Here is a 47,198-nt window from a genome sequence, read left to right on the forward strand (position 1 = left end):
CCCCCCTCTGCGGGGGAGGGTGGCCCGCGAAGCGGGTCGGGAGAGGGGAGCGACGCGTCCGGAAAAGTCGCGACGATCGCCTCATCCCGTACCGTCGCACTGCCCCTCTTGCGACCCTCGCTGACGCGCGGGCCACCCTCCCCCGCAGAGGGGGGAGGGGATGGCGGTGCAGGTGTCACGCCGAGGCGCGCAGCGTTCCGCGCGCGTCCTGATCGTGCGCGTCGGCGGCGATCCAGCCGGACATCATGACCATCGGCATGCCGGGGCCGGGATGGGCGGCGCCGCCGGCGAGGTAGAGGCCGCGCACCTGACGCGAGCGGTTGCCGGGCTTGAACGCGCCCATCACCCGGCCGTGCGAGGCCAAGCCGTAGATCGCGCCGTTGAGCACCCGATAGCGCTCGTGGATGTCCTGCGGGGTCAGATGGCGCTCGACGACGATGCGCTCCTCTAGGTCGGGCATGCCGGCGGTGCGCTTGAGCTTGTCCAGGATGGTCCGGCGGTAGTTCTGGAACAGGGGGCCGTCCGGGCGCCAGTCATGGTGCGGGCGCAGATACGGCGTGTGCACCAGGACGTAGAGCGCCTCGCCGCCCTCGGGGGCCACGCTCGGGTCGGTGGAGGAGGGGGCTGCCAGATAGGCGGTCGGGTCCGGGGCCGGCTCGCCCTTGTTGTAGATGTAGTCGAACTCCTCCTCGGGATCCCGGGAGAAGACGAAGTCGTGGTGGTTCAGGTGCTCGTAGCGCTTGTTCAGGCCGAGATAGAGCACCACGCCGGAGCAGGCCGGCTCGGGGTTCTTCTTCTCGTAGGCCTTGCCGGCGGCGCCGCCGACGAGCTCGCGATAGGTGCGGACCGAATCCATGTTGGAGATCACGGCGTCGAAGGGCGTCACGCCCTCGGCGGTGCGCACGCCCCGGACCGCACCGTTGGCGGTCTCGATCCCGGTCACCTCGGTGTCGGTCTTGCAGGTGGCGCCGAGTTCCTGGGCGAGCTTCGCCAGGCCCTCGGCCACCGCGCGGGTGCCGCCCATCGGGTACCAGACGCCGTCGGCCGTCTGCATGTGGGCGATGGCGCAGAGCACGGCCGGCGCGCCGTAGGGCGAGGAGCCGACATATTGCACGAAGTGGTCGAGCATCTGCGCGAGGCGCGCATCCTTGACCTTTCCGCGGATGGTCGAGGCCACCGAGGCGTGCATGCGCAGGGACAGTACGTCGCGCAGGGTGCCCGGGTTCATGTTCGCCCGGATGTTGATCGTGTCGAACAGGTCCTCGACCGGCTTCCAGAAAAAGAACTTTTCCGAGACGCCGTGCAGGTGCTCGGAGATCGAGAGAAATTTCTTGTAGCCGTCGCCGCTGCCGGGGGCGAAGCGATCCATGTCGCCGGCCATCCGCTCGATGTCCTGCATCAGGTCGATGTGGGAGCCGTCGTCGAAGAAGCAGCGCCATTGCGGGTCGAGACGGCGCAGGTCCATGTAGTCGTGGACCGAGCGGCCGGCCTCGGAGAAGATCCGCTCCAGCACCCGCGGCACCGTCAGGATGGTCGGGCCCATGTCGAAGCGGAAGCCGCCCTCGTGCAGCACCGCCGCCTTGCCGCCGAGCCAGCCGTTCTTGTCGTAGACCGTGACGCGGTGGCCGCGCGCCGCGGCCACGCACGCGGCCGCGAGTCCGCCGAGCCCGCTGCCGATCACGGCGACCGTCGAATCCTGGCTCATCCTGATAGGTCGCTCCCCGGGCCCGTCACAGCGTTGCCCGCATCTCGAAGCTAGACGCGAGGCCCCGCGGGTCAACGCGCCACCCGGTCGCGGCACCGGCCGTTCAGGCCCTGTCTGTGGACAGTTGCGCCAGGAAGTTACCGATCTCCCGGCGGCGCAGGGGCGCCTCGAGCACTTCCGGGCCGAGGCCGTGGCGCCAGGCGAGGCGGCGCGCCGCCTCGGGATCGTCGCCCTGGAGGCTTGCGATCTCGTCGGCATAGGCCGCCACCGCGTTCGGATCCGTTGCGAGGCCGGCCTCGACGATCGCCGTATCGCAGAGGCGCAGCATCGCGCCGACCTCCTCGAGGTCGAGTTCCGGGTGGTACTGCGTGCCCCAGAACCAGCCGGCCCCGTGCCGGATCTCGATGGCCTGGACGCCCAGCACCCGGTTGCCCGCCAGGACCCGCGCCCCCGGCGGCGGCTCCAGCACCGCGTCCGAATGGATCGCCGGCGCGTCCCAGACCGCTGGGCGGCCGGCCAGCAGCGGATGGGTCCGGCCTTCCTGGGTCGGGGTGATCGCCCGGGCGAAGCCGTATTCCGGCCCCCGCGGGTTCTCGGCCGCGTGCCCGCCGGCCACGGTGGCGGCGACCTGAACACCCCAGCAGGACCCGAACACCGCGAGCCCCGCCTCCAGGGCACTCCGCATCAGGTCGAGCTGGCGGGTCACCGCCGGCGTCGCCTCGGAGACCTTCAGGGTCGATCCGGTGAAGATCAGCCCGTCGAAATCCGACAGGTCCTGCGGCAGGGCCGCGTCGGCATCGGCCGGGTTGAGGAAGCGGCAGGCGGTCTCGGCGGCGAGGTCGTGGACCACGACGGCGTAGGATTCGGCCGAGGTCCGGCCCGTCGCTGCGACATGCCGGTCGCGGGCCGCCCGATCGTTGCCGTCGGCGATGAGCAGGCGGAGCATAGGGGTCTCACAATGCAGGAGCGCGGACCCTGCCCGATCGGCCGGGCCGTGTCCGGGTACGGCTGGTCGCAGGCGCGGCGCGGATCGTCGCGGCGTCGGCCGATCAGGCGGTCCGCCGGGCCACCAGGCCGAGCGCCAGGCCGAGCCCGCTCAAGGTCAGCACGCCCATCACCGCGAAGGCCGGCGCGGCGGACCCGAAGCCCTCGCCCAGGGCGTTCTGATAGGCCTCGATCGCCCAGGCGTTGGGCGTGAGCCAGCCGGCCTGCTGCAGCCAGGGTGGCATCAGGAAGCGCGGCACCATCGAGCCGCCGACCGCGGAGAGCAGCAGCACCCCGAAGGTCGAGGCGAGGTGGGCCTGCTGGCGGGATGCGGCCAGCGCGCAGGCGGCGAGCGCGAGGCCCGCGGCCATGGCTGAGACCAGCAGGCAGGCGGCGAGGAAGGCCGGCCAGTGCGGCCCGATTTCGACGCCGTAGAGCAGCGCGGCGGCCAGGAAGATGAGCCCGGCCTGGACCATGCCCTGGAGAGTCAGAAAGCCGAACTTGCCGAGCACCACCACCGGCAGGCCGCCGGGGCCGGCCATCAGGCGCTCGGCGATGCCGGTCTCCCGCTCCTCGACCAGCGAGAGCGCCCCCTGCATGGCGGCAAACAGCAGGAAGACCGCGGTGATCGCGCCGGCGTAGTAGCTCACCCGGGCGTTGGCGGTGCCGGCGGCGGTGCTCTGGCGCTCGACCAGCGCGGCGAAGCTGAACGGCTCCTTCTTGGCCCGCTGCTCGGCAAACGCCTCGTCGAGGAAGCGCCGCTCGTCCGGACCGATCTTGCCGGTGCGCTCGACATCCGCGACGATGCGCGAGAGCACCACGTCGGGCAGAGCCTCGTTCAGCACGCGCTGGAGCTGGCCGAGGGCGATCGGCGTGGCGAGCGCCTTGGCGGGGTTCTCGACCAGCACCACCGGCTGGTCGACCGGTCCGGGCGGGGCGTCCGCCGGGGCGGCGATCAGGTCGCCCCGGAGCACCAGCGCCACGTCGACCGCGCCGGCGCGGACCGCCTGGGTCACATCCGCCAGGTCGGTCGCCGGCAGGCGGGTGACCCGCAGGGACGGGTCGGCCACCAGGGCGTCGGCGAGGCGCTGGGTGGCCGCCGTCCGGGCGAAGTCGGCGAGCCCGAGATGGATGCGGATCCGGTCGCCGGTCGCCCCGGAGAAGATCGCCGCGAAGATGACGAAGATCACGGTGGGCAGCACGAAGGCCATCACCAGGGCGGCGCGGTCGCGCAGGAGGCTCAGAGCCATCACCCGGAACGCGGCGCCGATCATCCGGCGGCCCCAGCCCGGCGCGGCTCGGAAGCTCCGCGATCCGCGACCTCCCTGGGCCGGATCGCGTCGAGATACAGGGCCTCGAGCCGCGGAGCGCGGACCCGCACCTCGGCCACCGGCACGCCCTGGGCCCGCAGCGCCCCGAGCAAGGCCGCACCGTCGAGGCCGGAGCGCTCGACCGAGCGCCAGACCAGGCCGTCCGGCTCGGCCGGCACGAAGCCGCCGCGGCGCAGCACCGCCTCCGCGGCCGCGTCCGCCGGCAGGGCGAGGCTCAGCTCCCGCTCCGGCGCGCCGACCCGCAGCTGCGCGAGCAGGTCGGCGAGGCGCCCTTCGCGCACGATCCGGCCCTGCGCCAGGAACGCGACCCGCGAGGCGAGGCGCTCGGCCTCGGCGAAATCATGGGTGGCGATCAGGATCGCGGTGCCCGCGGCCTTGAGCCGGTCCAGAACCGCGTGGATCGCCGCCCGGGCGGCGAGGTCGACGCCGCTGGTCGGCTCGTCGAGCAGGACGAGGCGCGGCCGGTTCATCAGGCTCGCCGCGATGTTGACCCGGCGCCGGTAGCCGCCGGACAGGTCCCCCACCGGGCGCTGCGCCACGTCGGCGATGTCGGCCATCTCCAGGGCGGCCGCGACGGCCGCGCGCCGGTCGCGCCGGGGCACGCCCGCGAGCTGGCCGAAGACGCCGAGATTCTCGGCGACCGTGAGGCGGGGGTAGAGGGCGATCTCCTGGGGGACCCAGCCAATGCTCCGGCGGGCGCGGCCCTCTCGGAACGGGTCGGCGCCGGCCACCCGCACGGTCCCGGCGCTGGGGGCGAGGCGGCCCGCCACCAGGCGCATCAGCGAAGACTTGCCGGCCCCGTTCGGGCCGAGTAGCGCCAGGGTCTCGGCCGCGTCGAGGTCGAGATCGACCTGCTCCAGCACCCGCCGCCCGCGCAGGTCCAGGCCGACACCCGCGATCCTGACGAGGGGATCCTCCACCCCGTCACCGCCGCGGCAGGGCGCGGGCGAGCCGCACCCGCACGGCGGCGCCGGGCTCCTGCAGCGCGAAGGCCGCGTCGGAGAAGTCCGGCCGGCCCCTTCGCGCGACGGCGCCGGAGAAGCCGTAGGGTTCGAGCGGCAGGCCGAGCCCGGTGCGGTCGAGGCGGCCGTTGCCGTTGGCATCCTGGAAGGCCGCCACCGCATAGGCGCCCGGTGCCACGTCTTGGAAGGTGAAGGACGCCCGGCCCCCGGAGGCCGGCGCCTCGTCGCCGCGGGTGCAGAACGGTTCGGACAGGCCGCCCTGGCACAGGGCCACCCGGACCGGGCCGCCGCCGGGCTCGATCCCGTCGACCTCCACCTTCAGGGTCGCGGCCATCGCGCCCGAGCCGGACAGCAGGGCGAAAACGCCAAGGCCGGCGATCAGCGCCAGCCGGCCCGGCGCGCCGATCACGAGGCCTCGCCGGAGGTCGCCAGCGGCGCGGTGTCGGGGATACCGGCCTGGGACGCGGCGCGGGCGCCGGCCAGTTCCTCGATCAGCAGCCGGGCGGAGATGCGGGCGCCCTCGTAGATCACCGGCAGGCCGGAGCCCGGATGGGTTCCGCCGCCGACGATGTAGAGCCCCGGCCCGAAGCGGTTGTGCGGCCGGAAATACAGCATCTGCATCAGGTCGTGGGCGAGGTTGAAGGTAGCGCCCTCGTGGACCGCGAAATCCTCTTCCCATTGGGTTGGGTCGATGATCCGCTCGTAGCGGATGCGGGATTCGATGTCCTCGAGGCCCAGCCGCTTCAGCCGCTCCAGGATCAGGGCGCGGTAGCTCTCGCGGGTCGCCGCCCAGTCGATCCCGGCCTTGAGGTTCGGCACCGGCACCAGGACGTAGAGGGCGGTGTGCCCGGCCGGCGCCATGCCACCGTCGGTATAGCCGGCATGCTGGACGTAGAGGGAGGGCTGCATCGGCAGCGTCCCCTCGGTGATCTCCCGGATGTTGCGCTCGTAGCCGTCGGCCAGGAGGATCGTGTGGTGCCCCAGGGTGTCGGGCACTTTCCCCTCGATGCCGAGATACAGCATGAAGGTGGAGCAGGAGAGCCGGGCCTTGTGGATCTTGGCGTCGCGCCAGCGCGGGCGGTTCCGCTCCGGCACCAGGGCGCGCACGACCTTGGCGAAGTCGCCGTTGATCAGCACCGCGTCGGCGTTGAAGGTCTCACCGTCCACCACGACGCCGCTGGCGCGCTTGCCGTCGAACACGACACGCTCGACATTCGCGTTCAGCCGGATGTCGACGCCCATACGGCCAGCCAGGCCCGCCATCGCCTCGGAGACCGCGCCGCAGCCGCCGACCGGGTGATAGACCCCGTGCTCGTATTCGAGGAACGACAGGATCGTGAACAGGCTCGGGCACCGGAACGGCGACATGCCGAGGTATTTGGTCTGGAACGAGAAGGCGAGGCGCACCCGCGGATCGGCGAAGTAGCGCTTCAGGTCGCGGTCGACGCTGCGGCCGGGATGCAGATGGGGCAGGGCGGCCAGCATCGCCGGGCTCGCCATGCTGCGCAGGGTGTGGAAGGCCTGCTGCAGGATCGGCTTGAAGTAGTCGAGCTTCGTCCGGTTCTCGGTGAAGAAGGTCTTGACGTTCTTGGCGTCGTCGGGCGCCAGGCGGGCGATCTCCTCCTCCATCCGGGCGATGTCGCCGGTGGCGCGGATCGTGCCGGTGATCCCGTCCTCGCCCTCGAACACCAGGTGGTATTGCGGGTCGAGCCGCTCGAGCTTGACGTGGTCCTCGAGCCGCTCGCCGCAGCTCGTGAAGATGTCCGCGAGGATCTGCGGGTAGAGGAAGAAGGTCGGGCCGATATCGAACTTGTAGCCGCCCGGCGCGGTCACGGTCTTGGTGCGGCCGCCGACTTGCGCGTCCTTCTCGAACAACGTCACGTGGATCCCGGCGCGCGCCAGGAGCAGGGCCGAGGCCAGGCCGCCGGGACCGGCGCCGACCACGGCCACCCGGCGTCCGGTCAGCGCTCGCAAACCATCCCCAGACTGAAGCAACGCCGCCGACTCCCCTCGCAACCCCCGAACCCTACCGGCCAAGCTAGGCTCGCAACGCCCCAGGGCAATTGCAGCCCTTTGTCGCGCGTTCGGCAGCGGACGAAAAGGGATGACCTTAACCGACGGTTGCGAGCCGTCCCTGGCCGCGGGCGATCGCCTGCAGGGCGATCCCCGCCGCGGTGGCGACGTTGAGCGAGTCGAAGCCCGGCGCCATCGGGATCCGCACCGGGCGGGCCTGGCCGAGCGTGGCCGCGTCGAGCCCCGGCCCCTCGGTCCCGAGGATGAGCAGCACCCGCTTGGGTGTGGCGAGAGCGTCGAGCGATTCGGCCGCCCCGGGGCTCAGCGCCAGAGCTTCGAGGTCGAGCGTCCGGGCCAGCGTCAGCCAGTCCTGCCCGGGGGCGAGCCGGGCGAAGGGCTGGATCAGCGCGGCGCCGGCCGAGACCCGGATGCTCTTGCGGTAGAGCGGATCGCAGCTGGTGGCGTCGAGGAGCACCGCATCGGCCCCGAAAGCCGCCGCGTTGCGGAAGGCGGCGCCGACATTGTCGTGGTTGGTCAGGCCCGCGAGGCCGAGCACCAGGGCGGGCGCCGGGGCGGGCGGCACGAGGGCGGCGGGGTCGGGCTCCGGCCCGCGCCGGCCCACCGCCAGGACGCCGCGATGGATCGGGAAGCCGGTGACGGCGCTCATCACCGCCTTGTCGGCCAGATAGACTGGCGGCTTGTCCCGGCAGGCGGCCACGTCCGGGGCGAGGCCCGGCCAGCGCTCCGGGGCGAGCAGGATCGATTCCGCCCGGAACCGGGCCCGCGGGCCGAGCAGCAGCCGCAGGGTGACCTCACCCTCGGCGATGAAGCGCCGGGTGCGGCCGACGAGGTCGCGCTCGCGCATCCGGGTATAGGGTTCGAGGCGCGGGTCGTCGGGATCCGCGATCGGTTCCGCGGCGACCGTCTCCTCGCCGTGGTCCATCTCAGCTCTGCTGGCGCTCGGTGCGGACCGCCAGCGGGTCGGCCTCGGCCTTGGTCGGCACCTTCACCAGCGCCTCGCCGTCGAGGACGGTCTCCCCGGCCACGGAGCAGCGGCAGGCGAGGCGGGCCCGGCGGCGCTCCGGCATCAGCTCGGCCACCGTGACGGTGACGTCGACGATGTCGCCGATCCGCACCGGCGCGCGGAAGTTGAGGGTCTGCGAGATATAGACCGCCCCCGGGCCCGGCAGGCGTGTGCCGAGCACCGCCGAGATCAGCCCGGCCGTGTACAGGCCGTGGGCGATGCGCGTGCCGAACGGCGTGCGCGCGGCGAAGTGCTCGGACAGGTGGATCGGGTTGCGGTCGCCGGTGATCTCGGCGAATCCGACCACGTCGGAGGAGGCGATCGTCTTCGAGAGGGTTTCCGACAACCCGACCTCGAGATCCTCGAAATAGAGCACGCGCAATTCGGGCAGCATGGCTCGGCAGACCTCCGGTTCCGGCCGGTCGCAGCTCTGGCGCGGCCGGCTCAACAAGACCGCGTCGCACGATCGCGCCGCCGAATCCACCCGGACAAAGGCGCAAGATCCTTGAACTTTCTTGAGGCGCGGACAGGGTTTTCTCAACAGCGGCTCGACAGGCGCGCCGCACTCGGCGATGACGCGCCCCGTGACCGCTGACCCAGCCGCCCGTCCCGAGCCGCCCGCCCTGCGCCCGGTCGTCGCCCGCGTGGCGGCGCTCAACCTCGGCTATTTCGGCATCGAGATCGCGGTGGCCCTCGCCATCGGCTCCGTGGCGCTGATCGCCGACAGCCTCGATTTCCTCGAAGACGCGGCGATCAACCTGCTGATCTTCGCCGGGCTGTCCTGGAGCGCGCGCAACCGGGCGCGGCTCGGCACCGCCATGGCGTTCATCCTGCTCGTGCCGGCCCTGGCCACGGCCTACGCCGCCTATGAGAAGTTTGCCGACTTCGTGCCCCCGGCGGCGCTGCCCCTGACGTTGACCGGCCTCGGGGCGCTGGCGGTGAACCTCACCTGCGCGCTGATGCTCGCCCGGCACCGGTCCGGCTCCGGGAGCCTGACCCGGGCGGCCTATCTCTCGGCCCGCAACGACGCCTACGCCAACCTGGCGATCATCGCGGCCGGCCTGGTCACCGCCCTCCATCCCAGCCCCTGGCCGGATCTCGTCGCGGCGGCCGGCATCGCGATCCTCAACGCCGATTCCGCCGCCGACATCTTCCGGGCCGCCGCGGCCGAGCGCCGGGCCGCACAATAGGCATGTCGATGCGCATCTTCCCGATCTCGGACCTGCATCTGGAGCGGCGGCGGCTCGACCTGATCGCCCTGCCCACGGCGCCGTTCGACGTCCTCGCCTGCCCGGGGGACCTCTACGAGGGGCATCCCGAGCGGGGGCTCGCGGCCCTGGTCCACCTGGCGCAGGGCAAGCCGATCGTACTGGTGCCGGGCAACCACGAGCGCTACGCCCCGACGGGCGACCCGCGCACTGCCCCGGAGCTGCTGGCGGCCCTTGAGGCAGAAGTCGCCCGGGTGAATCAACTGGGCGCCCGCATCCACCTGCTTCAGGGCGCGCAGGCCTGCGTGATCGACGGCGTGCGCTTCGTCGGCACGACCCTGTGGAGCGACTGGCGGCTGGCCGGGCGCTGGCTCGCCGCGGACACGCCGGATCGGCCGGAGGATCCGGTGGCCTATGCCGCCGCGCGCATGACCGACCCGGTCACGGGCTCGCGCGAATATCTCGGATCGATCCGCAAACCCGACGGCGCGGCGTGGCAGCCCGCGGACGCCATGGCGGCGCATGCGGCCGAGCGCGAGGCGCTGCACGAGGCGCTCCGCATGCGCCATGACGGCCCGACCGTGGTGGTCACCCATCACCCGGCGAGCCCCCTGGCGGCGGACCGCTACCGGGACGAGCCCGGCGTGCCGTGGTGGGTGCCGGCCTTCTACGCCAGCACCGCGCTGGACGACCTGCCCGATGCCGAGCGCCCGGATCTGTGGATCTCGGGCCATTTCCACGCCGGGCACGACCTCCGGGTCGGCCGCTGCCGGTGGGTGTCGAACCCCGTCGAGGGCAAGAGCTACCGGGCCGACTTCAGCCTGCCGGTCGGGGCGGGAGGCTAGCGGGCGGCCGGTTGGCGGTCAGCTGGCGGAGAATGCGCCCGAGCTGCTCGGCCGAGTACGGCTTGTGCAGCAGCTCGAAGCCCTCCGTCCCGTCCTGCGCCAGGACGTGGCTGTACCCGGAGGCGAGCAGCACCGGCAGGCCGGGCAGCCGTTCGCGCAGGCGTTTCGCCAGGGCGATGCCGCCCATGCCCGGCATGACCACGTCCGAGAACACGACATCGAATCCGTTGCCGTTGGGCCCCAGCTTCTCGAGCGCGTCCTCGGCATTGACCGCCCAGGTCGTCCGGTAGCCCAGATCCTCGAGGATCTGCGTGGCGAACCGGCCGACCTCGAGGTTGTCCTCGACCACCAGCACGCTCTGGCCCGCCCCGATGGGGGAGTTGATCTCGGCGGGCGCCGCGCCGAGCGTCCGGTCATCCGACTCGACCGTGATCTCGGGCAGGTAGAGCGTGAACGTCGTGCCGTGGCCGAGCTGCGTCTCCACGTCCACGTCGCCGCCGGATTGCTTGGCGAAGCCGAACACCTGGCTGAGGCCCAGGCCGGTCCCCTTGCCCACCTCCTTGGTGGTGAAGAACGGCTCGAAGATCCGGCCGAGTTGATCGGGCCGGATCCCGGTGCCGGTATCGCTGAGCGACACGGCCGCGAAGGCGGTGTGCGTCCCGGCATGGCCGCGGATCTGCGGCAGCTTGCTCTCCCGGACGAGGCGCAGAGTGAGCGTGCCTTCCCCCGCCATGGCGTCGCGGGCATTCACGGCCATGTTGATCAGCGCCGTCTCGAACTGGCTCAGATCGGCCTTCACGAAACAGGGTTCGCCCGGGGTCTCGACCACCAGGCGGATGCGCGCGCCGGTGACGGTGTCGACCATCTCGGACACGCTGCGCAGGCGCTCGCCCACCTCGAACACCTCCGGCTTGAGCGCCTGCCGGCGCGCGAAGGCGAGGAGCTGGCCGGTGAGCTTGGCGGCCCGGTCGACCGTGTCCGACACGGCGTCGAGATAGCGGCGCTTGCGCTCCTCGGGCAGCTCGGGCCGGCGCAGGAAGTCCACGGACGAGCGGATGATCGTCAGCAGGTTGTTGAAGTCGTGCGCGACGCCGCCGGTGAGCTGGCCGACCGCCTCCATCTTCTGCGATTGGCGCAGCGCCTCCTGCGTGTTGGCGAGCTCGGCCTCCGCGCGCAGGCGCTCGGAGATGTCCTTGGCGTAGTGGAACGCGCCGATGATCGCGCCCTTCTCGTCGCGCAGGGGCGAATAGGACACCTCCCAGCAGGGCTTGGCGAGGTCGGGATCGCCGAATTCCTGGGTGACCGTGAAGCTCTCGCCGTCGAGCGCGCGGGCCATGAAGCCGCGCATGATCGGGGCCTGGTCCGGCGGGAACAAGTCGTAGAACACCTCGCCGATCTCCACCCGGTGGGCGAAGATGCGGTGGAATTCGTCGCTGTGCGCCCGGTTGAAAGCGATCAGGCGATACGCGGTGTCGAAGGCGCAGATCGGCGTGGCGCTCGATTCGAGGATGTCGCGTGACAGCCGCAGCTCGGCAGTCCGCGCCGCGACCTGCTTCTCCAGGCTTTCGTTGAGATCCTGCAGGGCTTGCGCCGCCGCCCGCTGGGCGCGCTCGGCGTGATAGCGCTCGGTCACGTCGCGGGAGATGCCGACCAGCTTGAGCAGGCCGCCCTCCTCGGGGAGGAACGGCGCGAAGCTCACCTCCCACCAGCGCGGCTCGCCCTTGCTGGTCGGGGCGAAGCCCTCGATCCGGGACGCCTCGCCGGCCTTCGCCCGCCGGACCGCGTCGCGCAGCTTGGCGCGCTCCTCCTCCGGCCAGAGCGCGGCGTATTCCTGCCCGAGGATATCCTGGACCGAATCGATCTGGTTCAGCTCCAGGCCGCGCGCGTTCATGAACTCGACGTGGCCTTCGGTGGAGAGCACCTTCACGCAATCCGGGCTCGCCGTCAGCACGCCTTTGACGAAGGCCTCGCTGCGCTGGAGCGCCTCGCCGGCCGCCAGGCGCCGGTGCGCGTCGAGATGGAAGCCGATGAGGTCGGCGAACATCCGGAACATGCCGACGATGTTCGGCCTATTCACCTGGGCCGGCTTGCGGTCGATGGCGCAGAGCGTGCCGAAGAAACTGCCGTCGGGCAGCGTGATCGGCACCGAGATGTAGCTCTCGAAGCCGTACAGCTTCGGGATCGCATGCTGCTGGAAGGCGGGATCCTCGGCGACATGGTCGATGATCACGGGCGCGGCGCTCCGCCGGATCTGGTCGCAGAAGGTGGTCGCGATCTGCAGCTCGTCGCCGGGCTTGAGGCCGAAGGCGATGTCGTCCCGGACGCTGCAGGCGATCCAGCGGTCCTCGGTCACCCGGGCGACGGCTGCGAAGCCCATGCCGGTGGTCTGGCAGATCACGTTAAGCATGGTCGGGACCGCCGCGATGCCGTCGACGGCGCTCAGGTCGGCCTGGATATCCTGCGGCAGGGACGGGCCGGGGGCGGGCGTGCTCATCGGATGGCTGCGACCCGGATTTGGGCGCGCGCCTTCGGCCCGCCGGCGCCCCGGCACAGGCAGGTGCCGTCCGGGACGCGGGGCGGCGCGGTGTTGCGGATCGGGGCGCTCGACATCGCTTGCCCGTCGCATGCGGTCCAGGGACTGTCAAAACACCGGGCCTGATCGGCGGAAGAATGCAGCTTCCAGTCGATAAGGGTCTTGGATTTCTACCCTCATACGCGCGACGTCCGCCGTTGACGCGACGAGATCTCCGAAGGACCTGAACCGGCCTTCGCGCGTCTTGACCTGGAGCCCAGGTCTTCGCGGCCGTTCTGTCCGCCATCAGTCGGAGATGCACCGCGCCGCAGGGCCGGTGCTACAAGGCCCGCTTCCGGCCCCCGCGCATCACCCGGTCCATTGTCCTCACGGGACCGCGGCCCCTCGTTTGAAAGACACGCATGGAAAGCGTCACCGTCGTCCTGGCCCTGTTGCTGTCGGTGCTCGTGAGCGGCGCCCTGGGCCGCCTGGTCCCGCTGCCGCTGCCCCTGATCCAGATCGTGATCGGCGTGGCCCTGGCGCTGGGGCCTCTTCCGAGCACGACCCTCGACCCCGAGATCTTCTTCCTCGTCTTCCTGCCGCCGCTGCTGTTCCTCGACGGCTGGCGCATCCCGAAGCGCGACCTGTTCCGCAACGGCCGGACGGTGCTGGCGCTGGCGCTGGGGCTCGTGGCGCTGACCGTGCTGGGCATCGGCATGCTGATCCACGCGATGATCCCGGGCATCCCGCTGGCGGTCGCCTTCGCGCTCGCGGCCGTCCTGTCCCCGACCGACCCGATCGCGGTCTCGTCGGTCGCCGCACAGGCTCCGGTGCCGCGGCGGCTGATGCACATCCTCGAAGGCGAGGCGCTGCTCAACGACGCCACCGGCTTGGTCTGCCTGCGCTTCGCCATCGCGGCGGCCCTCACCGGGACCTTCTCGCTGTCGGAGGCGGCGACCACCTTCGTCTGGCTGGCGCTCGGCGGCCTCGGCATCGGCGCGGCCACGACCTTCGTGCTCATGGGCGCGCAGGACCTCCTGCGGCGGCGGACCGGCGAGGATCCCGGCCTGCAGATCCTGTTCAGCCTGCTCACGCCGTTCGGGGCGTATCTCGCCGCCGAGCACGTCCACGCCTCGGGCATCCTGGCCGCGGTCGCGGCCGGCATCGCCATGACCTATGTCGAGATCCAGGGGCGCAGCCTCGGCACCACCCGGGTCCGCCGCACGGCCGTGTGGGACACGGTGGCGCTGGCGGCCAACGGGTCGATCTTCGTCCTGCTCGGCGAGCAGCTGCCCGAGGTCCTCGGCCACGCGGTCAAGCAGGCCGACGTGCAGGGCGCGGGCTGGCTGGTGGCCTGGGTTCTGGCCATCACGGCCGGCCTAATGGCGATCCGCTTCGCCTGGGTCTGGGTCTCGCTGCACTTCGTCCTGGTCAAGGCCCATCGCCGGGGCGAGCGGCGTGAGGGCCTGACCTGGCGGCTCGTGGCCGCCACCACGCTCGCGGGCGTGAAGGGCGCGATCACGCTGGCCGGCATCCTGACCCTGCCGCTCACCCTGAAGGATGGCACGCCGTTCCCGGCCCGGGATCTCGCGATCCTGCTGGCGATGGGGGTGATCATGACCTCGCTGCTGCTGGCCAGCACGGTCCTGCCGCCGCTGCTACGGGGCCTGCGCCTGCCCGCCGATTCGAGCCACGACGCCGAGGAGGATTCCGCCCGCGCCGCCGCGCGCCACGACGCCGTGACGGCCATCGAGGCCCTGCAGCATCGCCTGGTCGAGGAGCAGGAGGACGCCTCCATCGCGGTCGAGGCCAGCGCCCGGGCCATGGACCGTTACGAGGGCCTGGAGGCTCCGACCGGTGACGGCCGGGAAGGCGGCGGCCGCGCCCGGCAGCTGGCCATCGCTGAGAAGCGTCTGCGGCTCGCCGGGATCGAGGCCGAGCGCCAGGCGCTCTACCGCCTGCGCCGGTCGCGGGCGATCGACGACGTGGTCCTGCGCCAGCTCGTCCGCGAGGTCGATCTGGTCGAGGCGCGGCTGCTGGCCTGGAATCCCGCCGGCCGGGCCCTGTCGACTCCGCGCAGCTGAACGGCGGCGCGCAGACTGGAGGGCGTCGGCCGGATTAGTCCCGGCCGGCGCGCTCGTGATGTCGAGGGCGTGTCGTTCCGCACAGCTTGGCCGTAGAACCTGGATGAGGTCGCTTCGACGGAGCGTCCTCCTCTGATCAGCTCCGAAGTCCGGGGCTCTGGATCGGGGTTCTCATGACCGGATTTGGCCTGGGATTACGCGGGATCGCGTCGGCTGCACTGGCCCTATACGCTGCGGGTCCCACAACCTCGGCCTATGCAGCGTCCGCAGCCCAGCCCGGCCAGACCATCGGCCTGCCGGTGGGCGCGCAGCTCCCCGTCGGGCTGTACTTCGTGAACCTGTCGAGCTTCGGTACGCGCAGCGCGCGGCCGGGCGACACCTCGACCAACGTCAACCTGCCGACCTTCGCCTGGTCCACGCCCTGGGACATCGCGGGCGGGCGCCTGCAATTCTTCGTCACCCAACCGGTCGTGGCCGCCACGCTCCAGGGCGCGCCCTATCAGAGCGGCATCGGCCAGCCGCTGCTCGCCGCCCAGCTCGCCTGGGATCTCGGCCACGATGTCGGCGTCAGCTACTTTTTCGGCGGCTACCTGCCGATCGAGACGCGCTTCCTGACCCAATCCGCCTCGCTGACCCACCGCTTCGCGGCGAGCTACACCGGCCAGGACTGGAACCTGACGGCGAACCTGCTCCACGGGATCTTTCTCGAGACGCGCTCGCCCTTCGGCGCCCTCTACCCGGACTACCTGAACCTCGACCTGACCGCGGCGAAGAAGTTCGGCAAGTGGCAGGTCGGCGCGGTCGCGTTCGGCTCGAGCGATCTTCCGACCGGCGTGTCCAGCTACCGGCCGCAGGGGCAGATCGCGGTGGGCGGCCTGGTCGGGTACAATTTCGGGCCGGTGAACCTGCAGGCCTACCTCACCCGCGACGTGGTCCAGCGCAACTACCGCGGCCGCGAGACCCGTGGCTGGCTGCGGGTGATCGTGCCGCTCTACCAGGACAAGGACGAGGTCGAGCCGAACCGCACCCTGGTGACCCGCCGCCAGGCCGAGTAGCCGCGGCGAGGCTCACATGCGGGCCGGCGGGGCCAGGGCCGCGCTGGCGGCGCGGAGGGACGGTCCGAGGTCCCGCGTCAGGCGGGCGCGGAGGCTGGCCTGTTTCGCGCGCACCATCCCGGGGATCAGGAACAGGTCGAGGACGACCCAGATGAATCCGATGAGGATGCAGTTGAGGAGGATCTGAAGGATCGCGGTGCCGGTGCGCCCGAGATAAAATCGGTGCGCGGAGAAAGCGCCGAGGAAGAACCACAGCACGTAGGCCAGGACGATGCTTGGCCCTTCGTTGGTCACGCGCTGCTCGATCAGGATCTTCTCTTGCGTCGTCGGTTCCATCTGTCCTGCACCCTCCGTCGAGACGGCTAAGCTTGAGACAGGGTGTTGCCGAAAGCAAGGTTGGGCCGGCGGTATGATCCGCCGGCCCGGCCGGCCTCAGGCGTGCACGAGCACGTTGCGGAACTGCCAGGGGTCGCTGGTGTCGATATCCTCCGGGAACAGGCCCGGGCGGTCGGTGAGCGGGGTCCAGTCGGTGTACACGCCGACGACCGGGCCGAGATACGGGGTCTGGACCTCCAGGCAGCGCCGGAAATCCATCTCGTCGGCCTCGACGATGCCGGCCTCCGGGTTCTCCAGGGCCCAGACCATGCCGGCGAGCACCGCCGAGGTCACCTGCAGGCCGGTGGCGTTCTGGTAGGGGGCGATCCGCCGGGTCTCCTCGATGGAGAGCTGCGAGCCGTACCAGTAGGCGTTCTTGGCGTGGCCGTAGACCAGCACGCCGAGCTCGTCGATGCCGTCGACGATCTCGTTCTCGTCGAGGATGTGGTGCTGCTCCTGCACCTTGGCGGCGTTGCCGAACATCTCGTGGAGCGAGAGCACGGCGTCGTTGGCCGGGTGGTAGGCGTAGTGGCAGGTTGGCCGGAACACCGCCTGATCGCCCTCGCGCACCGTGTAGTAGTCGGCGATCGAGATCGCCTCGTTGTGGGTCACCAGGAAGCCGAATTGCGGGCCGGCGGTGGGCACCCAGGTGCGCACGCGGGTGTCGGCGCCCGGCTGCAGCAGGTAGATCGCGCAGCGCGAGCCCTTCTCCTGCTCGCGGGCATTGGCGGGCTTCCAGGTCTCGTGGGTGCCCCAGCCGAGCTCGGCCGGCTGGTTGCCCTCCGAGACGAAGCCCTCGACCGACCAGGTGTTGACGAACACGCCCCGGGGCTTGGGGTTCTTGGCGCGCTGGGTGTCGCGCTCGGCGATGTGCACGCCCTTCACGCCCAGGGTCTTCATCAGGGCGGCCCACTCGGCGCGGGACTTGGGCTCGGGCGCGGTGACGCCGGTATCCTTGGCGATGTTCAGGAGCGCCTGCTTGACGAACCACGAGACCATGCCGGGATTGGCGCCGCAGCAGGAGACCGCCGTGGTGCCGCCCGGCTTCTGGGCGCGGGCGTCGAGGATGTCCTGGCGCAGGGCGTAGTTGGTGCGGTCGCCCTGGCCGCGGCTCTTGTCGAAGTAGAAGCCCGGCCAGGGCTCGGCCACGGTGTCGATGTAGAGGGCGCCGAGCTCGCGGCACAGCTCCATGATCGCCCGCGACGAGGTGTCGACCGAGAGGTTCACGCAGAAGCCTTGGCCGCCGCCCTCGGTGAGGAGCGGCGTGAGCACGGTGCGCAGGTTCTCCGGGGTCAGCGCCACCTTCTCGAAGCGCAGGCCGTGCTTCTCGGCGAGCGCCCGATGCGTGTCGACCGGATCGATCACGGTGAAGCGGGCGCGGTCGTATTCGAAGTGCCGCTCGATCAGGGGCAGCGTGCCCCGGCCGATCGAGCCGAAGCCGATCATCACGATGGGACCGCTGATGCGGCCATGGATCGGGTGACGGGTCGGCTGGTCGGTCATGCGATAGGTCCTTGTCTGGCGGACGCCTGAGGTCCGCTCTTGAGGCTCGCGGGCGGGTTATGGCGCGCGTGTGACAGTGGGGCGACAGAGCACGCGCCGCGCGGCCTGCGCCAGCGCGTTCGTCGATTCCCGTCGTCGAGAAGGCCGCTCAATGGCGGCTCCCCCGCCGGCGGTCAACTGCGCTGCAGCATGGACGGTTAAGGCGTCCTTGATAGCGCTCCGGCGGCAGCATGTTCGCAGCGCATGTGGCCCGCGCGCAGCGACGAGTGGCAGGCGACATCCGCATGGCTCATATTGCAATGCAGCAAAGGCCTTCCGACAAGATCAACAAGCCGATCGGGGCCGAGGAAACGTCCGGGATCCTGATCCTCGGAGTCGTCATGCTCGCTTTCATCGCCACCCGCATCCCCGGCCCGGTCGCCGAGACCGCCGACCGCGATCCCGGCATCCTCACCCTGGCCTTCACCCTGGCGCGCGCCGTGCGCAACGGGGCCGAGACCGCCTTCGCCCGCCGCTGCGCCCTCGCGCTGGCCGCCGGCGGACCGAGCCCGCTCTGAGACGTCACGGCAGCGCGGACCTGCGTCGCCGGGCGATTGCCTCACCCCGATTGGGACGTTAGGCGGCTTTGCCGTCAAATGGCCCCGGGGGATCGTGATTCCATGTCGACGTTACGAGCGGTCGTTCGCCTCAACCTGATCGCGACGCTGCTGCTTGCCGTTCCGTTCGCGTCGCCGCGTGCCCAGGATGCCGAGCCCGAAGCGCCGGCCGCCAGCGACGCGCCGGCCAAAGCCAAGCCCAAACCCAAACCCAAGCCGAAGCCGCCCGCGCCGAAGCCTGCGGCCAAGCCGGCCGCCGCCGCCGCGCCGGCCGCATCGCACGCGCCCTGGCCCACCGGCGCCAGCATGGTCACCGAGAGCTACGGCGACTGGACGATGACCTGCACCCGCCCGAACGACAAGGTGACCTGCATCGTCGCCCAGTCCCAGGGTGATTCGCAGACCGGGCGCCGCAAGTTCGGCGTGGAACTGCAGGCCCCGAATGACGGCCGCTCGGAAGGCTTCGTGCTGATGCCCTTCGGTCTCTCCATCGAGGCCGGCGTGACCTTCAAGCTCGACGAGCAGGTTCTCGGCAAGGGCGCCCCCTACACGATGTGCGTCTCCGACGGCTGCCTGGTGTCGATCGGCTTCCCGACCGTGGCGCTCGACGGCATGCGCAACGCCAAGAAGCTGTTCGTGACCGGCCAGAAGGCGAGCGGCAGCGAGCCGGCCACCATCACGGTGCCCCTCGAAGGCTTCCCGCAGGCCCTCGACCGGGCCGTCGCCCTCAGCGGCTGAGGCCGTCCGGGCCGCGATCCCGCCAATCCCCGGCTTACGGTTAAGCCAGCGTTAGCCGCGATGCCGCAGGATGCCTCCATGTGTGGCGCCGGGCGCCGTGGCCCGGGCGGGCCGCGCGCCGGGATCGGATCGGCGAGGCGATGGGCTCGGAGGGCAGGCGATCCCGGATCGGCCGATACGGCGGCGCCCTGCTGCGCGTGTCGCTGCCCGCGCTCGCCCTCCTGGGGGCGATCGATCCGGCGCTCGCCGCGCGGCTGATCGGCGCCAAGGGCAGCGAGGCCGGCACCGGCCCCGGCGGCTACGGGCGGATCGTGCTCACCTTCGACAAGCCGGTCACCGTCAAGGCGAAGCTCGCGGGCGGCATCCTGCTGCTCGGCTACGGCGAGCGGGTCGCGCCCGGTCCCGAGCATCTCGCCGAGGAGATGCCGGCCTTCGTGTCCATGGTGCGGCGCGATCCCGACGGGTCCGGCCTGCGGGTCGCCCTGCAGCGGCCGTTCCGGGCCAATGTCCAGCCCGCCGGCGAGCGCGTGTTCGTCGACCTGCTGCCGGAGGGATGGTCGGGACTGCCGCCGCCGCTGCCCCCCGAGGTGGTGGCCGAACTCGCCCGCCGGGCGCGGATCGCCGAGGAGGCGCTGAAGGCGCGCACGCTCCCGCCGGTGCGCAAGCCCCTGGCGCTGGAACTCGCCCGGCTGCCGACCCTGACGCGCCTGTCGCTGCGCCTGCCCGATGACGTGGTGGCGACCGTGGCCGCCGAGGGCCCGACCACCCGCCTGCGCGTGGCCGGCGCCTGGACGATCGATTCGAACGAGGCCCGCGGCCGCCCGCGGCCCGGCATCGCCAAGCTCGCCACCGAATCCGACGAGGGCTCGGCCAGCATCCTGGTGACGCCCGCCGAAGGCTTCACCCTCACCACGGAGCGCGAGGACGGGGCCTACACGATCGACGTCGTGCCCCGCACGCCGCCCCAGGGCGCCAAGTCCAAGGCCGCCGAGGTGCCCGGCCCGGTCGAGCCGGACGCCGCCAGGCCGGCCACGCCGGTCCCGGCCCCCGTCCGGACGGCCGAATCGCCGCCCGTCCCGGAGGCTGCGCCCGACGCACCGCCGAAGCGCCAGGCCGGCGCCGGCCTGGTCTTCCCGTTCCAGACCCTGCCGCCCGCCGCCCTGTTCGAGCGCGGCGGCATCGCCACCCTGGTGTTCGAGAGTGCCGAGCCCGTGACCGTGCCGGCGGGCCGCCAGGGCCTGACCCCGGTCGGATCGCCGACGCGGATCGGGCCGGTCACGGTCCTGCGCTTCGCGGTGCCGCCGGGCCGGCTGGTCGATCTCGCCGCCGTCACCACCGGGACCGGCTCGGCCTGGGAGCTGTCGGCCGGCGATACGCTGAGCCCGAGCGACACCCTCGACCCGGTCCGCAAGCCGGACCCGTCGGGCCGGATCACCGTCGCCCTGGCGCTGCCCCGGCCCGGATCGGTCACCTGGCTCGACCGCGACGGCGAGCGCATCGCGGTGGTCACCTCGGCGGCGCGGCGCGCCGTGGGCAATCCGAAGAGCCGCCGCTTCGTGGATTTCGAGATCCTGCCGAGCCGGCACGGCCTCGCGGTGCTGGCGGGCGCCGACGACCTCGCGGTCCGCCCCCAGCTCGACGCGGTGACGATCGGCCGGGAGGGCGGGCTCGCCGCCTCCACGGCGCCCCGCAGGGCCGACCCCGCCCTGGCCGAGGCCGGCACCCTCGCGGTGGCGCGCCAGCCCTGGGAGCAGGCGCGGGCCGGGAACGTGCGCGAGACCCTGCGGACGCTCGCCGACACCGCCGCGATGGTGCCGCCGGCCGAGCGCGGCCCGGCGCGCCTGGCGCTCGCCCGCGCCAACATCGCCAACGGCTTCGACCCCGAGGGCCTCGCGGTTCTCGAGGCGGCGGCCGCCGAGGATCCGCTGCTGGCCACCCAGCGCGACGTCGCGATCCTGCGCGGCCTGGCGCTCGCGCGCAGCGGCCGCAACGCCGAGGCCCTGAAGGCCCTGTCGGTGCCCCAGCTCGCCGCCGATCCGGAAGCGGCCCTGTGGCGCGCGATGGCGTCTGCCGGGCTGGGCGACTGGAAGTCGGCCGAGGCCGGCTTCCTCAAGGCGCTGCCGATCGCCGACAGCTACCCCCCGGACCTCGCCCAGCAGATCCGCGCCGGGGCCGCGGAGGCCGCGATCGAGAACGGCGATGCCGAGACCGCCGCGGCCCGGGCCGAGGACGCACCCGGCCTGCCGACCTGGATCCGCGACCGGCTGGCCCTAGTCCGCGCCCGGGTCTCGGAGGCGACCGGACAGGTCGATGCGGCGCTCGACGCCTATACCCGCCTGGAGCAGGTCGGCCAGCGGCCGGTGGCGGCCGAGGCGCAGCTGCGCGGCACGCTGCTCGCCCGCGCCTCCGGCAAGCTCGAGCCGGATGCGGCGCTCGACCGGCTGGAGCGGCTGGGCATGACCTGGCACGGCGGCCCGACCGAGACCGGCATCTCGGTCGGCCTGGCGCGGCTCTATCTCGGCGCCGGACGCTGGCGCGACGCCTTCACGGTCCTGCGCCGGGCCAACGCCTACGCGCCGAACGACCCGGCCACCCAGGCGCTCGCCCGCGAGGTGCGGACCGCCTTCGAGAACCTCTACCTGACCGACAAGGGCGACACGCTCTCCGGGGTCGACGCGGTGGCGCTGTATTTCGACTTCCGCGAACTGGCCCCGATCGGCCGGCGCGGCGACGAAGTGGTGCGCCGGCTGGCCGACCGGCTGGTCGGGCTGGACCTGCTGGATTCGGCCGCCGACCTGCTCCAGTACCAGATCGACAACCGGCTCACCGGCCCGGCCCGCTCCGCCGTGGCGGCCCGGCTCGCCACGATCCGGCTGATGGACGACAAGCCGATGCGGGCGCTACAGGTGCTCGACGCCACCAACCTGCCCGAGCTGCCCGGCGAGCTGACCCGCGCCCGCGCCCTGGTCCGCGCCCGCGCCCTGTCGGACCTCACCCGCACCGACCTCGCCCTGGAGACGATCGAGGGCGAGACCGGCTCGGATATCGAGCGCCTGCGGGCCGACATCTACTGGGGCGCCCGCCGCTGGCGCGAGGCCGGCGAGTCGCACGAGGCGCTGCTGGGCGATGCCTGGCGCGCCGGCCGGCCCCTGGACGAGCAGGCCCGGGCCGACGCCATCCGCGCCGCGATCGCCTACGACCTCGCCGGCGAGGCGATCGGGCTGGAGCGGCTGAAGGCCAAGTTCTCGGAGGCGATGGCCGAGAGCCCGGACGCCCGCAGCTTCGCACTGCTCACCGGCGCCAACCCGACGAAGACGCCGGAATTCCGCGCGATCGCGGCCCGCGCCACCAAGGCCGAGACCCTGTCGGCCTTCCTGGCCGAGTACCGCAAGCGCTACCCCGAGACCGCCTTGCCCGAGCGCGGCGCGGCGGCGGCGGCCGAGCGCCAGAGCAGCGTCGAGACCCCGGGCACGCCGCCGGGCTGAGCCGCGCCATGGCCCTGGTGATCGACCCCGACAGCTTCCTCGAGACCGGATCCGGCCGCCACTGGACGCCGGAGCGCAACGCCGAGGCGTGGCGCCTGGCCTATGCGGCGCTGGACCGGGCTCTGGCGGGCGGGGGCATCGCGCGGGTCGTGATCGTCTGCGGCTTGCAGGGCGCGGGCAAATCGACGTGGATCGCCAGGCAGGACGACGATGCCGGCCGCGTCTACGTCGATGCCGCCCTTCCCGGGGCGCGGCACCGGGCGCCGCTCATCGCCATCGCGCGCAACCACGGCGTTCCTGTCGAGGCCGTCTGGATCCGCGTGCCGCTCGACCTTGCCCTGGAGCGGAACCGGCAGCGGCCGCCGGACCGGATCGTCCCGGAGGCGAGCATCCGCTCGGTCGCGCGCCTGTTCGAGCCGCCTGCGATCGGCGAAGGGTTTTCGGACGTGCGCATCGTCGAGGCCTGATCCTAAGCCTCAATCGCTCCACCCGTCATTGCGAGCGTAGCGATGCAACCCAGCCCGGCGCGCGATCTCCGAAGGTGTCGCTTCCCCAGGTTGCTTCGCTGCGCGCGCCATGACGGTGAGGGTGACTTGGAGAAATCAGCCCTCACTGCGTCAGCCGCGCGACCTGCAGCGCCTTGTCGAACATCGCGGTGAGCGCGTTCGTGATGTCGTCCGGGCTGTTGGCCGTGTAGAAATACCCCGGCGAGGCGCAATTCTGCAGGGGCGTCGCCAGGGTCGGGCTGAAGGCATTCACCTTCTTGTTCTCTCCGGCGACGATCCCGCCGTAATCTTTGAAGCTGATGATGTTGTAGGGGATGTACAGGATCGAGATCGTCGCCCCGGCACTCTTCAGCGCCGTGCACAGCGACGGATCGATCTGCGAGGGCGTCGACGTATCGAAGTCGGCGCTGCCGTAGCCCGAGAACTTGGATGGGTTGCCCGGGTAGTAGTACTTGTTGTTCTTGTAGATATAATAGTGCTGGCCGTTCTGCATCCCGTCGGTGATCAGGAACACGAACGGCTTGCGGGCGCTGATGCTGGAGCCGTCGCCGAACCCGCCGGCATTGGTGATGGTGGTCTTCATCTGCGGCAGGACGACCTCGAAATGCGTGCCGCCGGAGCCGATGCCGGTGCTCGGGTCGTTGTTTGTGTAGAGCTGGGTCGTTCCGGTATCGAGCAGGCCGGTCAGGGCGAGGGGCCAGGACTGGGCGCATTGGGCGGCGGTGTTCAGGGTCGCGATCGAGCTGTTGATGTCGGCCAGCGTGCCAAGCTGGTTGATGAACGGGTACAGGCCGACGCGATACTGGCTGGTCACGGACGGATTGGCGGCCCGCTGGATTAGCGAGCAGACCGCGTTGTTGACGGCGTCCGAGCGCAACTGGATCTTGCCGGCGGCCAAGTTCCAGCCGTTGTTGCCCGGGTAATGGCAGGCGAACTGGCAGCCCTGCTTGTAGTCGTTACTCATGTCGTTGTTCTGGCTTGCGAGCTTGCTCATCCCGGTCGTCGTCGCCGGCAGGCCCATCGAGCCCGACACGTCCAGGAGCAGGTAGAAATCGAGATAGCTCGCGAGGTCGGCCGAAGCCTTGACCGTGTTGGAGAAGGTCGTGGTCGGGGTCCGGAAGATCTGGCCGAAATTGTTCTTCACCGTGGCGCTGTAGACGACCGTCGACCTGAGGGTCTGGCTGGTGCGCTCCAGTTGCGGCGTCTGAAGCTGCACCTGGGCGAACGGCACGGTGCCGGCATTGACCGTGAAGGCTTTCGAGGCCTGGGCGATACCGGCCGCGATGGCGTTGGCGGTGACGTTCGCCTGGCCCGGATTGGCGGCAATGTAGGCCTTGGCGGTGGCCACCGCGGCGACGGCGGCCGCGTCCGCGGCGGCGTCGAGCTTGGCCTTGTCAGTGATCGCCACGCCGTAATCGACCCCGTAGCCGATCAGGCCGACCATCGGCAGCAGGCTCAGGGCGAACAGGATCGTCACGTTGCCGGAGCACGCTTCGGCAATGGGTGCCGCCCGGGCGACGAGGCGGCGCGCGCGGTTCAGAAACCCGGGCATTTCACGGCGATCCCATCGTTGCCCGCCGGGTCGAAATTGACCAGCGTGGCGTAGCGCGGCTGCACGTACATCGAGCGGGCGATCCGCACTGCGGGGATGAACCGCGCGCCGAAAGTCGGCTTGAAGTTGAAGACCACGTCGACCGCGACGATCGAGCCGGGCCCGAACACCGAGCGCGGCAGCGTCGTGCGGCTCGGCGGGGCGGTATCGGCGGCCGGGAACTGGGGGACCGTGCAAGGCCGGTAATTCCCCCCGGTCGTTCCCGAACTCGTCCACACGACGGCACCCGTGTAGCAGGCGCTCAGGTCGCCGCCGGTGCAGTTCGACGCCGTCTGGGTGAACGCCACGGCGGCGTAGGTGATGGCGATGTCCTGCCACCATTGCAGGCCCTGCCGCGGCCCGTCCTTCATCAGGTACGGGAACAGGACGAGCGCGGAATCGAAGCTGAAATGCAGGTCGGTGGCGTTGACGGTCGCCACCGTCGAGCCCGCCGGCGGCATCGCCTGCGAGATCATCTGGCTGATCGACTGGGCGACCAGCCCGACCTTGCGGCTGGCATTGACGTAGGTGACGAGCTGGGTCCCGGCGAGCATCAGGATCAGCAGCACCGGCAGGATCAGGGCGAACTCGATCGCCGAGACCGCCCGCCTGTCCCGCAGGAAGCGCGCCGCCCGGAACCGGCAGGCTGCACGAGCCTGTCGATCCGCATCATCCCGGAAGCCGGGGCGCGCCTTACGGGACGATGCTCCGAGCATCCCGGGCGCCATCAGAACAGCTCGTTGCGGAACGCCGCCGTCGAGACCGTCAGGTAGGCCGGGGCACCGTTGAAGGTCGCGCCGCCGCCGAGCATCGACGCGAAGGCGGAGGGCAGGAAGGTGATCGGGTAGATCACCAGGAGATACTGGAACTGCCCGCGAGTGCCGAGGGTGTACTGGCCGGAACCCGGGGTCAGCGGCGGGATCGCCAGGCCGCTGAGATCGGACTTCACGTAGGTGTAGTAACCGCTGGATGAGCTCCCGGGCGGCACCACGTACAGGTTGACGATGAGGTTGCTGCATTTCAGCGTCGCCGGCAGGTTGCCGCACAGCGAGGCCTTGAAGCTGGCCTGATCGAGGGCGTTCGCCTGGGCGGCGCCGGTGAGGATCTGCCGGGCCGCGCGGGTCGTGGCGTAGTCCAGCGCCTGATTGATGAACAGGATCGTGGCCACGGTCATGATGAACAGAAGGCTCAGGATGAACAGCATCGCGACCAGCGCGAACTCGACCGCTGCCGCCCCTCCTCGATCGCGAACGTAGTGGCGCATGAAGAACATGCGCTCTGTTAGCGAGAGATTGCTAAACCTGAGTTAAAACGCCCTTCGAAACTCTATAGACTTGCCTAAGTGAATCTATCCGCCGTAGCTCTGGACCAGCGATCCGGCCACCAAGGTCCAGCCGTCGACCAGCACGAAGAAGATCAGTTTGAACGGCAGGGCGACGGTGGCGGGCGGCACCATCATCATGCCCACCGCCATCAGCACCGACGCGACCACGAGGTCGATGATCAGGAACGGGATGAACAGCAGGAACCCGATCTCGAAGGCGCGGCGCAGCTCCGAGATCATGAAGGCGGGGGTCACGATCTCGAGGCCGACATCCTCCGGCCCCTTCGGCACCGGCACCTTGGCCAGATCGAGGAACAACTTCAGGTCCTTCTCGCGCACATTCTTGAGCATGAACGTCTTGAACGGCGCCGAGGCCCGCTCGAAGGCCTGGGCCTGGGTGATCCGGCCTGCGACCAGGGGCTCGATCCCGGCGCTGTAGGCCGCCCGGCCGGTGGGGGCCATTACGAAGGCGGTCAGGAACAGCGCCAGGCTGACGATCACCGCGGTCGGCGGTGCCGTCTGGGTGCCGAGCGCCGAGCGCAGGATCGAGAGCACGACGACGATCCGGGTGAAGGCGGTGGCCATCACCAGCACCGAGGGCGCCACCGCCAGGACGGTGATCAGCGCGACGAGCTGGAGCGCCCGCTCGGTCGTCCCGCCCGCGCCGAGATCGACGCTGAGGCTCTGGGCCAGGGCCGGTCCGGCACCCAGCAGGGTGCCGATCAGCGCGGCGAGGATCGGGACGCGGCGGGTCCCGACCGGGCGGCCTGTCGGCGCGTTCGTCGTCACGGGCATCGGGGTCACGGGCGGTCGCAGCTGGGTGTGGCCGGGCGCACGCCCGTGCGCCGCGCCTCGAGGTTCTGCCAGACCAGCAGCGCCGGCAGGCCGAGGACGACATCGGGGACGCGCCGGGCGAGCGAGAGGGCGATCGCCGTGCCGGCATCGATCCCGAACAGGCCGCAGACCAGGACGAGGCCGCCCTCCTGCACGCCGAGCCCGCTCGGCACCAGGAAGGCCGCGGCCTTGATCGCCTGGCTCAGCGCCTCGATCACCAGGATTTCCGAAAGGCTGATGCTCTCGACGCCGATGCAGGTGAGCACGACCGCGACCTCGGCGGCGCCGAGCAGCCAGGCGAGCGCGTGCAGGGCGAAGGACTGGACGAGCCGGCCGCGCCGTTCCGCCGCCCAGACCGTGTCGAGCGCTCCCTGGATCCGCTGGGGCGGCTCCGGGCGGGCCTCCGTCTCGCGCACGAAACGCCGGCCCAGGGCCGCGATGCGGTCCTCGACCACGCGCACGATCCCGGTGCGCTGGAAGGCGAAGAAGGCCGCCACCGCCAGGCCGGCCACCGCGAGGGTCCGCAGGGTCCAGTGGGCGAGCTCGGCGGCAGCCGGACCCTCGACCTGGCTCAGCAGGCCGGCGCCGAGGGCGGCAAACAGCGCCAGCGTGCCGACCTGGAACAGCATGTCGGCGAGCACGGAGGCCGCCGCCAGGGTGCCGGTCACGCCCCAGAAGGTCAGGAGCCGCGCCCCAAGCACGTCGCCGCCGACCGAGGCCACCGGCAGCAGCACGTTGATGCCCTCGCGCACGAAGCGCAGGATCAGGCAGGCCGAGGCCGGGGCGGGCGACAGCCCGTCGAGGATGCGCGCCCAGGCGAAGCCGCAGGCCAGCACCACGAGGGCGCGGACCAGCGTGACGCCGGCAAAGCCCACGAGCCCGATCCGCCCGAACGCCGCGGCCACCGCCGAGAGATCGTTGGTCGCCACGAGCCAGACCGCCAGGCCGAGGCCGATCAGCGTGCCGATCAGGGGCAGCCGGCGCAGCACGGCGAGGCCGATCCGGTGGGGCCGGGGGTCGCGGTCGCCGCTCACGGTCGGCCCGCGGATGAGGTGCGCCAGATGGCGGGCAAGGGCGAGCGCTCCAGGTTGCGCCAGTCAAGCAGCCGGCGGCGATTCGGCAGGTGGCACCGCCGCTAGGGATGTATTGGGGCCGAATTCGGGGGCGCGGCGCCGCGGTAGCACGGGGCGCAGCACGGCGGCGAGGGCTTCCTGGGGGGCGGCATCGGGATCGAGCAGGACGACGCGGCCCTCCGCCAGGCTCGCGCCCGTGGCCACCGCCACCGCGCGTTTCGGGCAGGGCCCGAGGCAGCCCGACTCGACGATGCAGAGCTTGGTCCGCCCGGTGAGCAGCCCGTCCTTGACCGCCTGCTTGGCCGCACCCTTCAGGAGCGCCCGGATTTCGCGCGGGCGCAGGCCCTGGCGCTTGGCGCATTTGGTGCAGACCACCACCACCTCGGCGATCTTGGTCTTGGCCGACTGGGTCCGGGCCGGGCGACCGGCCGGGCGGTCTCCGGGTTCGGGGGCGACGCGAGGGAGTGTCATCATCGGGAGATTGTACGGCGCGATACCGGGGCCGGCTACGTTGCCCGTCGCCGCGGTGCGGCAGCGGCTAGGGGCGGTGCCTTAAAAAGGGCCGAAAAGAACGGGATTCCGGCGCTGCGCACGGGCCGTCCTCCGGCCGGTTTCGCGGTGGCGGATCCGGCGCAGACCCAGGAACAGTGAGCGGATGAGCTTCGACGACGTCAAGGACGACACGCGCGAAAGCGAGCTCGTGACGTTCGCCCCATCGACGATGACCGAGCTGCGCCACGGCGCGGAGACGATCCGTCCGGTGCCGGAGAAGCGCGGCGCCCGGGCGCTGGTGGCCGCGGCGCGGGAGCGCCTCGACTGGACCCGGCTGCCCGGTCTCGGCCGTCGCCGGGAGGACACGTCGAGCTACGGTGCGCGGATCATCCGCCGCGTCGGGATGTTCGTGCTGCTGCCGACCCTGGTGGTCGGCCTGTACCTGTTCGCCTTCGCCTCCAACCAGTACATCGCCGAGGCCCAGTTCGCGGTGCGCGGCAACGTCGAGCCGATGGAGAACATCTCGCTCGGCCAGTACACGAACCTGATTCAGAAGCACAACAGCCAGGACAGCTTCATCGTCCGCGACTATATCGCCAGCCAGACGCTGGTCGAGGCCCTGGAGAAGAGCATCGGCATCTCGAAGATGTTCTCCCGGCCCGAGGCGGATTTCTGGGCCCGGTTCGATCCGAGCGACCCGATCGAGGACCTGACCAAATATTGGCGCAAGCACGTCGATGCGCATATCGACTCGATCTCGGGCGTGATCCGCCTGTCTGTGCGCGCCTTCACGCCGGAGGACGCCCTGACCATCGCCCGCGAGGTGGTGAGCCGGTCCGAGGCGCTCATCAACGACATCTCGAAGCGCGCCCAGGCCGACATGGTCAAGCAGGCCCAGGCGGACGCAACGGTGGCCCAGGAGCGCCTGCGCAAGGCCCATCTCGGGGTGCAGAGCTTCCGGAACCAGTGGGGCGTGATCGACCCGATCAAGACCGCCGAGGGGACGCTCACCACGCTGACGCTCCTGCGCAAGGAGAGGCTCAAGCTCGAGACCGATCTTCAGGTCCTGCGCAGCTCAAACCTGGATGAGCGCTCGCGCTCGATCCAGACGCTGGTTGCCAACATCGCCGCCATCGACCAGCAGATGAAGACGCTGCAGGACGAGCTGACCAATGCCGGCGCGGCTGCGGGCGGCGGCGCCAACCTGACCGAGGCGCTGCTCCAGTACGAGGGCCTGCTGGTCGAGCGGACCATCGCCGAGAAGCTCGAGGAATCGGCCAACATGCTGCTCGACCGGGCCCGGATCTCGGCCAGCAAGCAGCACATCTTCCTGGCGACCTTCGTGCCGCCGGTCCTGCCGACCGACAGCCTCTACCCCGAGCGGGGCCATACCCTGATCGTGGCGTTCTTCTGCTTCTTCGTGCTCTGGAGCTCGTCCTCGCTCCTGATCGCCGGCATCCGCGACCAGCGGATGTGAGCCGGCGGGGCGGGGTCTGGATCCCGCGCCGCGCGGTCTGTAGAGGGAGACGACCCGGCACCCCGGGCCTCTCTCCCGATCGATGAGCGAAGTCTAACACGCCATGTCGGATTTCTCCGATCTCGTCGCGAAGGCGATCCAGCCCTCGATGAGCCGGGCGGAGCGCGAAGCGGTCTACACCGTGGTGCGGCAGGCCGTGCTCCGCCTGCAGGAGCGCGAGGCGCTGCCCCCCGACGACCCGCGCGTCGCGCTTCAGCGGCACCTTGTCGAGGAGACGATCCGCGACGTCGAGGGCGACGTCGCCCGCTACGAATCCCTGCGCAAACTCGACGCGGCCTTCGCGGCCCAGAACGAGGCCAACAAGGCGTCCCGCAACGGGCGCTGACGGAGCCGCGGCCCGGGGCGATTCGCCCGTGTGCGCCGACAGCTCAGTCAGGAGCGGCCGGATATCCCAGAAACCCCCCGCATCCTGAGGTGCGGCCGCTTCGCTACGCCGCCTCAGGATGAGGGAGATGGGTGGGAAGGCCGTCGGGCGCTCTCGTCCTACCCGTAGGCCGCGCTCGCCCGGACGGCGCCGGGCTCGGCCACGTCGAGGCCGGCCGAGACGTACTCGTTGAGCTTGTTGCGCAGGGTGCGGATCGAGATGCCGAGGATCTTGGCCGCATGGGTGCGGTTGCCGAGGCAATGGTCGAGGGTGTCGAGGATCAGGTCGCACTCGACCTGCGCCACGGTCCGGCCGACCAGCCCACGCGTGGCGGCTTCGGCGGCCTGGACGGCGCGGCCGGCCGGGCCCGCCGTGGCGATCGACTCGCCGTCCGGGGACAGGATCGCGTCGGGGCCGATTTCGGGGCCGGAGGCCAGCAGCACCGCCCGGTGCAGGGTGTTCTCCAGCTCGCGGACGTTGCCGCGCCAGGGGTTCTTCAGCACCAGCGCCCGCGCCTCGGCGCTGAGCGGGCGGGCCGGCACGCCGTTCACCTCGGCGTATTTCCGCGCGAAATGGGCGGCGAGTTCCAGGATGTCGGCCGGCCGGTCGCGCAGGGCCGGCAGCTTCAGCGCGACGACGTTGAGCCGGTAGAACAGGTCCTCCCGGAACGTGCCCTTGCGGACCTCATCCATCAGGTTGCGGTTCGAGGTCGCGAGCACGCGGATATCGACCCGCACCGGCGCGGTGCCGCCGACCCGGTCGATCACCCGCTCCTGGAGGGCGCGCAGCAGCTTCGACTGCAGGCGCACATCCATCTCAGAGATCTCGTCGAGCAGGAGCGTGCCGCCATTGGCCTCCTCGAACCGGCCGATGCGCCGGGCGACCGCGCCGGTGAACGCGCCCTTCTCGTGGCCGAACAGCTCGGATTCGAGCAGGGCCTCGGGGATCGCCGCGCAATTGACCGAGACGAACGGCTTGCTGGCCCGGTTCGACTTCAGGTGGACGTGGCGCGCCAGCACCTCCTTGCCGGTGCCGCTCTCGCCGGTGATCAGCACCGAGGCCTCGGACGGGGCGACCTGCTCGGCGAGCTTGACCACCCGCTCCATCGACGGATCGCGCCAGACGAAGGCGGCACGGTCGGAGGCGACCGCCTCGAGCACCGCGGCGATCAGCTCGGGATCGGGCGGGAGCGGGATGTATTCCTTGGCGCCGGCCCGGATCGCCGCGACCGCGGTCTGGGCGTCGGCCGAGACGCCGCAGGCCACCACCGGGGTGCGGATGCGCTCGGCCTCCAGGGCGTCGACGAGGTCGCGCACCGCCAGCGACACGTCGATCATGATCAGGTCGGCGCCCTTGGCGCGCAGGACGTTGAGGCCCTGCGGGATGGCATCCGCCTGCGTGACGGAGGCGCCGCGCCGCATCGCGATCTTGGAGGCGGTGATCAGCTCGCCGTTGAGCCGCCCGATCATCAGGAGCCGCATGGTTCGTCCTTCTCAAACGTCGTGGCGCCGATGGGGCGCCGCCTCAGCGGGGCGGGCGCTACCGGCACAGGTCCAGAAAACTATTCGCCCTTGACGATCTCGGTCATCGTCACCCCGAGCCGGTCCTCGACGAGGACGACCTCGCCGCGGGCGACGAGCCGGTTGTTGACGAAGACGTCGATCGCCTCGCCGACCTTCCGGTCGAGTTCGAGCACCGCGCCGGGGGCGAGGCGGAGCAGGTCGCCGATCGGCATCCGGGAGGAGCCGAGCACCGCCGAGACCATCACGGGCACGTCGAACAGCTGCTCGAGGTCGGCGGCGGTCTTCGGGGTGGTGGGCGCGTCCCGGATCGAGCCCGCGGCGTAGTCGGGATCGTTGTCGCCGAGCTGGGGCAGGCTGAAATCGTCGGACATCCGGGCTCCTTACGGGGTCGGGGGCAGGCCGAGGGCGTCGGCGACGGCGGCCTCGATGCGGGCGCGCTCGCGCACGATCCCGCCGTCGGCCCATTCGATGCGGGCGTCGCCCGCCTGCATGTCGGGATCGCCCAGCACCACGAGGCGGCCCTCGTAGCCGCGCTCGCGGGCGAGCGTCTTCACCAGCGCCTCGGCGTCCTCGACGAGGCCGTCATGCACGCGGACCACGAGATGGGGCACGCCGCGCAGGTGCTGGAGCGCCGTGCGGGCGGCCTCGCCGATGCTGGCGAGCGGGGCGGCATCGAGCGCCTCGCCGGCGACCTTGCGGGCGATCAGCACCGCGACCTCGACCGCCTGCGCCTCGCGCGCGGCATCGTGCGCGTCGGCCCGGGCGAGGAGGGCGGTGGCGGCCTGGGCCAGGTGGCTCAGCGCGTCGGCGAGCCGGCCCTGGATCCGGGCCTCGGCCTGGACCAGGCCCTCCTGCACGCCGCGGGCATGGGCTTCGACTTCCGCGCGGGCGGCCGCCTCGGCGGCGCGCTGGGCCGCCGCGCTCGGGCGCGGGCTGCGGAAGTCGGTCTCGAACAGGAACGGCTTCGCGATCTGGGGAGACGAGACGTTCAATAGACCAGCTCCTCCTCGGCGCTGTTCTTGGCGATCATGATCTCGCCCTTCTCGGCCAGATCCTTGGCGATCTCGGTCATCTTCGCCTGCGCCTCATCGACCTCCTTGAGGCGGACGGGGCCGAGGGAGGCCATCTCGTCCGTGAGGTTCTTGGCCGCGCGGGTCGACATCTGCCGCATGAAGAAGGCCCGGGTCGGCTCGTTGGCGCCCTTCAGGGCCCGGCACAGGGTTTCATTGTCGATACCGCGCAGCAGGGTCTGGACGCTGCCCGGATCGAGCTTCAGCAGGTCCTCGAAGGTGAACATCAGCTCGCGGATGCGCTTGGCCGAGCCGCGATTGGCCTGGTCGAGGGCGGCGAGGAACCGGCCCTCGGTCTGCCGGTCGAAGGCGTTGAACACGTCCGCCATCATCTCGTGGGCGTCGCGGCGCTGGGTCTGGGCGATGGTCGAGACGAACTCGACCCGCAGGGTCTCCTCGATGTGGCGCAGGGCCTCCTTCTGCACCGTCTCCATGCGGAGCATCCGGTTCAGGACGTCGATCGCGAATTCCTCGGGCAGGATGGTGAGCACCTTGGCGGCGTAGTCGGCCCGCACCCGCGACAGCACCACCGCCACGGTCTGCGGGTACTCGTTGCGCAGGAACGAGGCCAGGATCTCCGGATCGACCTGGGCGATCGAGGCCCAGACGCGCTTGCCCGACGCGCCCTTGATCTCGGCCATGATCAGCGAGACCTGATCGGACGGGAAGATCTTCAGCAGCAGCGCCTCGGTGCGCTCGAAGTTCGACGAGATGCCGCCGCTGTTGCTGAGCTTCGTCACGAACTCGATGATCAGCCGCTCGACGGTGGCGACCTCCAGCGTGCCGAGCTGGACCATCGCGTGGCTGACCTTCTTGACCTCTTCCTCCTCCAGCATCTGCCAGATCGGCGCGCCCTCGGCCTCGCCGAGCATGAGCAGCAGCGCGGCCGCGCGCTGCGGGCCGGGCATCGCCGCGAAGGCGCTGTTGCCCTCGCTCGTCAGATTCGCCGCCAGTCCTGCCGCCATCGTTCGTCCCCGATCCTCGACGCGCTACTCTTCCTGGATCCAGGTGCGCAGCACCTCGACGGTCTCGGCCGGGCTCGCCCGGACCATGTCGACGACGCGCTGGACCGTGTCGGCCTGGATCTGGCCGTTGATCTTGGCGAACTCCATGAGCCGGGCGGTCGGGTTGTCGCGCTCGATCATGGTGACCGTGGCACCCGAGGCCGCGGCGGCGGCCGCCTCGGCGAGGGTCGCGGGGCCGGCCAGAGCCGGGGCGGCCGGCACCGGCGCCAGGACCTGCCGCACCAGCGGACGCACCACCGTGAGCAGGACGATCAGGGTCAGCAGCGCCAGAACCGAGAGCTCGGCCATGCGCAGCACGTCGTCCTTGGTCGGCGCCAGCAGCGACTGGATCAGGGTCGGCTCGCTGAATTGCGGCACGCTCGGCGCCTCGGCGAAGCGCAGGTTCACCACTTCGAGCTGGTCGCCGCGGGCTTTGTCGAAGCCCACCGCGCTGCGGACCAGGGCGGTGATCCGCTCGATCTCGGCCGGCGGGCGGGGCGCGTAGGTCTGCTTGCCGTCGGGGGCGGTGGCGTAGACGCCGTCGACCACCACGGCGACCGACAGGCGCTTGATCCGGCCCCCCTCGGCGATCTCGGTCTTGGTGACCCGGGAGATCTCGTAGTTGGTGGTCTCTTCGTTCTTGTTGGTCGCGTCCTTCGGGGCCGGCGGCTTGTCGCCGCCATTGGCGCCGGGCAGCTCGTTGCCGACGGTGACCTGGCCGTCGGCATTGCCGGTGACGGCGGATTCGGTCCGCGTCTGGGCCGAGCGCACGACCCGGCTCTCCGGGTCGAAGGTCTCGGAGCGGCTCTCGACCCGGTTGAGGTCCAGCTCGGCATTCACCTGGACCCGGGCGCGGCCCGGGCCGACGATGCCGGCCACCACGTCCTCGATCTGGCCGCGCAGGCGCCGCTCCAGGCCGATCTGCCGGTCCTCGAAGCCGCTGGCGCCGTTGGCGTCGGCATCCTTGGCGCCGTCGGCGAGCAAGCGCCCGCGCTCGTCGACGATCGAGACCCGCTCGGGCTTCAGGCCCTCCACGGCGGAAGCCGCCAAATGGCGGATCGCCCGGACCTGCCCGGCATCGAGCTCGCCCATCAGCTTCAGCACGATGGCCGCGCTCGGGGTCTCCCGGTCGCGCTCGAACAGGCGCCGCTCGGGCAGGACCAGGTGGACGCGGGCCGCCTGGACCCGGCCGATCGCCCGGATCGAGCGGGCGAGCTCGCCCTCCAGGGCGCGCAGGTGATTCACGTTCTGGACGAAGTTGGTGGACGAGAACGCGTCGCCCTTGTCGAAGATCTCGTAGCCGACGCCGGCCTGGACCGGCAGGCCCTTGCCGGCCAGATCCATGCGCAGCCGGGCGAGGTCGGCCCGGGGCGCCATGATGGTCTGCCCGGTATCGCCCTTCGATTCATAGCGGATGCCGCGGCTGTCGAGCTCGCGGATCACGGCGGCCGAATCCTGCATCGACAGGTCGGAGAACAGCACGCCCATATCGGGGCGCGACACCCGCAGGATGATGAACGCGAAAAAGCCGATCAGGGTCAGCGTCACCGCCGCCATGGCGGCGATCCGGGCCGGTCCGAGCTTCGTGACGAGATCGAGGACCGGCTTCACGGGCGGTTCGCTGCACTCTGACGCTGACGGAGCCCGACGCCCCGCCCGGCAGAAATTGCCCAGCCCATGGTTAGCGGGGCGTTAATGCCGGGCGCGGGACGGGCGTAAAGTTGGGTCCCGGAACGGAACGAAGCCGCATCCGGGATGCGGACGCGGCTTCGGACGGTGTCGTTTCCGGGGATCGGGCCGTTCGGCGCGATCGCGGCTCAGTGCCGGTAATGCTGGATCCGGGTCGTCCGCAGCCCGGCCAGGCCGTGCTGGTCGATGGAGAACTGCCAGCTCAGGAATTCTTCGGTGGTCAAGGTGTAGCGCTTGCACGCCTCCTCGAGACTGAGGAGGCCACCGCGCACGGCGGCGACGACCTCTGCCTTGCGCCGGATCACCCATCGGCGGGTGCTCGGCGGCGGAAGATCCGCGATGGTCAGAGGACTGCCGTCGGGCCCGATCACGTATTTGACTCTCGGGCGGCTGGGTTCGGTCATGATACGCTCTACACTCGACTGACCTGTCGAGCGTTGAAGGTACTTGCGCCCGCTTAAGAGATGTTGAAGCGGATCACTCGGATATGATTCGTCAGGTGCCACTTGTGGACAACCCTATGCTTTGGACGCTGCTGAGCGGGACTTTCTGGGAGCCGATCATCAGGACCGGCGCCGTGCCGCTGAGGTCGACCGAGTCCACGGTCCCGTTAAGCTGGGTGTCCACGGCGACGTTCGTCCCGGTCGTGTCGGCGGCCGAGACCTTGATCGAATAGGTGCCGTCCGGCGCGGTCAGGCCGGCCGAGGTCTTGCCGTTCCAGCTGTAGGTCTGGCTGCCGGCGGTGAGCGACGTGGTCTGCGTCGCCACCACGTTGTTCTTCGAATCGAGGATCGTCACCACCGCCTTGGGGGCCGCCCGGGCGGGCGTCAGCGTCCAGGAGGCCGAGCCGTTGGAGAGCTGCGAGCTGCTGCCGTCGGCCGTGATGCTCTTGCCGATATAGCTCGTGGCCGAGGCCGAGCTCGCTGATTTCGACGCGGTCAGGATGCTGTCGAGGCGGTCGTTGGACTTGAGCTGCTGCTCGACGCCGGCGAACTGGACCAGCTGCTGCGTGAACTGGTTGGTGTCCATCGGGTCGAGCGGGTTCTGGTTCTTGAGCTGCGTGGTCAGCAGCGTCAGGAACTGCGTGAAGTTGCCGGCGATCTCGCTGGCATTGCCGCTGACGCTCGTCGCTGTGGATGATGTGTTGGTAACGCCGGATATGCCGGAGGTCATGCGGCTCGCTCCCGTGGCGCGTCGGGGCGGACAGCCCGGACGGGTGATGGTTCGATGCGGTCGCGCATCGCGCTAGATTCGGATGTCGAGGCCGCCGTAGCCGCGCAGCCAGCGCGTCGGGGCGGTCTCCTCGGCCGCCTCGGCCCGATCCTGCGCCCAGGCGGCCTGGCCGTTCCGGGGCGCGTCGCCCTGGCCGCCGCCCGCGCCGCCCTGGGCGTTGCCGTCGCTGCGCAGCGACAGGTTGAGGCCGCCTCCGGACGGGTCGAGCCCGGCCTGGGACAAGGCCTGCTGCAACTGGCCGGCGTCGCGCTGGAGCATCGCCAGGGTCTCGGGCCGCTCGACGACCAGATGGGTCGTCACCGTGCCGCGGGCCTTGTCGATCTCGAGCTTGACGTCGATCCGCCCGAGCTCGGCCGGATCGAGCCGGATCTGGAACTCGCTCGATCCGGCGAGCGAGCGCAGCCCGATGGTCATTGGCACCTGGCCGATCGGCACCGCCGGATCCGGCGGCGCCTGCATCGGATTCGGAGCGAGCACGGCGGCCTGCGTCACGCCGGGACTGGTCCCGACTGCGGCCTGCGGAGCGAGGGCGGACGGGTCCGGGCCGCCATGAGGCGGGGCCGGGGCGGGCGCCAGCAATCCGGCCGACGCGCCGCCGCCTTGCCCGGCCTCCGCCAGGGCGGCGAGGAAATCCTGACTGGCCTGCGTGCCCGACGCCGCTTCCGCGCCCGCGGGATCGGCCTCGCCGGCTTTGACCGCCTCGACCGGGCTCGCACCAGGACCCGCGGCCTTCGCCATCGGCGCTGCGGTGGTCTTGGCCCCAATCATGGTGAGGCCGGGTTTCCCGCCTGCCGCTTCCGTCGCGGCAACCGAGGTGTCCGCGAGCGCGGTCCCCGATGCGGCGGTGCCGGTCACGCCGACTTCGCCGTCCTCGCCATCGGCCGCCTTGGTCTGGACGGGAGCGCCCTTGATCAGCTCGGCCAGCAGGGCCTGCACCGTGCCGGGCACGGCCGGGGCCGTCGGCTGAGTCGCGGCCTGGGGTGGCACCTCGCTCGGCACCGTCTCGGCCTGCGCGGTCTCGGGCGCGGCCGGATCGGCTGCACCCGCGTCGGTCTTGGCCGGATCGGCGGCCGTCGCGTCGGACGCGGCGTCCCGCACCGGCGTGCCGGCGGCGTCGGCGGAGGCCGGCTGCGCCGTCGGATCGGTGTTCCGGCCGGGGCCGGCGGCGGGGGCGGGATCCGACGGTTTCGCCGGACCCTGCGTTTCGGTGCGGGTCATCGGTTTGGCGGGCCGCGCCTCGGCCGGCGGCAGGATCGGAGCCTCGACGCGGGCCTCTGCCGACCGCGCGGGATTGGTGGGGCGGGCCTCGGGACGGGCGGCGGCGCGCGCCTTGGCGGTGTCGGCCGCATCCCGCGCGCGCTCCGAGGTGGTGCGGGCCGCATCGGCCTGATCGCGCCGGGCGTCCACGCGGGCGCGGCTCGCCGCCGCATCATCCCGGGCCCGCGCCGCGCTCAGCGCCGCGCCGAAGCGGTCCTGCGACGAGTCGCCGGCCCGGGCCGCCACGCCCGCCGCATCCCAGCTCGATCGCGGGGTGGACGATGTGCGGGCGGCCGGAATCCACCCGCTGACATCCAACCGATCCGCTGCGCCGCTCGCCATGGTGAGGCTCCTCTCGCTGCGGATCGAGCAAGGGCCAGGCCATCGACGTGTCCCGGTAAGCGGCTGAACGCAAACGTTTTTTCTTAGGGTGGGTGCAGGCGTGGCGCTTCCCCCGGGGCCGAACCTGCCGCACGCCAGGCAGGATTTGCCGGGCGCCGAGCGTCTGGATCTCGTTGCAGGGTGCAGCGCAGAGGTGAGTGATACGAAGGCTGATTCCATCGGAGGCTGATGAGCCGACGCAACCCCGGGTCTGGCCAGGTGCCCGCTCCCGCACGCGCCATGGGTGACACAGGCCGGACGATTCATCGCGCTCCACCGCGGAAAGCTCGGTCTTATTGTGCAGCCTCCGGCTGGACCGGTGCCGCCACGCGCCGTCATCCTGCGGCCGCGCAGCGGAGCCCGGGATCCCGAGGCGCCAAGCTCTTGCACCGCCGGTGGCTCTAAAGTCCGAACTCGCCTGCGGCGACCCGGAATGACGGCGCCGGGGACGTCTCCGGCCCCGCACGGGGCGATGCGTCGCCATCGCAGGCGCCCGGAAAACCCAACCCTGGAAAGCCGGCCGGACTCCCGCTATAGACGGGCCGTGCAGCCGAGACGCCTTTCAGCCGGCGGCGGCGGACCCGTGCGATGAACGCCCTCGACCTTCCCAAGCCAGCCCACGAGACGCGCGTCGTCGTCGCCATGTCGGGCGGCGTCGATTCCTCCGTGGTCGCGGGGCTGCTGAAGCGGCAGGGCTTCGACGTGGTCGGGGTCACGCTCCAGCTCTACGACCACGGCGCCGCGACCCATCGCAAGGGCGCGTGTTGCGCCGGCCAGGACATCAACGATGCGCGCGCGGCCGCCGAGCATCTCGGCATCCCGCATTACGTCCTCGACTACGAGGACCGGTTCCGCGACGCGGTGATCGAGAAATTCGCAGAGAGCTACCTCGCCGGCGAGACGCCGATCCCCTGCGTCGAGTGCAATCGCACGGTGAAGTTCCGCGATCTGCTCGGGCTGGCCCGGGACCTGAACGCCGACGCGCTTGCCACCGGCCATTACGTCGCGAGCCGCGCGCTGCCGGATGGTGGGCGGGCGCTGCATCGCGCGCTCGATCCCGCCCGGGACCAGAGCTACTTCCTCTACGCGACCACGGCCGAGCAGCTCGCGTTCCTGCGCTTTCCGCTGGGCGAGATGTCCAAGACCGAGACGAGGGCGCTCGCCAAGAATCTCGGCCTGTCACTGGCCGAGAAGCCGGACAGCCAGGATATCTGCTTCGTGCCCCAGGGCCGCTACAGCGACGTGATCGCCCGCCTGCGCCCGGACGCGGCCCGGCCCGGCGAGATCGTCGACCTCGCCGGCCACGTCCTCGGCCGGCACGAGGGCATCGTCCATTACACGGTCGGCCAGCGCCGGGGCCTCGGCCTGTCGGGCTCCGAGCCGCTCTACGTCGTGCGCCTGGAGCCGGACACCGCCCGGGTGGTGGTCGGCCCGCGCACGGCGCTGGCGACAACCCGCATCCGCCTCTCGGACCTGAACTGGCTGGGCGAGGGCCCGGCCGAGTCGGTGCGCGACCTGCAAGTGGCCGTCCGCGTGCGCTCGACCCGGCCGCCGCGCCCGGCGACGCTGACCATCGGGCCGGACGGCGCCGCCGAGGTCGTGCTGACCGAGCCCGAGGACGGCGTGTCCCCGGGCCAGGCTTGCGCGATCTACGGCGACGACGGCCCCCGGGCCCGGGTGCTGGGCGGCGGCACCATCCGCCGGGTCGATGCGTTGTCGGCCCGGCCCCGAGAAGCCGCCTGATCTCACTTTCTGGATAGTCTGAACGATGCTGAGCGAGCCGCAGATGGCCGGGCCGAGCACGGCCCTGATGCGCAAGGCCTATGCCCGCTGGGCCCCCGTCTACGACGTGGTCTACGACAAGCTGACCGAGCCCGCGGCCCGGGCCGCGGTCGAGGCCGCGGCCGAGCACGGGCCGCGGATCCTGGAGGCCGGCGTCGGCACCGGGCTGGCGCTCGGCTATTACCCGAAGGCGAGCTTCGTCTGCGGGGTCGACCTCTCCGAGGACATGCTCAAGCGCGCCCGCGCCAAGGTGAAGCGCCGGAACCTGTCCCACGTGAAGGGCCTGCAGGTGATGGATGTCTGCCATCTCGGCTACGCCGATGCGAGCTTCGATGCCGTGGTGGCCCAGTTCCTGATCACCCTGGTGCCCGACCCCGAGGCCGCCATGTCCGAGTTCCTGCGGGTGGTCCGGCCCGGCGGCGGCATCGTGCTCGCCAACCATTTCGGCCAGAGCGACGGGCCGCTGGCCCGGGTCGAGGAGGTCGTCGCCCCGCTCTGCACCAAGATCGGCTGGTCGTCGGACTTCAAGGCCACCCGGATCGAGGCCTGGGCCCGGCGCAACGGCGTCGAGGTGCTGGGGCTGAAGCCGACCTTCCCGGGCGGCTTCTTCAAGATCCTGCGGATGCGCAAGCCCGGGTGAGCGACGCCGGGCTCGCGTCCGCCCCGGAGGGGCGCTGGAAGCGGCTGCGGCGCTGGCTGCCGCTGGGGCTGCTGCTGTGCATCTCGGCGATCGTGCTGGTCTCCGGGGTCGCGCAACTTCTGAGCCTCGACCGGCTGCTCGCCTCGCGGGCCTGGCTGCACGGCTTCGTCGAGACCGGATACGCCCGCGCGCTGGTGGCGGCCTACCTGGTCTACGTCGCCGCCGTGGTGGTCTCGGTGCCGGCCACGCTGATCCTGACCATGATCTGCGGCTTCCTGTTCGGGATCGTGCCGGGGGCGCTCACGGCGGTCTGCGCCGCCACCACGGGGGCGGCGATCGTCTTCGCCATCGGCAAAGGGCCCGGGGCCGACCTGCTGCGCCGGATGGGCGGGACGCGGCTCGCCGCCTTCACGGACGGGTTCCGGCGCGACGCCTTCGGCTACATCGCGGTGATGCGGCTGCTGCCGCTGTTCCCGTTCTGGATGACGAACCTCGCGCCGGCCGCCTGCGGGGTGAAGATGCGGGTCTTCGTGCTCGCGACCTTCCTGGGCCTGCTGCCGGGTGCCCTAGTCTACGCCACCACAGGGGCCGGGATCGACGACGTGGTCGCCGCCCACGAGGCCGCCCGGGCCGCCTGCCTGGCCTCCGGCGCCCCCGGCTGCGACGAGGCCCTGACCCTGCGGGCGCTGATCACGCCCAAGATGGTGGCGGGCCTGGGAATGCTGGCGGTCTTCGCCCTGGGCAGCATGGTGCTGAGCCGGCGGTTCCGAAGGGGGTGAGGGGCGAGTGAGCGGGACGCCAGGACGGGGCGCCGCTCGGGGTGCCCGTCCGCTTGCCCGCCAACTCGGCCGTGGACGTTCTTCGAGGTGTTCCAAGGTACATGCAACCTCAGCGTCATCGTGCTCGTATAGTGCGCGCGGGAATGCGCCTGTGTTCCCGCCTTCGAAGTGATGGCGTCCCGAACATGTCCCGCGCGAAGGCCGGAAACGGCTCGAGCTTTCACGATCCCCACGTCGCCCGCCCGCCGCAATGTCCGGTCGGAGCGTGATGAGCGTGGCCGTCGAATCCGACACGGTCGCGGCTGCGGCGACCCCGGCTTCCGCCGCGTCGCGCGAGGTGCCCGAGCGGCCCCCGGCGCGCCTGGGTCTGTCCGGCCGGCTGTTCCTGGTCACCGTCGCCTTCGTGGTGGTGGCGGAGGTGCTGACCTACGTGCCGGCGGTCGCCAATTATCGCATCGAGTGGATGTCGGACCGGGTCGCGGCCGCGCAGGTCGCCGCCCTGGTCCTCGACGGCCGCACCGGCGAGCCGGTCTCGGAGGCGGTGGAGAGCCGGCTGCTCGCCGGGGTCAACGCCCGGGCGATCGCGGTGCGGGGCGGTGGCGCCCAGCGGCTGCTCGCCATCGAGCCGGTGCCCGAGACGGTCGCCGACACCGTCGACCTGCGCGACGTCACCGCCTGGTCGACCATCCGGGGCGCCTGGCGGACCCTGGTCGCGCCGGTGCGCGAGCCGATCCGGGTGATCGGGGAGGGGGGCATCGGCTTCGACCGGGTCGAGGTCCTGCTCGACGAGGCGCCCCTGCGCGCCGCGATGATCGACTACGCCCTGCGGCTGCTGGTCTCCTCGCTGATCATCGCGGCCTCCGCGGCCGGGCTGGTCTTCGTGGTCCTGCAGGTGCTGATCGTGCGCCCGGTGCGGCGGCTGGCCACCAGCATCACCGCCTTCGCGGAGAACCCGGAGGATGCCGGCCGGATCATCGCGCCGTCCCGCCGCCGCGACGAGATCGGCCAGGCGGAACTGGCGCTCGGGCGGATGCAGCGGATCCTGGCCGATCAGCTCCGCCAGAAGCGGCGCCTCGCCGAGCTGGGGCTCGCGGTCAGCAAGGTCAGCCACGAGCTGCGCAACCTCCTGACCGGCGCGCAACTCCTGGGCGATCGGCTGGAGGATACCGCCGACCCGATGGTCCAGCGGGTGGCGCCGCGGCTGGTCGCGGCCATCGCCCGGGCGATCCGGTTCTGCGAAGCGAGCCTGTCCTACGGGCGCGTGTCCGAACGCGCGCCGAAGTTAAGCTGCACGCCGCTGGCGCCGCTCTTCGCCGAATTGCCGGATCTCGCCGCGCTCGCGTCGCATCCCGTTCGCGTGACCGTGGCGGCCGGCGAATGCCGCGTCCAGGCCGATCCGGAGCAGCTCGCCCGGGCGCTCGCCAACCTGGTCCGCAACGCGGTCCAGGCGCTCGACGGCGCCGGAATGCCCGACGCCGAGGTCCGGGTCGCCGCCACCCGCGAGGAGCCGGGCCGGGTGACCATCCTGGTGACCGATAACGGCCCGGGCCTGCCGGCGCGGGCCCGGGAGAACCTGTTCTCGCCGTTCCAAGGCTCGGTGCGCTCGGGCGGCACCGGGCTTGGCCTGCCGATCGCCGCCGAGCTGATCGGCATCAACGGCGGCAGCCTGACCCTCGATCCGGGCGAGGGCGGGGCCCGGTTCCGGATCGTGCTGGCGGAAGCGTGAGACGCTATTCCGCCGCGGCGAGGATCGGCTCGGCGACCCGGATGCCGAGATCCTGCAGCAGGGCCGCGTCGGAATCCGCCTCGTTGTTGGCGGTGGTGAGCAGGCGCTCGCCGTAGAAGATCGAGTTGGCCCCGGCGAGGAAGCACAGAGCCTGCGCCTCCCGGCTCAGGGCCTTGCGCCCGGCACTCAGGCGGACCCGGGCCTTAGGCATGACGATGCGGGCGGTGGCGCACATCCGCACCATGTCGAACGGATCGACCGGCGTGGCGGTGTCGCCGAGCGGCGTGCCGGGGACCGCGGCCAGGGCGTTGATCGGCACGCTCTCCGGGTGCGGCGCGTGGTTGGCCAGCACCTGCAGCATCGCGACCCGGTCGCCGACGCCCTCGCCGAGGCCGATGATGCCGCCGCAGCAGACGCCGATCCCGGCCTCGCGGACCCGCTCCAGGGTATTCAGGCGGTCCTCGTAGGTGCGGGTCGAGACGATCTTCTCGTAATAGTCCGGCCCGGTATCGAGGTTGTGGTTGTAGGCGGTGAGCCCCGCCTCGGCCAGGCGTTCGGCCTGGCTGGCGGTCAGCATGCCCAGCGTGACGCAGGCCTCCATCCCGAGGCCGCGCACGCCCCGCACCATGTCCAGCACGGAGTCGAATTCCGCGCCGTCCCGCGGGCTGCGCCAGGCCGCGCCCATGCAGAAGCGGGTGGCGCCGTTGGCCTTGGCGGCGGCGGCTTCGGCCAGCACCGTCTCCACCGGCATCAGGCGCTGGCGCGGCAGGCCGGTGCCCTTGTGGTGGGCCGATTGCGAGCAGTAGCCGCAATCCTCCGGGCAGGCGCCCGTCTTGATCGAGAGCAAGCTCGCGCGCTGGACGTCGCTGGGGTCGTTGTGGGCCCGATGCACGCCTGCGGCCCGATACACCAGATCAAGCAACGGCAAATCGTGGATCGCGCGGATCTCGGCCACGCTCCAGTCGTGGCGGAAATCGGAGGCGTGCGGGTCGGCGGCTTGGCTCATGATGTCTTCTTGAGTGGGATCGGTGGCCAAAATCAAGCGCCCTGCGGGCCGCCGCCATCCGGTGCGGAGGCGGCGGCGCCCGCGTCAGTGCGTCGGCTCGCCGGCCGAGACCTTGGCGGTCCAGTCGTCGAAGGCGATGACCTTCTGGCGCTGCTCGCCCAGGCGCTCGATGCGCAGGACCATCTCGTCGCCGGCCTTGAGGTAGCGCGGCGGCTTCATGCCCAGGCCGACGCCGGGCGGGGTCCCTGTGGTGATCACGTCCCCGGGCTCCAGCAGCATGAAATGCGATGCGTAGGCCACGAGCTGGGGCACGTCGAAGATCATGGTCGCGGTCGAGCCGGTCTGGCGGCGCTCGCCGTTCACGTCGAGGCTCATGGCGAGGTTCTTGAGGTCGGGGATCTCGTCCAGCGTCACCAGCCAGGGCCCCAGCGGCCCGAAGGTCGGCGCGCTCTTGCCCTTGGTCCAGGTCGGGCCGCGCTCCAGCTGCCACTCGCGCTCGGAGACGTCGTTGCAGATGCAGGCACCCGCCACGTAGTTCAGCGCCTCGTTGGCGTGGACGTAGCTCGCCCGGCGGCCGATCACCACGGCGAGCTCCACCTCCCAGTCGGTCTTGGCCGAGCCCTTGGGGATGATCACCGTATCGTTCGGCCCGCACAGGCTGGACGGCGCCTTGTTGAAGATGATCGGCTCGGCCGGGATCGGCGAGTTGGTCTCGGCGGCGTGGTCGGCGAAGTTGAGGCCGATCGCGATGACGTTGCGGGTGCCGCCGACGCAGGGGCCGAGCCGCACGTCGTCCGCCAGCTTCGGCAGCTTCTCGGTATCGAGGGCGCGCAGCCGGGCGAGTGATTCGGGCGCCAGCGCCGGGCCGGCAATGTCGCGCACGATGCTCGACAGATCGCGCAGGCCCCCCTGCGCATCCACGAGGCCGGGCTTCTCGTCGCCGCTCGGGCCGTGCCGGAAGAGCTTCATCGCCGCGACTCCTCATCCTTCCCTGGAACCGGTCTACGCCGGGCGCCGGGACCATGGCCGGGCAGGACCGCCGGTGCAAGCGCCGCCGGATCCGGGGATGCCCGCGCGGGGTGTCACAACTTGGTCACATCGTGGCAAAAAAGTGCAGGTTCCAACGGCGATAGATTTATTGTTCATTGCCCCGGTGAATCCGCGAACAACTGTCGGGCCGGTGAGAAGTCAGAATTCGATATGACGGCGCGCAATAAATCGCCCTGCAGATTTTCACTTCATCAATGGCCTCGGCGCCGGCCCGAATAGAAATCGTCATTGCGATCGACCCGGGGAAACCGGCACCATGGCGGAAAGGGCGCCGGACCGGGACACAAGGTCGAATCAGGACGCCCCAGCAAACCAACCGGTTCGGGGGGACAGATGAGCGGGACAATGCGCGCGGCGGTGCTCGCGGCTGCTGTGGCGGCGCTCGGCGCCGGGGAGGCCCGGGCCGGAGCGTTCGGCATCCGGGAGCAGAGCACCCAGGCCCAGGGCCTGTCCTTCGCGGGCGCGGCCGCCGGTTCCGGCGGCGTCTCGTCGATGTTCTGGAACCCCGCCACCATTACGATGAACCCGGGCTTCGTCGCGGAGCAGAACCTCACCTATATCGGTCTCTCCTCCGAGATCCGGACCGCGCCTGGGACCAATCCCGGCTTCGCGGGTCTGGGCGGCTCCGGCGATATCGGGCAGGGCGCCGTGGTGCCCGCGGGCGCGACCTCCTACCAGCTCAACGACCGCCTGTGGCTCGGCCTCTCCACGGGCGCGCCCTTCGGCCTGGTCACCAAGCCGAACCAGGTCTGGGCCGGCGAGGTCTACGGCCGCTCGTCCCGGATCTTCACGCTGGCATTCAATCCGGTGATCGGCTTCAAGGTCAACGAGTGGCTGTCCCTCGCCGCCGGCCCGAACATCGAGTATTTCCGGCTGACCCTGCGGCAGGCGCTGCCGATCCCCGGCATCGCGCCGACCCTGTATCCGAGCTCGTTCCTGAAGGGCGAATCCTGGGGCGTCGGCTTCACGGCGGGCGCCACCCTGACGCCGCGCGACGGGACCGTGATCGGCATCGGCTACCGCTCGTCGGTGCATCACGACATCGAGGGTTCCATCGGCGTGCCGCTGGTGGCGCTGGCGCCGCTCGCCGGACAGGTCCGCGCCAAGCTCAACACGCCGGACAAGCTCAGCGTCGGCCTCGTCCAGGCGATCTCGCCGGTCGCCCGGCTCAATCTCGGCTTCGAATGGGATCAGTGGTCCAGGCTCGGCACGATCGGGATCGTGTCGAACCGCCTCGGCCTGCCGGTCAGCAACCTGCCGCTGAACTACAAGGACGGCTACACCTACTCGATCGGTGCCGAATACGACGCGGCGCCCAACCTGACCCTGCGCACCGGCTTCGCCTACGAATCCTCGCCGATCGACTTCCGCAACCGCTCGGTGCGGCTGCCCGACGGCGACCGCTACATCGCCTCCGTGGGCGCGAGCTACCGCTGGAACGAGCGCCTGACCCTGAACCTGGCCTATTCGCACTTCTTCCTCGACCGCTCGCGCATCCTCGCGGGGGTCGGGCGCGACTACAACGTCAGCAACATCGCCTTCGCGGGCGTGGTCGATTCCAGCGCCGACATCGTCTCGGTGGGCTTCCGCTACATGTTCGGCGCCCCGCCCGCGGCCGCACCGGCGCCGCTGATCCGGAAGTACTGAGCGGGGCGTTCGGCCTCCCATATCGTCGCGGGCTGAGAGCGAAGGGCGCCACGCCCGCGCCGGCTGCGATGGTCACACATCGCTGCCGTACAAGAACCAAGGCCAACCCCAGACGCGCCTCCCACCCCCCTCTGCGGGGGAGGGTGGGCCGGCCGTCAGGCCGGGCCGGGAGAGGGGAACCCCGGTTCAGCAGGGGACGCGACCGGCATGACGGGCCAAGCCCTGTTCTGCCGCGTCGCTCCCCTCTCCCGACCCCCTTCGGGGGCCACC

Annotated in this window: 42 protein-coding genes; 15 read left to right on the forward strand and 27 right to left on the reverse strand. The window is 71.2% G+C overall.

The window, feature by feature from the left end:
• Positions 1-175 precede the first annotated feature (175 nt).
• From crtI (WYO_RS27680) to croR, 8 genes are all read right to left on the reverse strand, one after another.
• The gene (gene crtI / locus WYO_RS27680; RefSeq protein ID WP_007569016.1) at positions 176-1,705 is read right to left on the reverse strand and encodes a phytoene desaturase family protein; all 1,530 of its coding nucleotides are present in this window, start codon (positions 1,703-1,705) and stop codon (positions 176-178) included.
• Positions 1,706-1,808: 103 nt separating this feature from the next.
• Positions 1,809-2,651, reverse strand: coding sequence for a type 1 glutamine amidotransferase (locus tag WYO_RS27685; protein WP_007569018.1), 843 nt, complete (start codon positions 2,649-2,651; stop codon positions 1,809-1,811).
• Between the two features lie 103 nt (positions 2,652-2,754).
• Positions 2,755-3,963, reverse strand: a complete 1,209-nt coding sequence (locus WYO_RS27690) for an ABC transporter permease (protein ID WP_007569020.1) — start codon at positions 3,961-3,963, stop codon at positions 2,755-2,757.
• The gene (locus tag WYO_RS27695) at positions 3,960-4,940 is read right to left on the reverse strand and encodes an ABC transporter ATP-binding protein (protein ID WP_007569022.1); all 981 of its coding nucleotides are present in this window, start codon (positions 4,938-4,940) and stop codon (positions 3,960-3,962) included. Before WYO_RS27695 ends, WYO_RS27690 begins: the two co-directional genes overlap by 4 nt.
• Positions 4,941-4,944: 4 nt before the next feature.
• Positions 4,945-5,316, reverse strand: coding sequence for a DUF2141 domain-containing protein (locus WYO_RS27700; RefSeq protein ID WP_047170968.1), 372 nt, complete (start codon positions 5,314-5,316; stop codon positions 4,945-4,947).
• A gap of 71 nt (positions 5,317-5,387) precedes the next feature.
• Positions 5,388-6,977, reverse strand: a complete 1,590-nt coding sequence (gene crtI, locus WYO_RS27705) for a phytoene desaturase family protein (RefSeq protein ID WP_007569026.1) — start codon at positions 6,975-6,977, stop codon at positions 5,388-5,390.
• Positions 6,978-7,092: 115 nt separating this feature from the next.
• Complete coding sequence (locus WYO_RS27710) at positions 7,093-7,938, reverse strand: RNA methyltransferase (protein WP_007569027.1); 846 nt, start codon at positions 7,936-7,938, stop codon at positions 7,093-7,095.
• Between the two features lies 1 nt (position 7,939).
• Positions 7,940-8,413 (reverse strand): 3-hydroxybutyryl-CoA dehydratase, encoded by a 474-nt coding sequence (gene croR / locus WYO_RS27715; RefSeq protein ID WP_007569029.1) that lies wholly within the window; start codon positions 8,411-8,413, stop codon positions 7,940-7,942.
• 178 nt (positions 8,414-8,591) lie between these two features.
• On the opposite strand from croR, the gene WYO_RS27720 reads away from it, so the two are divergent.
• Positions 8,592-9,209 carry a cation transporter gene (locus tag WYO_RS27720; protein ID WP_007569030.1) on the forward strand — a complete coding sequence of 206 codons (618 nt, stop codon included), beginning with the start codon at positions 8,592-8,594 and terminating at the stop codon, positions 9,207-9,209.
• 8 nt (positions 9,210-9,217) lie between these two features.
• Positions 9,218-10,072, forward strand: coding sequence for a metallophosphoesterase (locus tag WYO_RS27725; RefSeq protein ID WP_007569032.1), 855 nt, complete (start codon positions 9,218-9,220; stop codon positions 10,070-10,072).
• Here WYO_RS27725 and WYO_RS27730 read toward each other — a convergent pair.
• Positions 10,044-12,566 (reverse strand): PAS domain-containing protein, encoded by a 2,523-nt coding sequence (locus tag WYO_RS27730; RefSeq protein WP_007569034.1) that lies wholly within the window; start codon positions 12,564-12,566, stop codon positions 10,044-10,046. The genes WYO_RS27725 and WYO_RS27730 overlap by 29 nt on opposite strands.
• Positions 12,567-13,006: 440 nt before the next feature.
• On the opposite strand from WYO_RS27730, the gene WYO_RS27735 reads away from it, so the two are divergent.
• On the forward strand, positions 13,007-14,668 hold the full coding sequence (locus WYO_RS27735) for a Na+/H+ antiporter (RefSeq protein ID WP_007569036.1): 1,662 nt from the start codon (positions 13,007-13,009) through the stop codon (positions 14,666-14,668).
• Positions 14,669-14,841: 173 nt separating this feature from the next.
• Positions 14,842-15,723 carry a transporter gene (locus WYO_RS27740; protein WP_007569039.1) on the forward strand — a complete coding sequence of 294 codons (882 nt, stop codon included), beginning with the start codon at positions 14,842-14,844 and terminating at the stop codon, positions 15,721-15,723.
• A gap of 12 nt (positions 15,724-15,735) precedes the next feature.
• Here WYO_RS27740 and WYO_RS27745 read toward each other — a convergent pair whose 3' ends face one another.
• A complete protein-coding gene (locus tag WYO_RS27745; RefSeq protein WP_007569040.1) occupies positions 15,736-16,059 on the reverse strand; it encodes a TM2 domain-containing protein in 324 nt (107 codons plus the stop codon).
• A gap of 96 nt (positions 16,060-16,155) precedes the next feature.
• Entirely contained in the window at positions 16,156-17,601 is a 1,446-nt protein-coding gene (locus tag WYO_RS27750) for a homospermidine synthase (RefSeq protein WP_007569042.1), read from the reverse strand.
• Between the two features lie 284 nt (positions 17,602-17,885).
• Here WYO_RS27750 and WYO_RS27755 point away from each other — a divergent pair, with 284 nt between their 5' ends.
• The 4 genes from WYO_RS27755 (at position 17,886) to WYO_RS27770 (ending at position 22,887) form a co-directional block, all read left to right on the forward strand.
• Positions 17,886-18,158 carry a hypothetical protein gene (locus tag WYO_RS27755; RefSeq protein ID WP_007569043.1) on the forward strand — a complete coding sequence of 91 codons (273 nt, stop codon included), beginning with the start codon at positions 17,886-17,888 and terminating at the stop codon, positions 18,156-18,158.
• A 102-nt stretch (positions 18,159-18,260) separates the two neighbouring features.
• Positions 18,261-18,935 (forward strand): invasion associated locus B family protein, encoded by a 675-nt coding sequence (locus WYO_RS27760; RefSeq protein WP_007569045.1) that lies wholly within the window; start codon positions 18,261-18,263, stop codon positions 18,933-18,935.
• 80 nt (positions 18,936-19,015) lie between these two features.
• Positions 19,016-22,420 (forward strand): hypothetical protein, encoded by a 3,405-nt coding sequence (locus WYO_RS27765; protein WP_244424340.1) that lies wholly within the window; start codon positions 19,016-19,018, stop codon positions 22,418-22,420.
• An 8-nt stretch (positions 22,421-22,428) separates the two neighbouring features.
• The gene (locus WYO_RS27770) at positions 22,429-22,887 is read left to right on the forward strand and encodes an AAA family ATPase (RefSeq protein WP_007569049.1); all 459 of its coding nucleotides are present in this window, start codon (positions 22,429-22,431) and stop codon (positions 22,885-22,887) included.
• 142 nt (positions 22,888-23,029) lie between these two features.
• Here the strand turns inward: WYO_RS27770 and WYO_RS27775 are convergent, their stop codons facing one another.
• From WYO_RS27775 to WYO_RS27800, 6 genes are all read right to left on the reverse strand, one after another.
• Positions 23,030-24,478 (reverse strand): pilus assembly protein TadG-related protein, encoded by a 1,449-nt coding sequence (locus WYO_RS27775; RefSeq protein ID WP_007569052.1) that lies wholly within the window; start codon positions 24,476-24,478, stop codon positions 23,030-23,032.
• On the reverse strand, positions 24,463-25,245 hold the full coding sequence (locus tag WYO_RS27780) for a TadE/TadG family type IV pilus assembly protein (protein WP_007569054.1): 783 nt from the start codon (positions 25,243-25,245) through the stop codon (positions 24,463-24,465). The genes WYO_RS27775 and WYO_RS27780 overlap by 16 nt, the downstream gene beginning before the upstream one ends.
• Positions 25,245-25,781, reverse strand: coding sequence for a TadE/TadG family type IV pilus assembly protein (locus WYO_RS27785; RefSeq protein WP_007569055.1), 537 nt, complete (start codon positions 25,779-25,781; stop codon positions 25,245-25,247). The genes WYO_RS27780 and WYO_RS27785 overlap by 1 nt, the downstream gene beginning before the upstream one ends.
• 84 nt (positions 25,782-25,865) lie before the next feature.
• Positions 25,866-26,636: a flagellar type III secretion system pore protein FliP gene (gene fliP, locus WYO_RS27790; protein WP_007569057.1), complete on the reverse strand. Its 771-nt coding sequence runs from the start codon at positions 26,634-26,636 to the stop codon at positions 25,866-25,868.
• A 5-nt stretch (positions 26,637-26,641) separates the two neighbouring features.
• A complete protein-coding gene (locus WYO_RS27795) occupies positions 26,642-27,709 on the reverse strand; it encodes a flippase-like domain-containing protein (RefSeq protein WP_007569059.1) in 1,068 nt (355 codons plus the stop codon).
• Between the two features lie 63 nt (positions 27,710-27,772).
• Complete coding sequence (locus WYO_RS27800) at positions 27,773-28,222, reverse strand: hypothetical protein (RefSeq protein ID WP_007569061.1); 450 nt, start codon at positions 28,220-28,222, stop codon at positions 27,773-27,775.
• 181 nt (positions 28,223-28,403) lie between these two features.
• On the opposite strand from WYO_RS27800, the gene WYO_RS27805 reads away from it, so the two are divergent.
• Both WYO_RS27805 and WYO_RS27810 read left to right on the forward strand, forming a co-directional pair.
• On the forward strand, positions 28,404-29,717 hold the full coding sequence (locus tag WYO_RS27805; RefSeq protein ID WP_007569063.1) for a hypothetical protein: 1,314 nt from the start codon (positions 28,404-28,406) through the stop codon (positions 29,715-29,717).
• 103 nt (positions 29,718-29,820) lie between these two features.
• Positions 29,821-30,102 carry a hypothetical protein gene (locus tag WYO_RS27810; protein ID WP_007569064.1) on the forward strand — a complete coding sequence of 94 codons (282 nt, stop codon included), beginning with the start codon at positions 29,821-29,823 and terminating at the stop codon, positions 30,100-30,102.
• A gap of 158 nt (positions 30,103-30,260) precedes the next feature.
• On the opposite strand, the gene WYO_RS27815 is transcribed toward WYO_RS27810, so the two are convergent.
• From WYO_RS27815 to WYO_RS27850, 8 genes are all read right to left on the reverse strand, one after another.
• The gene (locus WYO_RS27815) at positions 30,261-31,622 is read right to left on the reverse strand and encodes a sigma-54 dependent transcriptional regulator (protein ID WP_007569066.1); all 1,362 of its coding nucleotides are present in this window, start codon (positions 31,620-31,622) and stop codon (positions 30,261-30,263) included.
• Between the two features lie 80 nt (positions 31,623-31,702).
• Positions 31,703-32,035 carry a flagellar motor switch protein FliN gene (fliN, locus tag WYO_RS27820; protein ID WP_007569068.1) on the reverse strand — a complete coding sequence of 111 codons (333 nt, stop codon included), beginning with the start codon at positions 32,033-32,035 and terminating at the stop codon, positions 31,703-31,705.
• A gap of 9 nt (positions 32,036-32,044) precedes the next feature.
• The gene (locus tag WYO_RS27825) at positions 32,045-32,656 is read right to left on the reverse strand and encodes a FliH/SctL family protein (protein ID WP_007569070.1); all 612 of its coding nucleotides are present in this window, start codon (positions 32,654-32,656) and stop codon (positions 32,045-32,047) included.
• Entirely contained in the window at positions 32,653-33,699 is a 1,047-nt protein-coding gene (locus tag WYO_RS27830) for a flagellar motor switch protein FliG (protein ID WP_007569072.1), read from the reverse strand. Before WYO_RS27830 ends, WYO_RS27825 begins: the two co-directional genes overlap by 4 nt.
• A gap of 24 nt (positions 33,700-33,723) precedes the next feature.
• Entirely contained in the window at positions 33,724-35,349 is a 1,626-nt protein-coding gene (gene fliF, locus WYO_RS27835) for a flagellar basal-body MS-ring/collar protein FliF (RefSeq protein WP_007569074.1), read from the reverse strand.
• A 206-nt stretch (positions 35,350-35,555) separates the two neighbouring features.
• Complete coding sequence (locus WYO_RS27840) at positions 35,556-35,831, reverse strand: DUF1153 domain-containing protein (protein ID WP_007569077.1); 276 nt, start codon at positions 35,829-35,831, stop codon at positions 35,556-35,558.
• 91 nt (positions 35,832-35,922) lie between these two features.
• Positions 35,923-36,600, reverse strand: coding sequence for a flagellar hook capping FlgD N-terminal domain-containing protein (locus WYO_RS27845; RefSeq protein ID WP_007569079.1), 678 nt, complete (start codon positions 36,598-36,600; stop codon positions 35,923-35,925).
• A 72-nt stretch (positions 36,601-36,672) separates the two neighbouring features.
• Positions 36,673-38,163: a flagellar hook-length control protein FliK gene (locus WYO_RS27850; RefSeq protein WP_052311460.1), complete on the reverse strand. Its 1,491-nt coding sequence runs from the start codon at positions 38,161-38,163 to the stop codon at positions 36,673-36,675.
• A gap of 723 nt (positions 38,164-38,886) precedes the next feature.
• Here WYO_RS27850 and mnmA point away from each other — a divergent pair.
• From mnmA to WYO_RS27870, 4 genes are all read left to right on the forward strand, one after another.
• Positions 38,887-40,041 (forward strand): tRNA 2-thiouridine(34) synthase MnmA, encoded by a 1,155-nt coding sequence (gene mnmA / locus WYO_RS27855; RefSeq protein ID WP_007569083.1) that lies wholly within the window; start codon positions 38,887-38,889, stop codon positions 40,039-40,041.
• Positions 40,042-40,066: 25 nt separating this feature from the next.
• Positions 40,067-40,720 (forward strand): class I SAM-dependent methyltransferase, encoded by a 654-nt coding sequence (locus tag WYO_RS27860; protein ID WP_007569084.1) that lies wholly within the window; start codon positions 40,067-40,069, stop codon positions 40,718-40,720.
• Complete coding sequence (locus WYO_RS27865) at positions 40,717-41,499, forward strand: VTT domain-containing protein (protein WP_007569086.1); 783 nt, start codon at positions 40,717-40,719, stop codon at positions 41,497-41,499. The genes WYO_RS27860 and WYO_RS27865 overlap by 4 nt, the downstream gene beginning before the upstream one ends.
• Before the next feature lie 250 nt (positions 41,500-41,749).
• A complete protein-coding gene (locus WYO_RS27870) occupies positions 41,750-43,225 on the forward strand; it encodes a HAMP domain-containing sensor histidine kinase (protein ID WP_039904542.1) in 1,476 nt (491 codons plus the stop codon).
• A 4-nt stretch (positions 43,226-43,229) separates the two neighbouring features.
• On the opposite strand, the gene bioB is transcribed toward WYO_RS27870, so the two are convergent.
• Both bioB and WYO_RS27880 read right to left on the reverse strand, forming a co-directional pair.
• Entirely contained in the window at positions 43,230-44,231 is a 1,002-nt protein-coding gene (gene bioB, locus WYO_RS27875) for a biotin synthase BioB (protein WP_007569089.1), read from the reverse strand.
• Between the two features lie 84 nt (positions 44,232-44,315).
• On the reverse strand, positions 44,316-45,200 hold the full coding sequence (locus WYO_RS27880) for a fumarylacetoacetate hydrolase family protein (protein ID WP_007569092.1): 885 nt from the start codon (positions 45,198-45,200) through the stop codon (positions 44,316-44,318).
• 414 nt (positions 45,201-45,614) lie between these two features.
• Between WYO_RS27880 and WYO_RS27885 the strand changes: the two genes are divergently transcribed.
• Positions 45,615-46,928, forward strand: coding sequence for an OmpP1/FadL family transporter (locus tag WYO_RS27885; protein ID WP_244424342.1), 1,314 nt, complete (start codon positions 45,615-45,617; stop codon positions 46,926-46,928).
• Positions 46,929-47,198 lie beyond the last annotated feature (270 nt).

The sequence above is a fragment of the Methylobacterium sp. GXF4 genome (assembly GCF_000272495.1).
GTDB lineage: Bacteria > Pseudomonadota > Alphaproteobacteria > Rhizobiales > Beijerinckiaceae > Methylobacterium > Methylobacterium brachiatum.

What these genes read in the sequence shown, in the direction of transcription:
- crtI (WP_007569016.1), bottom strand. Translation starts at nt 1,705, where the DNA reads ATGAGCCAGGATTCGACGGTCGCCGTGATCGGCAGCGGGCTCGGCGGA.
- WYO_RS27685 (WP_007569018.1), bottom strand. Translation starts at nt 2,651, where the DNA reads ATGCTCCGCCTGCTCATCGCCGACGGCAACGATCGGGCGGCCCGCGAC.
- WYO_RS27690 (WP_007569020.1), bottom strand. Translation starts at nt 3,963, where the DNA reads ATGATCGGCGCCGCGTTCCGGGTGATGGCTCTGAGCCTCCTGCGCGAC.
- WYO_RS27700 (WP_047170968.1), bottom strand. Translation starts at nt 5,316, where the DNA reads ATGGCCGCGACCCTGAAGGTGGAGGTCGACGGGATCGAGCCCGGCGGC.
- WYO_RS27710 (WP_007569027.1), bottom strand. Translation starts at nt 7,938, where the DNA reads ATGGACCACGGCGAGGAGACGGTCGCCGCGGAACCGATCGCGGATCCC.
- croR (WP_007569029.1), bottom strand. Translation starts at nt 8,413, where the DNA reads ATGCTGCCCGAATTGCGCGTGCTCTATTTCGAGGATCTCGAGGTCGGG.
- WYO_RS27720 (WP_007569030.1), top strand. Translation starts at nt 8,592, where the DNA reads ATGACGCGCCCCGTGACCGCTGACCCAGCCGCCCGTCCCGAGCCGCCC.
- WYO_RS27725 (WP_007569032.1), top strand. Translation starts at nt 9,218, where the DNA reads ATGCGCATCTTCCCGATCTCGGACCTGCATCTGGAGCGGCGGCGGCTC.
- WYO_RS27730 (WP_007569034.1), bottom strand. Translation starts at nt 12,566, where the DNA reads ATGAGCACGCCCGCCCCCGGCCCGTCCCTGCCGCAGGATATCCAGGCC.
- WYO_RS27735 (WP_007569036.1), top strand. Translation starts at nt 13,007, where the DNA reads ATGGAAAGCGTCACCGTCGTCCTGGCCCTGTTGCTGTCGGTGCTCGTG.
- WYO_RS27740 (WP_007569039.1), top strand. Translation starts at nt 14,842, where the DNA reads ATGACCGGATTTGGCCTGGGATTACGCGGGATCGCGTCGGCTGCACTG.
- WYO_RS27745 (WP_007569040.1), bottom strand. Translation starts at nt 16,059, where the DNA reads ATGGAACCGACGACGCAAGAGAAGATCCTGATCGAGCAGCGCGTGACC.
- WYO_RS27750 (WP_007569042.1), bottom strand. Translation starts at nt 17,601, where the DNA reads ATGACCGACCAGCCGACCCGTCACCCGATCCATGGCCGCATCAGCGGT.
- WYO_RS27755 (WP_007569043.1), top strand. Translation starts at nt 17,886, where the DNA reads ATGGCTCATATTGCAATGCAGCAAAGGCCTTCCGACAAGATCAACAAG.
- WYO_RS27760 (WP_007569045.1), top strand. Translation starts at nt 18,261, where the DNA reads ATGTCGACGTTACGAGCGGTCGTTCGCCTCAACCTGATCGCGACGCTG.
- WYO_RS27770 (WP_007569049.1), top strand. Translation starts at nt 22,429, where the DNA reads ATGGCCCTGGTGATCGACCCCGACAGCTTCCTCGAGACCGGATCCGGC.
- WYO_RS27775 (WP_007569052.1), bottom strand. Translation starts at nt 24,478, where the DNA reads ATGCCCGGGTTTCTGAACCGCGCGCGCCGCCTCGTCGCCCGGGCGGCA.
- WYO_RS27780 (WP_007569054.1), bottom strand. Translation starts at nt 25,245, where the DNA reads ATGGCGCCCGGGATGCTCGGAGCATCGTCCCGTAAGGCGCGCCCCGGC.
- WYO_RS27785 (WP_007569055.1), bottom strand. Translation starts at nt 25,781, where the DNA reads ATGCGCCACTACGTTCGCGATCGAGGAGGGGCGGCAGCGGTCGAGTTC.
- fliP (WP_007569057.1), bottom strand. Translation starts at nt 26,636, where the DNA reads ATGCCCGTGACGACGAACGCGCCGACAGGCCGCCCGGTCGGGACCCGC.
- WYO_RS27800 (WP_007569061.1), bottom strand. Translation starts at nt 28,222, where the DNA reads ATGATGACACTCCCTCGCGTCGCCCCCGAACCCGGAGACCGCCCGGCC.
- WYO_RS27805 (WP_007569063.1), top strand. Translation starts at nt 28,404, where the DNA reads ATGAGCTTCGACGACGTCAAGGACGACACGCGCGAAAGCGAGCTCGTG.
- WYO_RS27810 (WP_007569064.1), top strand. Translation starts at nt 29,821, where the DNA reads ATGTCGGATTTCTCCGATCTCGTCGCGAAGGCGATCCAGCCCTCGATG.
- WYO_RS27815 (WP_007569066.1), bottom strand. Translation starts at nt 31,622, where the DNA reads ATGCGGCTCCTGATGATCGGGCGGCTCAACGGCGAGCTGATCACCGCC.
- fliN (WP_007569068.1), bottom strand. Translation starts at nt 32,035, where the DNA reads ATGTCCGACGATTTCAGCCTGCCCCAGCTCGGCGACAACGATCCCGAC.
- WYO_RS27830 (WP_007569072.1), bottom strand. Translation starts at nt 33,699, where the DNA reads ATGGCGGCAGGACTGGCGGCGAATCTGACGAGCGAGGGCAACAGCGCC.
- WYO_RS27840 (WP_007569077.1), bottom strand. Translation starts at nt 35,831, where the DNA reads ATGACCGAACCCAGCCGCCCGAGAGTCAAATACGTGATCGGGCCCGAC.
- WYO_RS27845 (WP_007569079.1), bottom strand. Translation starts at nt 36,600, where the DNA reads ATGACCTCCGGCATATCCGGCGTTACCAACACATCATCCACAGCGACG.
- mnmA (WP_007569083.1), top strand. Translation starts at nt 38,887, where the DNA reads ATGAACGCCCTCGACCTTCCCAAGCCAGCCCACGAGACGCGCGTCGTC.
- WYO_RS27860 (WP_007569084.1), top strand. Translation starts at nt 40,067, where the DNA reads ATGCTGAGCGAGCCGCAGATGGCCGGGCCGAGCACGGCCCTGATGCGC.
- WYO_RS27870 (WP_039904542.1), top strand. Translation starts at nt 41,750, where the DNA reads ATGTCCGGTCGGAGCGTGATGAGCGTGGCCGTCGAATCCGACACGGTC.
- bioB (WP_007569089.1), bottom strand. Translation starts at nt 44,231, where the DNA reads ATGAGCCAAGCCGCCGACCCGCACGCCTCCGATTTCCGCCACGACTGG.
- WYO_RS27880 (WP_007569092.1), bottom strand. Translation starts at nt 45,200, where the DNA reads ATGAAGCTCTTCCGGCACGGCCCGAGCGGCGACGAGAAGCCCGGCCTC.
- WYO_RS27885 (WP_244424342.1), top strand. Translation starts at nt 45,615, where the DNA reads ATGAGCGGGACAATGCGCGCGGCGGTGCTCGCGGCTGCTGTGGCGGCG.